Origin of the sequence: Pseudomonas sp. CFBP13508, assembly GCF_005233515.1 — a bacterium.
Lineage (GTDB): Bacteria > Pseudomonadota > Gammaproteobacteria > Pseudomonadales > Pseudomonadaceae > Aquipseudomonas > Aquipseudomonas mercuritolerans.
On record NZ_QFZZ01000007.1, the window covers coordinates 228,943 to 286,162 of the forward strand.

At 59.2% G+C, this 57,220-nt stretch carries 50 protein-coding genes, 3 tRNA genes and 1 other RNA gene (1 of these 54 cut by a window edge); 20 read left to right on the forward strand and 34 right to left on the reverse strand.

Going from position 1 to position 57,220, the window contains the following annotated elements:
• Positions 1-659: the 3' portion of a TatD family hydrolase gene (locus PspCFBP13508_RS20375; protein WP_137215524.1), read on the forward strand. Its footprint begins 118 nt before the window's first position; only the last 659 of its 777 coding nucleotides appear in the window; its start codon lies beyond the left edge, outside the window; the stop codon is at positions 657-659.
• 124 nt (positions 660-783) lie between these two features.
• Here PspCFBP13508_RS20375 and PspCFBP13508_RS20380 read toward each other — a convergent pair whose 3' ends face one another.
• The 4 genes from PspCFBP13508_RS20380 to PspCFBP13508_RS20400 form a co-directional block, all read right to left on the reverse strand.
• On the reverse strand, positions 784-2,814 hold the full coding sequence (locus PspCFBP13508_RS20380; protein WP_137215525.1) for a methyl-accepting chemotaxis protein: 2,031 nt from the start codon (positions 2,812-2,814) through the stop codon (positions 784-786).
• Positions 2,815-3,090: 276 nt separating this feature from the next.
• Entirely contained in the window at positions 3,091-3,930 is an 840-nt protein-coding gene (gene ampE, locus PspCFBP13508_RS20390) for a regulatory signaling modulator protein AmpE (RefSeq protein WP_137215526.1), read from the reverse strand.
• Entirely contained in the window at positions 3,927-4,487 is a 561-nt protein-coding gene (gene ampD, locus PspCFBP13508_RS20395; RefSeq protein ID WP_137215527.1) for a 1,6-anhydro-N-acetylmuramyl-L-alanine amidase AmpD, read from the reverse strand. Before ampD ends, ampE begins: the two co-directional genes overlap by 4 nt.
• 64 nt (positions 4,488-4,551) lie before the next feature.
• Positions 4,552-6,732, reverse strand: a complete 2,181-nt coding sequence (locus PspCFBP13508_RS20400) for a DUF1631 domain-containing protein (protein WP_137215528.1) — start codon at positions 6,730-6,732, stop codon at positions 4,552-4,554.
• Between the two features lie 267 nt (positions 6,733-6,999).
• On the opposite strand from PspCFBP13508_RS20400, the gene nadC reads away from it, so the two are divergent.
• Positions 7,000-7,848, forward strand: coding sequence for a carboxylating nicotinate-nucleotide diphosphorylase (nadC, locus tag PspCFBP13508_RS20405; RefSeq protein ID WP_016771747.1), 849 nt, complete (start codon positions 7,000-7,002; stop codon positions 7,846-7,848).
• A gap of 101 nt (positions 7,849-7,949) precedes the next feature.
• Here nadC and PspCFBP13508_RS20410 read toward each other — a convergent pair whose 3' ends face one another.
• On the reverse strand, positions 7,950-8,249 hold the full coding sequence (locus tag PspCFBP13508_RS20410; RefSeq protein ID WP_137215529.1) for a DUF6388 family protein: 300 nt from the start codon (positions 8,247-8,249) through the stop codon (positions 7,950-7,952).
• Between the two features lie 354 nt (positions 8,250-8,603).
• On the opposite strand from PspCFBP13508_RS20410, the gene PspCFBP13508_RS20415 reads away from it, so the two are divergent.
• Both PspCFBP13508_RS20415 and PspCFBP13508_RS20420 read left to right on the forward strand, forming a co-directional pair.
• A complete protein-coding gene (locus PspCFBP13508_RS20415) occupies positions 8,604-8,855 on the forward strand; it encodes a type II toxin-antitoxin system HicA family toxin (RefSeq protein ID WP_122692821.1) in 252 nt (83 codons plus the stop codon).
• Positions 8,852-9,193, forward strand: coding sequence for a type II toxin-antitoxin system HicB family antitoxin (locus PspCFBP13508_RS20420; RefSeq protein ID WP_122601821.1), 342 nt, complete (start codon positions 8,852-8,854; stop codon positions 9,191-9,193). The genes PspCFBP13508_RS20415 and PspCFBP13508_RS20420 overlap by 4 nt, the downstream gene beginning before the upstream one ends.
• A 20-nt stretch (positions 9,194-9,213) precedes the next feature.
• Here PspCFBP13508_RS20420 and PspCFBP13508_RS20425 read toward each other — a convergent pair.
• The 16 genes from PspCFBP13508_RS20425 to rlmE all read right to left on the reverse strand — a co-directional run bounded on the left by PspCFBP13508_RS20425 (position 9,214) and on the right by rlmE (position 24,777).
• A tRNA-Thr gene (locus tag PspCFBP13508_RS20425) sits at positions 9,214-9,286 on the reverse strand.
• A 157-nt stretch (positions 9,287-9,443) separates the two neighbouring features.
• Positions 9,444-11,549: a polyribonucleotide nucleotidyltransferase gene (gene pnp, locus PspCFBP13508_RS20430; RefSeq protein ID WP_024011572.1), complete on the reverse strand. Its 2,106-nt coding sequence runs from the start codon at positions 11,547-11,549 to the stop codon at positions 9,444-9,446.
• A 204-nt stretch (positions 11,550-11,753) separates the two neighbouring features.
• Positions 11,754-12,023, reverse strand: a complete 270-nt coding sequence (rpsO, locus tag PspCFBP13508_RS20440) for a 30S ribosomal protein S15 (protein ID WP_016771751.1) — start codon at positions 12,021-12,023, stop codon at positions 11,754-11,756.
• A gap of 143 nt (positions 12,024-12,166) precedes the next feature.
• Positions 12,167-13,084, reverse strand: coding sequence for a tRNA pseudouridine(55) synthase TruB (gene truB, locus PspCFBP13508_RS20445; RefSeq protein WP_024011571.1), 918 nt, complete (start codon positions 13,082-13,084; stop codon positions 12,167-12,169).
• Between the two features lie 4 nt (positions 13,085-13,088).
• On the reverse strand, positions 13,089-13,490 hold the full coding sequence (gene rbfA / locus PspCFBP13508_RS20450) for a 30S ribosome-binding factor RbfA (RefSeq protein ID WP_016771753.1): 402 nt from the start codon (positions 13,488-13,490) through the stop codon (positions 13,089-13,091).
• 159 nt (positions 13,491-13,649) lie between these two features.
• Positions 13,650-16,178, reverse strand: a complete 2,529-nt coding sequence (infB, locus tag PspCFBP13508_RS20455; RefSeq protein WP_024011570.1) for a translation initiation factor IF-2 — start codon at positions 16,176-16,178, stop codon at positions 13,650-13,652.
• A 27-nt stretch (positions 16,179-16,205) separates the two neighbouring features.
• Positions 16,206-17,687, reverse strand: coding sequence for a transcription termination factor NusA (gene nusA, locus PspCFBP13508_RS20460; RefSeq protein ID WP_024011569.1), 1,482 nt, complete (start codon positions 17,685-17,687; stop codon positions 16,206-16,208).
• 47 nt (positions 17,688-17,734) lie between these two features.
• Positions 17,735-18,193 (reverse strand): ribosome maturation factor RimP, encoded by a 459-nt coding sequence (gene rimP, locus PspCFBP13508_RS20465; protein WP_007973115.1) that lies wholly within the window; start codon positions 18,191-18,193, stop codon positions 17,735-17,737.
• Positions 18,194-18,332: 139 nt separating this feature from the next.
• Positions 18,333-18,409, reverse strand: a tRNA-Met gene (locus PspCFBP13508_RS20470).
• Positions 18,410-18,506: 97 nt separating this feature from the next.
• Positions 18,507-18,592: transfer RNA gene (locus PspCFBP13508_RS20475), tRNA-Leu, on the reverse strand.
• A gap of 22 nt (positions 18,593-18,614) precedes the next feature.
• Complete coding sequence (secG, locus tag PspCFBP13508_RS20480) at positions 18,615-18,998, reverse strand: preprotein translocase subunit SecG (protein WP_016771756.1); 384 nt, start codon at positions 18,996-18,998, stop codon at positions 18,615-18,617.
• Between the two features lie 4 nt (positions 18,999-19,002).
• Entirely contained in the window at positions 19,003-19,758 is a 756-nt protein-coding gene (tpiA, locus tag PspCFBP13508_RS20485) for a triose-phosphate isomerase (protein ID WP_137215530.1), read from the reverse strand.
• A gap of 65 nt (positions 19,759-19,823) precedes the next feature.
• Positions 19,824-21,161: a phosphoglucosamine mutase gene (glmM, locus tag PspCFBP13508_RS20490; protein WP_130910361.1), complete on the reverse strand. Its 1,338-nt coding sequence runs from the start codon at positions 21,159-21,161 to the stop codon at positions 19,824-19,826.
• A gap of 16 nt (positions 21,162-21,177) precedes the next feature.
• Positions 21,178-22,029, reverse strand: coding sequence for a dihydropteroate synthase (gene folP, locus PspCFBP13508_RS20495; protein ID WP_137215531.1), 852 nt, complete (start codon positions 22,027-22,029; stop codon positions 21,178-21,180).
• A gap of 8 nt (positions 22,030-22,037) precedes the next feature.
• Positions 22,038-23,945: an ATP-dependent zinc metalloprotease FtsH gene (ftsH, locus tag PspCFBP13508_RS20500; protein WP_137215575.1), complete on the reverse strand. Its 1,908-nt coding sequence runs from the start codon at positions 23,943-23,945 to the stop codon at positions 22,038-22,040.
• Between the two features lie 202 nt (positions 23,946-24,147).
• Positions 24,148-24,777 carry a 23S rRNA (uridine(2552)-2'-O)-methyltransferase RlmE gene (gene rlmE / locus PspCFBP13508_RS20505; protein ID WP_016771760.1) on the reverse strand — a complete coding sequence of 210 codons (630 nt, stop codon included), beginning with the start codon at positions 24,775-24,777 and terminating at the stop codon, positions 24,148-24,150.
• Between the two features lie 101 nt (positions 24,778-24,878).
• Here rlmE and PspCFBP13508_RS20510 point away from each other — a divergent pair, with 101 nt between their 5' ends.
• Positions 24,879-25,187: a YhbY family RNA-binding protein gene (locus tag PspCFBP13508_RS20510; protein WP_003221534.1), complete on the forward strand. Its 309-nt coding sequence runs from the start codon at positions 24,879-24,881 to the stop codon at positions 25,185-25,187.
• A 9-nt stretch (positions 25,188-25,196) separates the two neighbouring features.
• Here PspCFBP13508_RS20510 and PspCFBP13508_RS20515 read toward each other — a convergent pair whose 3' ends face one another.
• From PspCFBP13508_RS20515 to grpE, 8 genes are all read right to left on the reverse strand, one after another.
• The gene (locus tag PspCFBP13508_RS20515) at positions 25,197-25,601 is read right to left on the reverse strand and encodes an MFS transporter (protein WP_130910359.1); all 405 of its coding nucleotides are present in this window, start codon (positions 25,599-25,601) and stop codon (positions 25,197-25,199) included.
• Between the two features lie 28 nt (positions 25,602-25,629).
• Entirely contained in the window at positions 25,630-26,106 is a 477-nt protein-coding gene (gene greA / locus PspCFBP13508_RS20520) for a transcription elongation factor GreA (protein WP_137215576.1), read from the reverse strand.
• Positions 26,107-26,108: 2 nt separating this feature from the next.
• Positions 26,109-29,330, reverse strand: a complete 3,222-nt coding sequence (carB, locus tag PspCFBP13508_RS20525; RefSeq protein ID WP_016771764.1) for a carbamoyl-phosphate synthase large subunit — start codon at positions 29,328-29,330, stop codon at positions 26,109-26,111.
• A gap of 124 nt (positions 29,331-29,454) precedes the next feature.
• Positions 29,455-30,591 (reverse strand): glutamine-hydrolyzing carbamoyl-phosphate synthase small subunit, encoded by a 1,137-nt coding sequence (gene carA / locus PspCFBP13508_RS20530; RefSeq protein ID WP_016771765.1) that lies wholly within the window; start codon positions 30,589-30,591, stop codon positions 29,455-29,457.
• Between the two features lie 258 nt (positions 30,592-30,849).
• Positions 30,850-31,653: a 4-hydroxy-tetrahydrodipicolinate reductase gene (gene dapB / locus PspCFBP13508_RS20535; RefSeq protein WP_137215532.1), complete on the reverse strand. Its 804-nt coding sequence runs from the start codon at positions 31,651-31,653 to the stop codon at positions 30,850-30,852.
• Positions 31,654-31,662: 9 nt separating this feature from the next.
• The gene (dnaJ, locus tag PspCFBP13508_RS20540; protein WP_016771767.1) at positions 31,663-32,787 is read right to left on the reverse strand and encodes a molecular chaperone DnaJ; all 1,125 of its coding nucleotides are present in this window, start codon (positions 32,785-32,787) and stop codon (positions 31,663-31,665) included.
• A gap of 295 nt (positions 32,788-33,082) precedes the next feature.
• Complete coding sequence (dnaK, locus tag PspCFBP13508_RS20545; protein WP_024011565.1) at positions 33,083-34,999, reverse strand: molecular chaperone DnaK; 1,917 nt, start codon at positions 34,997-34,999, stop codon at positions 33,083-33,085.
• 102 nt (positions 35,000-35,101) lie between these two features.
• Entirely contained in the window at positions 35,102-35,668 is a 567-nt protein-coding gene (grpE, locus tag PspCFBP13508_RS20550) for a nucleotide exchange factor GrpE (protein WP_039759570.1), read from the reverse strand.
• A 240-nt stretch (positions 35,669-35,908) separates the two neighbouring features.
• Here grpE and recN point away from each other — a divergent pair, with 240 nt between their 5' ends.
• Complete coding sequence (gene recN, locus PspCFBP13508_RS20555) at positions 35,909-37,582, forward strand: DNA repair protein RecN (RefSeq protein WP_137215533.1); 1,674 nt, start codon at positions 35,909-35,911, stop codon at positions 37,580-37,582.
• A 76-nt stretch (positions 37,583-37,658) separates the two neighbouring features.
• Here recN and fur read toward each other — a convergent pair whose 3' ends face one another.
• Positions 37,659-38,063: a ferric iron uptake transcriptional regulator gene (fur, locus tag PspCFBP13508_RS20560; RefSeq protein ID WP_016771770.1), complete on the reverse strand. Its 405-nt coding sequence runs from the start codon at positions 38,061-38,063 to the stop codon at positions 37,659-37,661.
• Between the two features lie 97 nt (positions 38,064-38,160).
• Here fur and PspCFBP13508_RS20565 point away from each other — a divergent pair, with 97 nt between their 5' ends.
• The gene (locus PspCFBP13508_RS20565; protein WP_016771771.1) at positions 38,161-38,688 is read left to right on the forward strand and encodes an outer membrane protein assembly factor BamE; all 528 of its coding nucleotides are present in this window, start codon (positions 38,161-38,163) and stop codon (positions 38,686-38,688) included.
• Positions 38,689-38,749: 61 nt separating this feature from the next.
• On the opposite strand, the gene PspCFBP13508_RS20570 is transcribed toward PspCFBP13508_RS20565, so the two are convergent.
• From PspCFBP13508_RS20570 to PspCFBP13508_RS20580, 3 genes are read right to left on the reverse strand one after another with little or no spacing between them, the layout of a single operon-like run.
• Positions 38,750-39,064 carry an RnfH family protein gene (locus tag PspCFBP13508_RS20570; protein ID WP_137215534.1) on the reverse strand — a complete coding sequence of 105 codons (315 nt, stop codon included), beginning with the start codon at positions 39,062-39,064 and terminating at the stop codon, positions 38,750-38,752.
• Positions 39,057-39,491 carry a type II toxin-antitoxin system RatA family toxin gene (locus tag PspCFBP13508_RS20575; RefSeq protein WP_016771773.1) on the reverse strand — a complete coding sequence of 145 codons (435 nt, stop codon included), beginning with the start codon at positions 39,489-39,491 and terminating at the stop codon, positions 39,057-39,059. Before PspCFBP13508_RS20575 ends, PspCFBP13508_RS20570 begins: the two co-directional genes overlap by 8 nt.
• Positions 39,492-39,498: 7 nt before the next feature.
• Positions 39,499-40,902, reverse strand: a complete 1,404-nt coding sequence (locus PspCFBP13508_RS20580; protein ID WP_137215535.1) for a sodium-dependent transporter — start codon at positions 40,900-40,902, stop codon at positions 39,499-39,501.
• 119 nt (positions 40,903-41,021) lie between these two features.
• Between PspCFBP13508_RS20580 and smpB the strand changes: the two genes are divergently transcribed.
• Complete coding sequence (gene smpB, locus PspCFBP13508_RS20585) at positions 41,022-41,504, forward strand: SsrA-binding protein SmpB (protein WP_007953781.1); 483 nt, start codon at positions 41,022-41,024, stop codon at positions 41,502-41,504.
• 117 nt (positions 41,505-41,621) lie between these two features.
• Here smpB and PspCFBP13508_RS20590 read toward each other — a convergent pair whose 3' ends face one another.
• Entirely contained in the window at positions 41,622-42,389 is a 768-nt protein-coding gene (locus PspCFBP13508_RS20590) for an FCD domain-containing protein (RefSeq protein WP_016771775.1), read from the reverse strand.
• 263 nt (positions 42,390-42,652) lie between these two features.
• Between PspCFBP13508_RS20590 and PspCFBP13508_RS20595 the strand changes: the two genes are divergently transcribed.
• The 12 genes from PspCFBP13508_RS20595 to PspCFBP13508_RS20655 all read left to right on the forward strand — a co-directional run bounded on the left by PspCFBP13508_RS20595 (position 42,653) and on the right by PspCFBP13508_RS20655 (position 56,592).
• Positions 42,653-44,347: a lactate permease LctP family transporter gene (locus PspCFBP13508_RS20595; RefSeq protein WP_137215536.1), complete on the forward strand. Its 1,695-nt coding sequence runs from the start codon at positions 42,653-42,655 to the stop codon at positions 44,345-44,347.
• Between the two features lie 149 nt (positions 44,348-44,496).
• On the forward strand, positions 44,497-45,321 hold the full coding sequence (locus PspCFBP13508_RS20600) for a (Fe-S)-binding protein (RefSeq protein WP_137215537.1): 825 nt from the start codon (positions 44,497-44,499) through the stop codon (positions 45,319-45,321).
• Complete coding sequence (locus PspCFBP13508_RS20605; protein WP_137215538.1) at positions 45,318-46,775, forward strand: LutB/LldF family L-lactate oxidation iron-sulfur protein; 1,458 nt, start codon at positions 45,318-45,320, stop codon at positions 46,773-46,775. The genes PspCFBP13508_RS20600 and PspCFBP13508_RS20605 overlap by 4 nt, the downstream gene beginning before the upstream one ends.
• On the forward strand, positions 46,772-47,443 hold the full coding sequence (locus tag PspCFBP13508_RS20610) for a lactate utilization protein (protein ID WP_137215539.1): 672 nt from the start codon (positions 46,772-46,774) through the stop codon (positions 47,441-47,443). Before PspCFBP13508_RS20605 ends, PspCFBP13508_RS20610 begins: the two co-directional genes overlap by 4 nt.
• Positions 47,440-50,250, forward strand: a complete 2,811-nt coding sequence (locus PspCFBP13508_RS20615) for an FAD-binding and (Fe-S)-binding domain-containing protein (protein ID WP_137215540.1) — start codon at positions 47,440-47,442, stop codon at positions 50,248-50,250. The genes PspCFBP13508_RS20610 and PspCFBP13508_RS20615 overlap by 4 nt, the downstream gene beginning before the upstream one ends.
• Before the next feature lie 129 nt (positions 50,251-50,379).
• Complete coding sequence (locus PspCFBP13508_RS20620; protein WP_137215541.1) at positions 50,380-50,658, forward strand: hypothetical protein; 279 nt, start codon at positions 50,380-50,382, stop codon at positions 50,656-50,658.
• A gap of 98 nt (positions 50,659-50,756) precedes the next feature.
• Positions 50,757-51,145, forward strand: a transfer-messenger RNA (tmRNA) gene (gene ssrA, locus PspCFBP13508_RS20625).
• 186 nt (positions 51,146-51,331) lie between these two features.
• On the forward strand, positions 51,332-52,588 hold the full coding sequence (locus PspCFBP13508_RS20630) for an integrase domain-containing protein (protein WP_124373639.1): 1,257 nt from the start codon (positions 51,332-51,334) through the stop codon (positions 52,586-52,588).
• A 1,030-nt stretch (positions 52,589-53,618) separates the two neighbouring features.
• Positions 53,619-55,019, forward strand: coding sequence for a YfjI family protein (locus PspCFBP13508_RS20640; protein ID WP_137215542.1), 1,401 nt, complete (start codon positions 53,619-53,621; stop codon positions 55,017-55,019).
• On the forward strand, positions 55,003-55,362 hold the full coding sequence (locus tag PspCFBP13508_RS20645) for a hypothetical protein (RefSeq protein WP_124373637.1): 360 nt from the start codon (positions 55,003-55,005) through the stop codon (positions 55,360-55,362). Before PspCFBP13508_RS20640 ends, PspCFBP13508_RS20645 begins: the two co-directional genes overlap by 17 nt.
• Positions 55,340-56,320, forward strand: coding sequence for an integrase domain-containing protein (locus PspCFBP13508_RS20650; protein WP_137215578.1), 981 nt, complete (start codon positions 55,340-55,342; stop codon positions 56,318-56,320). The genes PspCFBP13508_RS20645 and PspCFBP13508_RS20650 overlap by 23 nt, the downstream gene beginning before the upstream one ends.
• On the forward strand, positions 56,317-56,592 hold the full coding sequence (locus PspCFBP13508_RS20655) for a hypothetical protein (protein ID WP_137215543.1): 276 nt from the start codon (positions 56,317-56,319) through the stop codon (positions 56,590-56,592). The genes PspCFBP13508_RS20650 and PspCFBP13508_RS20655 overlap by 4 nt, the downstream gene beginning before the upstream one ends.
• The last annotated feature ends 628 nt before the right edge of the window (positions 56,593-57,220 follow it).

Genomic DNA, 57,220 nt, shown 5'->3' on the forward strand with positions numbered 1-57,220 from the left:
ATCAGGGCAACTGGCAACGGGTGTGGGATCTGGTGCAGAGCGATGCCGAGCTGTACGCGGCGTTCGGATTGCACCCGGTGTTTCTCGATCAGCATCGGCCCGAGGATTTGCATGCGCTGGGGGACTGGCTGACGCGCTTGCGCGGACATCGTCAGCTGTGTGCGGTGGGCGAGATCGGTCTGGATTACTTCATCGAAACCCTCGATCGCGAACGGCAACAGGCATTGTTTGAAGCGCAGCTGCAACTGGCCGCGGATTTCGAGTTGCCGGCGCTGATCCACGTACGCCGCAGCCACGCAGCGGTGATCGCCACGCTCAAGCGCTTCAAGCTCAAACGCGCCGGCATCATCCACGCCTTCGCCGGCAGCCGCGAAGAAGCGCGGGAATACATCAAGCTTGGTTTCAAACTGGGCCTCGGCGGCGCACCGACCTGGCCGCAGGCATTGCGCATGCATCGGGTGCTGCCGGAACTGCCGCTGCAATCGGTAGTACTGGAAACCGACTCACCAGACATGGCCCCCGCCATGTTCCCCGGCCAGCGCAACAGCCCGGCGCATTTGCCGGCAATCTGTGCGGCGTTGGCCGAGCTGATAAATATCACGCCTGAACAACTGGCCAACGCCAGCACCGCCAACTGCTGCGAAGTCTTCGGCTGGTAACACCGCCATCCCCTGTGGGAGCGAGCCTGCTCGCGAAAGCAATCTGTCAGTGACATCGTCAATGCCTGACCCACCGCCTTCGCGAGCAGGCTCGCTCCCACATTTTTGATCCGGTTCCAGCCTTTCAGACGCGAAACGCGCTGATCAGTTGTTTGAGCTCAACCACCTGCGCCGACAGCGCGCGGCTGGCATCTTCGGTCTGGTGCGCACCTTGCGCTGTGCGTTCGCCAGCGCGGTTGATTTCGACGATGTTCTGGTCGATGTCATGGGCCACGGCGGTCTGCTGTTCGACGGCAGCGGCGATCTGCTGGTTCTGATCGACGATCATGCCCACCGCGCCAAGAATGTTTTCCAGCGCCTGCTGGACTTTTTCCGACTGGCCAACCGTGCCGTTGGCCATCTGATGGCTGACGCCCATGGCCTTCACCGCCGCGCCGACGCCACCGTGCAGCTTGGCGATCATCTGCTCGATTTCTTCGGTCGATTGCTGGGTACGCTTGGCCAGCGTGCGCACTTCATCAGCGACCACGGCAAAACCGCGCCCCTGCTCGCCGGCTCGCGCGGCTTCGATCGCCGCATTGAGCGCCAGCAGGTTGGTCTGTTCGGCGATGCTCTTGATCACCTCTAGCACACGGCTGATCGACTGGCTGTCGCTGGCCAGTTGATTGATCACCAGCACCGACTGATCGATTTCGCTGGCCAGCGCGGCAATGCTGCCCTGCTGCGATTCCACCAGCCCGCGACCGCTCAGGGTCTCATCGTTGACGCTGTGGGCGCTGCTCACCGCAGCGGCGGCACTGCGAGCGACTTCCATTGAAGTCGCCGACATCTGGTTCATCGCCGTCGCCACTTGTTCGATCTGCGTACGCTGCCCGGCCACGGCCTGATTGCTCTGTGCCGACACGCTTTCCACCTGCCCGGCCTGACGTTCGACCTCGCCGACGGTATGACCGACGCGCTCGATCAGGTCGTGAATCTTTTTCACCGTGCCGTTGAACACCTCGCCCAACTCGCCCAGTTCATCGCGGCTGCTGGCCTTGAAGTTGACAGTCATGTCACCGGCCGCGACCTTGTCCATCATCGCGCCCAGGCTTTTCAGAGTGGTGCGGGTCGAGGCGTAGAAACCGCCATAAAGATAGAAAATCAGCACGAACACCACCGACAGCGCCGAGGCTTGCAGAATCATGTGCGTGCGGTTCTGCGCCAGTCGCTGCTGCAACTGGTTGTCGAGGAATTTCAGCGTGGCCTGATTGAGCTGATAGGTGTGTTCCATCAGCCCGGTGACCTGATCGTAGAATGCCTGCCACGGCGCATCGAGGGTGTCGGCCATCACCACTTGCTCTTCGAATAGCTCGCTGGCCTGCTTGAGCGAAGCCTTGCTGCTGTCGGCCTGGGCACTGAGGGATTCGCGTGCGGCGTTGCTGGAGCCGAGGGCGTCCTGCAGTTTCAGGGCGTACTCGGCCTGGAGTTTTTCGATCTGCACCAGCAGCTCGTCAAAACGCGTGCTCGAGGAACTGTTGAGAAAGCCCTGACCCAACGAATACGAACCCATCGCCCGGCCCTCGCCGAGGGTCTGCGTGACGCTAGGGGTAATCAGCGTGACCAGTTCGCTGAGCTGGCGAATGTCGCTCTGATTATCGCGGCTCAACCCGGCCTGACTGGTGATGATCTGGCTGAAAATCTGCGCACTGGCCAGCAACTTGCCGATCAACGCGCTTTTGCTTTGCAGCGAGCTCTCCGCCTGCTGGGCCTTGAACGCGGCGATCATTTCATCGCGCTTGGCCTCGAACTGCCTGATCTGTTCGGGATCCTCGGTCATCGCCGTCAGCCCTTCGAGGCGCGCGAGCACGGCTTGCTCCAGCGTCTGGATCTGCGCTTCGACATTGCCGGCCTTGCCGGACTGGCCGAGGCTGACATCGATCTGCACCAGATTGTTCAGGGTTTCCAGATCCCGGCGCAGGCTCAGGCTGCTGCCCAACAGGTCGAGGCTTTGCAGTTCGACGCGGGTGCCCTGAAATTCGCGATAGGAATCGCGCACCAGATAGAAATTGGTCACCAGCATCGGCACCAGGAACAGCACGCTGATCAGACTGAACTTCATGCCGAAGCTCAGACGGTTCATCAGCGAGACGGCGGGATAGAGCAAGCTCTTCACTGGAAGTCTCCCTTGGTTTTTCTTGTTTTTATTGGCAGGCGCGGGACGACAGCAGATAGCCACTATCGGGCGCTATCTCTGTATAGCGTAAATCGGCGGGAGGTTTTGTAACTTATGGTTAACTGTGGCGAGGGGATTTATCCCCGATGTGGCGCGCAGCGCCCCTAATAGCTGAATAGCCGTTGTATCTGATGAATGGTGGAACAGGGTTTTCAGGGCTGCGGCGCAGCCCATCGGGGATAAATCCCCTCGCCACAATGAGTTTCACTCTGGGTATCAGTGAACCAGAACCGTCCACAAGGCAAACCCGGCATACCACAGCACCGCCGCACGCAGCAGCAGTTCCCACAGGCAATCGAGGGTATTGATGCCGTCCGGGCCGACCACTGGCGGTGGGATTTCCCCGGCGGCCAGGCCGACCTTGTTGATCAACTGCGCAGCGCTGATGTTCCAGTTCAGCAGCTCATGCAGCATCACCCGGCTGACCGCGACGAAGTTGCCGACCAATGCAAGACTCGCCGCCAGCAAACGCACCGGCACCCAATCGAAGGCATGACGCAGCTGTGCCGCACGCTCGACCAGCGCCACAGTGCTGCCGTGCTCTTCGGCCAGCGCCAACAGGCGATAGGCCAATGCCGCCACCGGGCCGAGGAGGAAATACCAGAAGATCACCGCAAAGAAACTCTGGTAGGCCTGCCACAGCAGATGCCCCTGCACTTGTTCAAGCAATTGCTCGCCGCTGTCGGCGCAGATGTCCAGGTCGCGCTTGGCCACGTGGGCCGCCGCTTGCAGATCCTCACGGCGCCAGGCATCGCGGAACGGCCCGAGGCCGCCGAGCAGATCGCCGCGTCCGAGGCTGTAAATCACCACCAGCAAATGCACCGGCAGCGCCAGCAGACCGTACGCCACCGGTTCCAGCACCAGCAGCAACAGCGCCAGCAACGCCACCGGGCACAGCACCAGAATCGTCAGCACCAGCCACGGTTGCCTGGCCAGCCGTTTGCTGTTTTCGAGTTTGTGCAGTTCGCGGATCCATCCGCCGTCGCGTTGAAGCCGATGACGCAGGGCCGAAAACTTCTCGATCCACACCGCCAGCAGTAACACCAGAAAACTCATTGTCCTTCCTCTTTTGCCAGGGCTGCGCGGTAGCGTGCCCAGTCGAATGCCGGTCCCGGATCGGTCTTGCGCCCCGGCGCGATATCGCTGTGGCCACAGATACGCTGATCGGTGATCGCCGGAAAACGTTTCTGCAACTGCCGGGTCAGCGCCGTCAGCGCTCGATACTGTTCGTCGGTAAACGGCAGATCATCGGTGCCTTCCAGCTCGATGCCCACGGAAAAATCGTTACAGGTTTCGCGGCCTTCGAACAGCGAAACGCCGGCATGCCACGCCCGCGCAAGACAGGAGACAAACTGGGTGATCTTGCCGTCACGTTCGATCAGGAAATGCGCCGAGACGCGCAGGTCAGCGATGCCTGCAAAGTACGGGTGTTCGGTGACATCCAGACGATTCTGGAAAAATTCCTGCACCTTGCCCGTGGCGAATTGCGCCGGCGGCAGGCTGATGTTGTGGATGACCAACAGGGACACTTCGCCCGCCGGGCGCTCATTGAAGTTGGGCGACGGGCAGATCTGCACGCCATGACACCACCCGCTCGCGGGATCCAACTGCATACCGATTCCTTCAACGCCGACCATGTGGGCGCCCAGTATGCCGCGATCCGCCCTCACCGCGCGATCACTTGCCGCGATTGAGTCGCCGCAGGTCGCCCAGCACCGATTCCAGTGCGCGGTCGAATAGCAAGGTGTCATCCAGCGCACGCGCGGCGCCTCGGCTGAAAGCCAAGGCGAGGTCGGTGCGGCTGTGCTCCAGCACCTTCGTCCCGGTGCGGTCGACGAAGACATATTTGCCGGTCTCTTCGATGATCGCGGCGAGTTTGCAACGCAAGGTCTGTTCGTCGTCTGCGTCGAACACCACCCAGTGGCCCACACGCAACTGCTCGACCTGAGACAGACCGGCAGCGTCTTGCGCCAGGCGCGGCGCCGGGGCGGCTGCTGCCTGGTCGGCGCTGTGCTGCAAGACCTCGGGCGTGATTTCGATCAGCGGCGTAACGCTGTGCTCGGCTTCGTCGGAACGCTCCAGTACGCGCACGTGCAGAGCCTCCAGCTCGCTGAAGAATTCGCTGGTGGCAAACGGGTCGAAAGCCGTGCTGCTGAGGCCATCGCGCAGCGACTTGAGCAAACCCGGGACCAGTGCCAGCAGGCGCAGGCTGGATTCGCCGTCGTCATGGCGCTGCACGCTCCAGACCAACTGTTCCATGGTCTGCACATCGGCGTGCCATTCGGCGGACTGATCACCGTGCTTGAGGCAGGTCAGCAACAGCACTTTGCTCCAGGCCTGCTGGACGAAACTCACCACCGTCGCCGGCAGCACTTTGCCCAGCAGCGCCTGTTGCAACGCCTGCGCAACGCGATGCTGAGCCAGCTCGGCCTTCGCCCGGCCTTCCTCGGCATCGCGCAAGCGTTGTTCAAGCAGTTCGGTGCGGCGGCGTTCTTCCTGGGTGAAGGCGAGGAAGTCGGCGAGCAGTTCGGAGAAGATCGCCGGGTCGTCAACAAAATCACTCAGCAAGCGTTGCACCACTTGCTCGATGCGCACGTAGAGGCTGTCCCGCTCAGCGCCGTCAAAATCGCTCCAGCCCATTGCGGCCTCGGCGATTTCGTTGAGCAGGCGCCGCGCCGGGTGCGTGCTGCGGCTGAAGAAACTCTTGTCGAGCACGGCGACCTTGAGCATCGGAATCTGCAATCGGCCGATCAGCGCCTTGAGCGCGTCAGGCAGGTTGCGATCATCGAGGATGCAGTCAAAGACCATGGCGATCAGGTTGATCACATCTTCGTCTGCGGGCGCGACGACACGGGAGCGGCCGCTTCTGACGCTGACCCGGGTCAGCAGCTGCTCGAGCTGATGGCGCAGATCGAAATCTTCCTGAGCCTCGAGCGCCGGTACGTATTGCTGCAAGTGCGACAACAAGCGCAGCAGATCACGGGTATTGATCGGGTGCGCCGGGGCGCCGGGTTCCAGTGTGGGTGTGACGCGGCCACGCACCTGGGCGAGCAATTGCTGCATCGCCACGAATACTTCCTCGACGCCTTCGTCCGCTGGCGGCGACTCGCCGAGATCTTCAATCAATGTGTCGCTGTCCGCAGGCTCGACAACACGACGAGCCATGGCGGGCTTCAGATGTGGCAACACGCCGGTGGCGAGCAACAGCTGATTGGCCTCGCCATACAGCTGCTCAGTGTCAGCCAGCACATAGCGTTCGAACAGCTTGAGCAGGATCAGCTTGACCTTGATCTCGACGCCGAGGTTACGCCCGGCCTGCAGGAAATATTCGCAGAGCATCGCCGGACTCAGCGGGTTGTGCTGATCGTCCAGACGCTTGCCGAGCATGGAGCTGAAGCGTGCAGTCAGTTGATCGAGAGCGAAGCCGTCGCGCTTGAGCACGCGACTGACCATGGTCTGCACGGCCACGGTGCGCTCCATGGCATCGGTGCGCGGCGCCGATTCTTCGACCACCGGCGTGCGTGGCAGGGTGTTGGCGGCGGGATCGTATTGGGTAAGGCTGGCGAAAGCCTCAAAGAACAGTTCAAGAAAGCCGCGCTCGATGTTCTTGCGCTTGAGGCGCAGGTCGCGCATGGCTTCGAAAAAGATGTTCTGATCGACGTCGTTGCGCGCCCGGTCGGCCATTTCGAACAGCGTGTCGTCGGCGTTATCGAACAGCTCCTGCAAATCGTGGCGCAGCTGCTGCGCCGCCTTGTCGCGAACCTGCAACAGAATCACCGGCAAGCGGGCAAGCGGCGAGTGGTCCGCCAGATCGGCAGTCGCCCGGTGCAAAGGCACCACTTTCCCGTCGTTGCGCATCCAAGCCTCCTGAAACGGTGATTCGGTTCGTCGCTTTCGACACTGCCCCAGCGGAGTCGTTCGTCAAAGCCATGACGTCAAATACAAGGCGGATTATCTGGCAAAAGATGTCGACGATGCTATAGGCCTCAGGGTTTCCCCTATACGCCACGCCCACGCACTCGGCTCAGAAAAAATCGACCAGATGCGTCAGGCACGCGCGTTCTCGCCTTGGGTTGGCTCGCGCCCTGCCCCTATAATCGAACCACTTTGTTTGTGGAGTTCGTTATGCCGAATCTACGTCTCGCCGATCTGACCGCCGAAATCGAAAACAACGTGCGCCGTGCGTTGCTCGAAGACGTCGGCAGCGGCGACATCACCGCGCAACTGATCCCGGCCGAACGCCTGGCCAAAGCCACCATCATCACCCGTGACGACGCCGTCATCTGCGGCACCGCGTGGGTCGATGCGGTGTTTCGCCAGCTCGATCCGCGTGTAGCGGTGCATTGGCAAGTGGTCGACGGCCAGCGGGTCAAAGCCAATCAGCCTCTGTTTCATCTGGAAGGCCCCGCGCGCTCACTGCTGACGGGGGAACGCAGCGCGCTGAACTTCCTGCAGTTGCTGTCCGGCGTGGCGACGCGCGCGCAGTACCTGGCGGACTTCGTCGGCGAGACGCAGGTCAAGTTGCTCGACACTCGCAAAACTCTTCCCGGCCTGCGCCTGGCACAGAAATACGCAGTGACCTGCGGCGGCTGCCACAACCACCGCATCGGTCTGTACGACGCCTTCCTGATCAAGGAAAACCACATCGCCGCCAGCGGCGGCATCGCCGAAGCCGTGGCCGCCGCACACAAGATCGCCCCGGGCAAACCGGTGGAGATCGAAGTGGAAAGTCTTGAAGAGCTGAAGCAGGCGCTGGAAGCCGGCGCCGACATCATAATGCTCGACGAACTGAGCCTGGACGACATGCGCGAAGCGGTACGCCTGACCGCCGGCAAAGCCAAACTGGAAGCCAGCGGCGGCATCAACGAAAGCACGCTGCTGCCGATCGCCGAAACGGGCGTGGATTACATTTCGATTGGTGCGATGACCAAGGATGTCAAAGCGGTGGACCTGTCGATGCGACTGAGCCTCTAAACGCAGCGGCAAGCTACAAGCTACAAGCTACAAGCTACAAGCCAAGCGACTTTGCTTTGACTTGCAGCTTGTAGCTAGAAGCTAGAAGCTCGCATCTGCTCTTATACGACGAGATTATTCATCTCGCAGTACTCATACCACTCGACACCCAATACTTCCGCCGCTTCCTTGTGCAGCACGAGGCGCTGCGCCTCGAACTCCTCCGGCGTGCTCGTGTACTTGAGGGTCAGCTCCCACGGCTGCAAGCCCCGCGCTTCGGCTTCGTCCTCGAAGGCCCACTGGATCTGGTCTTTCTGATCATCGGGACTCAGGTCCTTGATCTCTTCCTTCAGGTCCGGCACATCCAGAAGGTATTTTTCCAGCGCTTGTTCGTGGCGTTGCTGTTGGGTCAATTCAGTCATGGGGTTCTCGCTGATCTTAGGAATGGAGGATGGATCTGGATCATCAAGGATCTCTCTGACGCAGGAAGTCATTGGAAGCTCGGTTTTTCCTGGCCTTCAGGACCATTCGTGGATCATCTGAAAACAACGGCGCTTGCTTGTCTGGTACGAAGGAATCCTAACAGAGACGCAAGCCAGTGCAACCGGCGGAATGAAATGAAGGGTGGTATGCGCTTGGTTACAGTTTCCTGTTTCCATGCGCGAAATTCACTGCGTATAAATCCTCGCCATCGCCTTTGAGGTCAAGGCGAACGAAACCTTCACATTGACCGCCCAAAAACAGGCAACTATATTCAGTTGCAATCATAGGCCAGCATGTCAAAGACTGAAAAACTTCTCGCCAAACTAGTCAACGGCCACAGCGCATTCACATGGTCCGAGCTTGTTACCCTGTTGGGGCGCCTTGGTTACTCTCAGCTGGAAGGATCAGGTAGCAGGATCAAATTCGACAACGGGAATCCGAGCGCAATGATCAACCTGCACAAGCCACATCCCGGAAATGAAATCAAAACATACGCAAGACGTCAGATTATCGAGCAACTGAAAACAGGAGGCCTGATTCCATGAGTTCCCAGCTGCACTACAAAGGCTATGTTGGCTCTATCGAGGCGAGCACGGAAGATAAGTGCCTGTTCGGAAAACTCCTTTTCATCAGGGCGCTGGTTAATTATGAAGGACAAACGGTGGCTGAACTGGAAGCAGCCTTTCGCGAGGCGGTAGATGACTATTTACAAACCTGTCAGCAGCTCGGGCAGAAGCCTGAAATCCCATGCAAAGGATCGTTCAATGTTCGCATCGGTCACGATCTGCATTTAGCAGCGGCTCTGGCGGCAACCCGTCAAAATTTGTCGCTGAATGATCTGACACGTCAAGCACTGAACGAATACCTCCAACACCACGCATAAAACCGACGGCGAAAATTTTTTGCCCGAGACAGGAATCGAACCTGCGACCTTCGCGTTACGAGTGCGCTGCTCTACCGGCTGAGCTACACGGGCGGTGGGCTAAACCTAGCACCGGTCTCGAGCTGCGGCAAATTTGTGGGTTGTCTGATGGTTTTCTTTTGAGAACTACAATTTCTTTATTTCAGATAAAAAAATGCCCCCGCCGTTTGCACGGCGGGGGCATCTTCATTGCGCTAAAGCGTTGGGGTGATTAAACGCCCGAAGCCTTGGCAGCTGCCACGTCTTTGATGGACAGCTTGATACGGCCGCGGTTGTCCACGTCCAGTACCAGCACTTCCACTTCCTGACCTTCTTTCAAAATGTCGGTGACTTTCTCTACGCGAGCATCGCTCAGCATCGAGATGTGCACCAGACCGTCCTTGCCCGGCAGGATGTTGACGAATGCGCCGAAGTCGACGATGCGCTCAACCTTGCCGACGTAGATCTTGCCGATCTCGGCTTCTGCAGTGATGCTCAGAACGCGCTGACGAGCAGCTTCTGCAGCATCCTTGGTTTCGCCGAAGATCTTGATCGAGCCGTCGTCTTCGATGTCGATCGAAGCCTTGGTTTCTTCGCAGATCGCACGGATGGTCGCGCCACCTTTACCGATAACGTCACGGATCTTGTCGGTATCGATCTTCATCGCGATCATGGTCGGAGCGTTGGCCGACAGTTCGGTACGCGACTGGCCAATGATCTGGTTCATCTGGCCGAGGATGTTCAGGCGCGCTTCAAGGGCCTGGCCCAGAGCGATTTCCATGATCTCTTCGGTGATGCCCTTGATCTTGATGTCCATCTGCAGTGCGGTAACGCCTTTGGCGGTACCGGCTACCTTGAAGTCCATGTCGCCCAGGTGATCTTCGTCGCCGAGGATGTCGGTCAGGACGGCGAACTTCTCGCCTTCTTTAACCAGACCCATGGCGATACCGGCCACCGGTGCCTTCATCGGTACACCAGCGTCCATCAGTGCCAGGGAAGCACCGCACACGGAAGCCATCGAGCTCGAACCGTTGGATTCGGTGATTTCCGACACCACGCGGATGGTGTACGGGAACACGTCAGCGGCTGGCAGCATGGCCGAAACCGAACGACGGGCCAGACGGCCGTGACCGATTTCGCGACGACCGGCGCCACCCATACGACCACACTCGCCTACCGAGAACGGCGGGAAGTTGTAGTGCAGCATGAACGGGTCTTTCTTTTCGCCTTCCAGGGTGTCGAGCAGTTGCGCGTCACGGGCGGTGCCCAGTGTTGCAACAACCAGTGCCTGGGTTTCGCCACGGGTGAACAGAGCCGAACCGTGAGTCTTTGGCAGGACGCCGACTTCGATGTTCAGCGGACGTACAGTCTTGGTGTCGCGACCGTCGATACGTGGCTTGCCGTTAACGATGTTTTCGCGAACGGTGCGGTATTCGATTTCGCCGAAGGCGGCTTTGACTTCAGCAGCGCTTGGCTGGCCTTCTTCACCGGACAGCTTGGCAACCACCTGGTCCTTCAGCTCACCCAGGCGAGCGTAACGGTCGGCCTTGATGGTGATGGTGTAAGCCTGGGAGATCGCTTCGCCGAACTCGGCACGGATAGCGCCCAGCAGTTCGGTGGCTTCTGGCGCAGGAGCCCAGTTCCAGGTTGGCTTGGCGGCTTCGGCAGCCAGTTCCTTCACAGCGTTGATCACAACCTGGAATTCGTCGTGAGCGAACAGTACCGCGCCCAGCATCTGGTCTTCGGTCAGTTCTTTGGCTTCCGATTCAACCATGAGCACGGCGTCGGAAGTACCGGCAACGACCATGTCCAGGCTCGAAGCGGCTTGCTGCTCGTAAGTCGGGTTCAGCAGGTAGCCGGTGCTTTCGTGGAAAGCCACGCGAGCGGCGCCGATTGGGCCGTCGAACGGAATGCCGGAAATGGCCAGGGCAGCCGAGGTACCGATCATCGCAGCGATGTCCGGATCGGTCTTCTTGCTGGTGGAAACGACGGTGCAGACAACCTGCACTTCGTTCATGAAGCCTTCTGGGAACAGCGGACGGATCGGACGGTCGATCAGTCGGGAAGTCAGGGTTTCTTTCTCGGAAGGACGGCCTTCACGCTTGAAGAAACCGCCAGGGATCTTACCGGCAGCGTAAGTCTTTTCCTGGTAGTGCACGGACAGAGGGAAGAAGCCCTTGCCCGGATCGGCTTGCTTTGCACCGACAACAGTCACCAACACGCTGACGTCGTCGTCAACGGTGACCAATACTGCGCCGGAGGCCTGACGGGCGATACGGCCTGTCTCGAGGGTAACGGTCGATTGACCGAACTGGAATTTTTTGATTACCGGGTTCACGGTGTCCTACCTTCTTTGTGGCTCTTGGGGGAAACGGTTTCTTGCGAATTCTTGGGCAATCTCGGGAATCGGCCCGATGGCAATTGTCCGGGTGCTACAGGTAAAGCCATGCTGCAGATAAAACTTGAGGCTGGGAGCCTGCAAGGCGCCAGCGGAAAACCGCTGACGCCCGACAGACCACCAACCTCATAGCGCAATCGCTGATTAGCGACGCAGACCCAGGCGAGCGATCAGCGCGGCGTACCGGCTTACGTCCTTGCCTTTCAGGTAGTCCAGCAGCTTGCGACGCTGGTTAACCATGCGGATCAGACCACGACGGGAGTGGTGATCTTTACCGTTGGCCTTGAAGTGACCTTGCAGTTTGTTGATGTTGGCGGTCAGCAGTGCAACCTGCACTTCTGGCGAACCAGTGTCACCAACAGCTTGCTGGTAGTCAGCAACGATTTGAGCTTTTTCTTGAACGTCGAGAGCCATGAGGCAATCCTTCCTTATCAGGAAACTGTTTCAGGGAAACAGCTTCAACAGGCCAGGGACAAATCCCTGTATCTATAAATGAGTAGTGACCATGCCTGTTAACAGCCACACTCGCCGGCCCGCTTAACGCAGACCGGTTCCGGTCATTCTGACCGAATCAAGCGACGCGGCGCGATGCGCCCGTCTTCGCTCACTTCACCGATACCGATGAAGCGACCATTGTGATCCTGTACTCGTACCATGCCGAACTTCGGCGCATCCGGGGCACGTACCGGCTGGCCGTTGAGCCAGTAGAACGCGCTCGCTTCGGAAAAGTGCAGCAACGGCCAATCCTGCAGGCCGCTGTCCGATGGCATCAGGAAGCGATCGACCGCTTCGTTGCCGCCTTCGGCATGTACCGCTTCCAGCTCTTCGAGGGTCACGGTCTGCGCCAGGGTGAAAGGCCCGGCCTGGGTCCGGCGCAATTCTGCGACGTACGCACCACAACCGAGTTGCTCACCGATATCCTCCACCAGGGTGCGAATATAGGTGCCTTTGCTGCAGTCCACCGCAAGCCGCGCAGTATCGCCTTCGAAGGCCAGCAATTCCAAGCGCGCAATAGTAACAGAACGCGGTTCGCGCTCCACTACTTCGCCTGCACGTGCCAGTTTGTACAGCGGCTGGCCATCACGCTTGAGTGCCGAGTACATCGGCGGTATCTGACTGATTTGCCCACGAAATTTCGGCAGGACCGCTTCGACATCGGCGCGACCAACGGTCACCGGACGCTCCTGCAAAACCTCGCCTTCGGCATCGGCCGTGGTGGTGGTCTTGCCCAGTTGCGCCAGGGTCTCGTAGCCCTTGTCGGAATCGAGCAGGTATTGCGAGAACTTGGTCGCCTCGCCGAAGCACAGCGGCAACACGCCGGTGGCCAACGGATCGAGGCTGCCGGTGTGCCCGGCCTTCTCGGCATTGAGCAGCCAGCGCACCTTCTGCAACGCGGCGTTGGAGGTGAACCCCAACGGTTTGTCGAGCAGGATGATGCCGCTGACGTTACGACGGATACGTTTGACCTGAGCCACCGAATTACTCCTTGGTGTCTTCAGGTGCAGGAGCGGCAACGTGCTGATTGTCTTCAGCCACGGCGCGCTCGATCAGCGCCGACAGATGCGCGCCACGCACGACGGATTCGTCGTAGTGGAAGTGCAATTGCGGCACGCTGCGCAGCTTCATTTCGCGAGCCAGCTGCATACGCAGGAAGCCTGCGGCGGCATTGAGCACCTTGATGCTTTGCGCGATGTCTTCAGCGTTGTCCTGGCCCATCACGGTGATGAAAATCTTCGCGTGACCAACGTCACGGGACACTTCCACAGCAGTGATGGTGACCAGGCCGACGCGCGGGTCTTTGACTTCGCGACGGATCAGTTGCGCCAGCTCGCGCTGCATCTGATCGCCGATACGTTGGGTACGGCTGTATTCTTTTGCCATGATTTGTTACCTGTTACTGCCCAGCGGTGAAACCCGCAAGGTCTGAAAGCGGCAAACGCCCGGCCTGACAAAAGCCAGACCGGGCGTTGCGTTTAGAGTCCGGACGCTGTGCCGTGCATTTGCATGCTACGGCCCATCGTGGCCCTTGAAGTGCGCGAGTCAGAGGCTGCGAGCAACCTGAACCTTCTCGAAGACTTCGATCTTGTCGCCGACTTTGACGTCGTTGTAGCTCTTCACGCCGATACCGCATTCCATGCCGGCACGTACTTCGGAAGCGTCATCCTTGAAGCGGCGCAGGGATTCCAGCTCGCCTTCGAAGATAACGATGTCTTCACGCAGTACACGGATCGGACGGTTACGGTGCACGACACCTTCGATCACCATGCAACCGGCGATCGCGCCAAACTTCGGCGAACGGAACACGTCACGCACTTCGGCCACACCCAGGATGTTCTCGCGAACATCGCTGCCGAGCATGCCGGTCAGGGCTTTCTTGACGTCTTCGATGATGTCGTAGATCACGTTGTAGTAACGCATATCCAGACCTTCCTGCTCGACGATCTTGCGAGCGCCGGCATCGGCACGCACGTTGAAGCCGAACAGTACAGCGTTGGAAGCCAGTGCCAGGTTGGCGTCGGATTCGGTGATACCACCGACACCGCCACCCACGACGCGCACTTGTACTTCGTCGTTGCCCAAGCCATTCAAGGCACCGTTCAACGCTTCCAGCGAACCACGGACGTCGGATTTGAGGACGATGTTGAGCGTCTTCTTCTCGGCCTGACCCATGTTTTCGAAGATGTTTTCCAGCTTGCCGGCATGAGCGCGAGCCAGTTTGACTTCGCGGAACTTGCCTTGACGGAACAGAGCCACTTCACGGGCTTTCTTCTCGTCGGCAACCACGCTCATCTCGTCGCCAGCGTCCGGGGTACCGTCCAGGCCGAGGATCTCGACAGGGATGGATGGACCGGCTTCCTTGATTGGCTTGCCGTTCTCGTCGAGCATGGCACGTACACGGCCGTAGTTCGAACCGACCAGGACCATGTCGCCTTGACGCAGCGTACCGTCCTGAACCAGCACGGTTGCCACCGGGCCACGACCCTTGTCGAGACGCGATTCAACCACCACACCACGGCCAGGAGCCGACGGAGTAGCTTTCAGTTCGAGAACTTCGGCCTGCAGCAGAACGGCTTCAAGCAGCTCGTCCACGCCAGTACCCATCTTCGCCGAAACCGGAACGAATGGTGTGTCGCCACCCCAGTCTTCGGAAGTCACGCCGTGAACCGACAGCTCGCTGCGGATGCGATCGAGATCGGCGCCCGGCTTGTCGATCTTGTTCACTGCTACCACCAGCGGCACGCCAGCTGCCTGAGCATGCTGAACCGCTTCGATGGTTTGCGGCATCACGCCGTCGTCCGCTGCAACCACGAGGATCACGATGTCGGTCGCCTTGGCACCACGGGCACGCATTGCGGTAAACGCAGCGTGACCCGGGGTGTCGAGGAAAGTGACCATGCCGCGATCAGTCTCAACGTGGTATGCACCGATGTGCTGGGTGATACCGCCGGCTTCGCCAGCAGCTACCTTGGCACGACGGATGTAGTCGAGCAGGGAAGTCTTACCGTGGTCAACGTGGCCCATTACGGTCACGACTGGTGCACGGGAGAACGACTCACCTTCAAACTTCAGGGACTCGGCCAGGGAATCTTCCAGAGCGGTGTCGCTGACCAGGGTCACTTTGTGGCCCAGTTCTTCGGCTACCAGTTGAGCAGTTTCCTGATCAAGCACCTGGTTGATGGTCGCTGGGGTACCCAGTTTGAACATGAACTTGATGATTTCAGCCGCTTTGACCGACATCTGGTTGGCCAGATCGCCAACAGTGATGGTCTCGCCGATCTGCACATCACGCACGACAGGGCCGGTCGGGCTCTGGAAACCGTGGGCGTTGCGCTTCTTCAGCTTGGCCTTGCCGCGACCACCACGACGGAAGCCATCGCTTTCTTCGTCGGTAGTGCGTGGCGCCACACGTGGCGCCGGGGCTTTTTCTTTGACCGATGCGCGATGCGGAGCGTTTTTGCGCTCGCCATCACCACCACCGCTGCGACGATTGTTGTCGTCGGCACGTGGCTTGTCCGGACGGCGCTGTTCGTTCTGCTTGTTGCGAACGTCAGCCGATGGAGCAGGAGCAGCAGCCACCGGTGCGCTTTCGCGAACAGGTTCGGCAGCGGCAGCCGGCGCCGCAACGGCGTCGCTGGCAGCGGTTTGCGCAGCAGCAGGCTGGCGACGCGCTTCTTCTTCGGCGCGCTGCTTGGCTTCTTCTTCAGCCTTCTGACGGGCAGCATTCTCTACTGCGCGACGCTCATCCAGTTCACGCTTGCGCTCGGCTTCGATTTCTTCCGGGCTGCGCTGTACGAAAACTTTCTTCTTGCGAACTTCAACGCTGATGCTCTTGCTACCAGCCACACGCAGGGTGCTGGTGGTTTTACGCTGCAGCGTGATCTTGCGTGGTTCTTCCACTTTCGCCTTGTGACTGCTCTTCAAGTGAGTCAGCAGGGATTGCTTCTCACTGTCAGTCACATTTTCGTCGGCGGCGGTGTGCGGCAGACCTGCCTCACGCATCTGCTGCAACAGGCGCTCTACCGGTGTTTTGACCTCATCGGCCAGTTGTTTCACCGTGACTTGCGTCATGCACTTCTCTCCTCAGGCCGCGCCTAATTACTCGAACCAGTGGGCTCGGGCGGCCATGATCAACTTGCCGGCACGATCATCGTCAATGCCGTCGATGTCGAGCAGGTCGTCAATAGACTGCTCGGCCAGGTCTTCGCGGGTAATTACGCCGCGCACCGCCAGTTCCATCGCCAAATCCTTGTCCATACCCTCAAGCGAGAGCAGGTCTTCGGCCGGATGGGCGTCTGCCAGCTTTTCCTCAGTAGCGATGGCTTTGGTCAACAAGCGATCCTTGGCGCGAGCACGAAGCTCGTTGACGATGTCCTCGTCAAAGCCGTCGATGTTGAGCATTTCCTCCACCGGTACGTAGGCAATCTCTTCCAGGCTGGTGAAGCCTTCATCTACCAGCACCTGAGCCAGTTCTTCGTCGACTTCCAGCTCGTCGATGAAGTTGCGCAGGATGTCGCCGGTTTCTGCTTGCTGCTTAGCCTGGATGTCCGATTCGGTCATCACGTTCAGGGTCCAGCCAGTCAACTGGCTGGCCAGACGCACGTTCTGACCACCGCGACCGATGGCCTGAGCCAGATTGTCTGCGCCAACGGCGATGTCCATGGCATGGGCATCTTCGTCCACGATAATTGCCGCAACCTCGGCCGGGGACATGGCGTTGATCACGAACTGGGCCGGGTTGTCGTCCCACAGCACGATATCAACACGCTCACCGCCCAACTCACCCGATACCGCCTGGACGCGCGAACCGCGCATACCGATGCAGGCGCCTTGCGGGTCGATGCGCTTGTCCTTGGAGCGGACGGCGATCTTGGCACGCGAACCCGGATCACGGGAGGCGGCCATGACCTCGATGAGGCCTTCGGCGATTTCCGGCACTTCGATACGGAACAGCTCGATCAGCATTTCCGGCGCGGTACGCGACAGGATCAGCTGCGGGCCGCGGTTCTCGGTGCGGATTTCCTTGAGCAGCGCACGCAGACGCACGCCGACACGGAAGGTTTCGCGAGAAATGATGTCTTCACGGGCCAGCAATGCTTCGGCATTGTTGCCCAGATCGACGATCACGTTGTCGCGGGTAACTTTTTTCACGGTGCCTGAGATGATTTCTCCCAGGCGCTCGCGATAGGCGTCGACCACTTGAGCACGCTCGGCTTCGCGAACTTTCTGCACGATGACCTGCTTGGCAGTCTGTGCAGCGATGCGGCCGAACTCGATGGATTCGATTTTCTCTTCGACGACGTCACCGACCTTGGCACCAGGATGCGTTTCGGCAACCTTGCTTGGCCAGGTCTCGATGGCCGGATCGTCGAGATCATTCTCTTCGACGACCGTCCAGCGACGGAAGGTTTCGTAGGAACCGGTGTGGCGGTTGATTTCCACACGCAGGTCCACTTCGTCTTCAAAACGCTTTTTGGTAGCAGTGGCCAGAGCCAGCTCCAGCGCTTCAAAAATTACGCTTGCCGGTACACCCTTTTCATTGGATACCGACTCAACAACCAGCAGTACTTCTTTGCTCATCGTACGCCTCGCCTTTCGCAAGCCATTGGATCCGCGGGATCCGCGTCTCAGTCAAAACTGGGAATAATGTTGGCCTTGTCGATCATATCGATCGGCAACAGGAACTCGTGGTCTTCTACCTGCACCACGACGTCCTGCTCTTCTACACCGCGCAGAAGGCCCTGAAAGTTGCGTCGACCTTCGAAAGGCGAGCGCAGCTTGATCTTCACTTGTTCACCGGCAAATTTGGCAAACTGCTCAAGAGTGAACAGCGGGCGCTCCATGCCAGGCGAGGAAACTTCAAGGGTGTACTCAACGGAGATAGGATCTTCAACATCCAGAACACCGCTGATCTGACGGCTGACAATGGCGCAATCGTCCACCAGCACGCCACCCTCTTTATCGATATAAACGCGCAACATCGAGTGACGACCCTGAGCCGAAAACTCGATACCCCAGCATTCATAGCCCAGGGCCACGACCACCGGGGCCAGCAAGGCCTGCAACTCTTCTAGCTTGCTCGACACCTGAACCCCCTAGTGCATGATATGTGCATGCTTTGCAAAATAAAAAAATGGGCATAACGCCCATCCTTGAAACGCCGTCGAACAGCGGCGTTGAAAGTATCCAGCTAACAAAAAGCCCCTTAAAAGGGGCTCCTTAAACTGGTTGCGGGGGCCGGATTTGAACCGACGACCTTCGGGTTATGAGCCCGACAAGCTACCAGACTGCTCCACCCCGCGACAAAGCTGGGGCGGAAGTATACGACCGATCCCTTTTAGGGTCAATGTAACCTTCCACCTGCAAGAAAGCCCGCAACAGCGGGCTCTCCTGACTAATTGGTACCGAGAAGGGGACTCGAACCCCTACACCCTATGGGCACAACCACCTCAAGGTTGCGTGTCTACCAATTCCACCACCTCGGCAATACTACGTTTGAAACTCTTCTTACTTCTGCTCTTGAGCTGGAGGCACGTCAGTCGCTGGAGTAGCCGACTTTTGCTCTTGAAGCACCGGGACATCATCAGAAGCCGGTTGTTGCTTAGGTACTTCCAACACTGCTGGATCTGGAAGACCTGCTTGAGTCAGCTGATGAGCTTTCTCTTTAGCAAAGTAACCTAACCCCAAGCTGGTTATGAAGAAACCGGCGGCAAGTATAGCAGTAAACTTACTAAGAAAGGTAGAGGAACCTTGGCTTCCGAACACAGTATTTGAAGCACCTGCTCCGAAAGACGCGCCAGCATCCGCACCCTTACCCTGCTGCAGCAAAACCAGAGCAACTACGCCCAATGCACCCAGCAGATGAAAAACGACTACGACTGTTTCCAGCATTTTTTCAGTTTCCCGCGGCGCGACAGATCGCACCGAACTCATCTGCATTCAGGGAAGCTCCACCAATGAGCCCCCCATCGATATCCGGCATGCCGAACAGTTCGACCGCATTGGCCGCCTTCACGCTGCCGCCGTATAGAAGCCGCACACCTCGTGCGACTTCAGAATTCTCTGCCGCCAACTGCTCGCGAATGGCTTTATGCACATCCTGAGCCTGTTGCGGCGTTGCAGTCAGCCCGGTACCAATGGCCCAGACCGGCTCGTATGCAATCACTGCCCCGGCAAAGGCACCGACACCCAGCTCCTCGATGATGCTGCCCAGCTGACGCCCGACAACTTCAAGAGTTTTTCCGGCTTCGCGCTGCTCGAGGGTTTCCCCTACACACAACACCGGAATCAAGCCACATGCCTGTGCCGCTGCGAACTTGCGATTCAGCATCCCGTCTCGCTCACCCATAATCTGGCGGCGTTCGGAGTGCCCGACAAGCACCAGGGAACAACCTGCATCCACCAGTTGGCTGGGAGCAATCTCACCAGTCAACGCACCTTGCATGGCTTCCACCGCAGAATTCTGCGCGCCGACCGAAATCGACTTGCCTTTCAAGCCATCAATCACTTGATTGATATACAGGCAAGGCGGGAACACCGCGACATCAACACCGCTTGGCAAGGCCAGATGACGAAGGCCGTTGATCAGCTCAGCGACGCTGGCGCGGGTACCGTGCATCTTCCAGTTACCAGCTACCATAGGGCGACGCATGCTGCACCTCGTCGGTCAAAGTGGGCGCAGATGTTACCCAACACAATCATGGCTTGCAAGCCGTATCAGGCAGAAACTTCGGTTACCAGTTTTGCCAGCTCTTCGGCATAGCCGCGAACCTGGTTTTCGTCCTCGCCTTCGACCATGACGCGCACCAGAGGCTCTGTGCCGGACTTGCGCAGAAGCACCCGACCGCGCCCCGCCATCGCCTGGGTGACACGGGCACTGGCTTCCTTGACAGCCGGATGCTCCAGCGGGCTTTCACCGCCACCAAAGCGAACGTTGATCAGTACCTGAGGGCACTTGCGCAAAGCCTGCCGGGTTTGCGCAAGACCTTCATTGCGCGATTTCAGCGCCATCAACACCTGCAAGGCCGCGATGATCGCGTCGCCCGTGGTGGTGTGATTGAAGCAGACGACATGCCCGGAGTTTTCCCCACCTACCAGCCAATTGCGCTCTTGCAGTTCGGCGATCACGTAGCGGTCACCGACATTGGCACGAACGAACGGGATCGAAAGATCCGCCAGGGCCAGCTCGAGACCAAGATTGCTCATCAACGTACCGACGACGCCACCCTGCAACTTGCCGCGCTCATGCAGATCGCGGGCAATGATGAAAAGCAGATCGTCACCATCAACGATGGCACCGGTGTGATCGACCATCAGTACCCGATCGCCATCACCATCAAAAGCGATACCCAGGTCGGCATGCTCAGCAAGAACGGCAGCCTGCAACGGCTCCATATGCGTGGAACCGCAGTTATCGTTGATGTTCAACCCGTTCGGCTGAGCAGACAGCACGACAACTTCGGCACCCAGCTCACGGAAGACGCTCGGCGCGACCTTATAGGTAGCACCGTGGGCACAGTCGATGACGATTTTCAGACCGGCAAAATTGGTCCCGGTAGGCACGCTGCTTTTGCAGAACTCGATGTAGCGACCCGATGCGTCATTGATTCGCGACACTTTGCCGATCTTGCTCGACTCGACGACGGTCATCGGCGTATCGAGCAACTCTTCAATCATCAGTTCCAATTCATCGGGCAACTTGGTGCCTTTGCCGGAGAAGAACTTGATGCCGTTGTCGTCATGCGGATTGTGTGACGCACTGATCACGATACCGGCTTCAGCCTGGAAGGTGCGCGACAGATAGGCGATGGCCGGCGTCGGCATCGGGCCGAGCAGCATCACATCGGCACCCGCCGAGGTCAGCCCGGCTTCCAGCGCCGATTCGAACATATATCCGGAGATCCGCGTGTCCTTGCCGACCAGCACCTTGCAGGCACCCATCTTGCGGAATGCCATGCCAGCCGCCCAACCGAGCTTGAGCATGAAGTCAGGCGTGATCGGGTATTCACCAACGCGACCGCGAATGCCGTCGGTACCAAAATATTTCTTGCTCATAAGTGCTCCATCATTCTTATTCGGCTGATTCCACGGCCGCGATCATCCGCACCACATCAACGGTTTCCGCCACATCGTGAACGCGCAATATACGCGCGCCTTTAACTGACGCCAGCGCCGCCAGCGCCAAGCCCCCATGCAGGCGCTCGCCCACGGGACGGTTCAAAGCGTGGCCAATCATACTCTTGCGCGAAACACCTACCAGCAGGGGGCGACCCAGCGCATGCAGGGCCTCCATGTGCTTGAACAAGCTTAGATTGTGCTGCAGGGTTTTGGCGAAGCCGAAGCCTGGATCGAGAATGATCCGCTCGGCAGGAATGCCCGCCTGCACACATTGATCCATGCGCTCGGCGAGAAACTCAGCGACCTCCCGGGTGACATCCTGATACTGCGGATTATCCTGCATATCGCCCGGCTCGCCGAGCATATGCATGAGGCAGACGGGCAAGCCGGTTGCCGCTGCCGCATCCAGCGCACCATCGCGACGGAGCGAACGCACGTCGTTGATCAATCCGGCACCGAGCCGCGCAGTTTCGCGCATGACAGCCGGCGTTGAGGTATCGACCGAGATGATGACATCCAGCTCGCGATTGATCAGCTCGACAATCGGCGCGACGCGCTCAAGTTCCTCCAGAGGAGAGACCGCTCGCGCGCCTGGCCGGGTCGATTCGCCGCCGACATCAATCAGCGTCGCACCTGCCAGCACCATGGCTTCGGCGTGGCGCAGGGCCGCATCGAGCTGGCTGAAGCGGCCGCCGTCGGAGAAGGAATCAGGAGTGACATTGAGAATGCCCATGACATGCGTCTGGGCCAAATCAAGAACCCGGTTGCCGCAAGGCAACCGGGTCAGGGACTGAACAGAAGTCATTTCAAGCCTTAAACGTCAGCAGCCGGACCGCCAATCGGTTTTTCCGGACGCTCATCCTGCACAACAGGCGGCGGAGGCGTACCGGCGCCACCCGACCAGTCGCGAGGTTCGCGAGGTGTGCGGCCGGCCATGATGTCGTCGATTTGCTCGGCATCGATGGTTTCGTACTTCATCAGCGCATCAGCCATGGCATCCAGCTTGTCACGGTTATCCGTGAGGATCTGCTTGGCGGTGCCGTAGCACTGATCGATGATGCTGCGTACTTCGGAGTCGATCAGCTTGGCGGTCTCACCGGAGAAGCTGGCAGCCTGGCCGCCACCGCCGCGACCGAGGAACACTTCGCCCTCTTCTTCGGCATACATCAGCGGACCGAGTTTTTCCGACAGGCCCCATTTCGTCACCATGTTCCGGGCAATCTGACTTGCACGCATGATGTCGTTGGACGCACCGGTGGTCACACCATCGAAGCCCAGGGTCATTTCTTCGGCGATACGGCCGCCGTAAAGCGAGCAGATCTGGCTGATCAGCGCACGCTTGGACAGGCTGTAACGATCTTCTTCCGGGAGGAACATGGTCACACCCAGCGCACGACCGCGCGGAATGATCGAGACCTTGTACACCGGATCATGCTCAGGCACGACGCGACCGACAATGGCGTGGCCAGCTTCGTGATAAGCCGTGTTCTGCTTTTCTTTCTCGGACATGACCATGGATTTGCGCTCGGCGCCCATCATGATCTTGTCTTTGGCCAGTTCGAACTCTTTCATCTCGACGATACGCTTGCCGCTGCGGGCAGCGAACAGCGAAGCCTCGTTGACCAGGTTGGCCAGGTCAGCACCGGAGAAGCCCGGAGTACCCCGTGCGATCACTGCCGGAGCAACGTCGTCGCCCATTGGCACTTTGCGCATGTGAACTTTAAGAATCTGCTCGCGGCCACGAATATCCGGCAAGCCGACGACCACCTGACGGTCGAAACGGCCCGGACGCAGCAGCGCAGGGTCGAGTACGTCCGGACGGTTGGTCGCAGCAATCACGATGATGCCGTCATTCATTTCGAAGCCGTCCATCTCCACCAGCAACTGGTTGAGAGTCTGCTCACGCTCGTCGTGACCGCCACCCATGCCGGCGCCACGATGGCGACCCACGGCATCGATTTCGTCGATGAAGATGATGCAAGGGGCGTGCTTCTTGGCCTGCTCGAACATGTCGCGGACGCGGCTGGCGCCGACACCGACGAACATTTCGACAAAGTCGGAACCGGAAATAGTGAAGAATGGCACTTTCGCTTCGCCGGCAATCGCCTTGGCCAGCAAGGTTTTACCGGTACCCGGCGGACCGACCATCAGCACGCCGCGCGGGATACGACCGCCCAGACGCTGGAATTTGCCCGGATCACGGAGGAACTCAACCAGCTCGCCGACTTCTTCCTTGGCTTCGTCGCAACCGGCAACGTCAGCCAAAGTGGTTTTCACCTGATCTTCGGAGAGCAGGCGTGCCTTGCTCTTGCCGAAGCTCATCGGCCCGCCCTTGCCGCCTGCGCCGCCCTGCATCTGGCGCATGAAAAACATGAACACCGCGATAATCACCAGGATCGGGAAGCTGGCCACCAGGAGCTGGGTCCAGATGCTTTGCTGTTCAGGCTGCTTGCCTTCAACCACAACATGATTGTCCACCAGATCGCCGATCAGGCCATTGTCCTGAATTGCCGGACGAATGGTCTTGAAGCTGTCGCCATCGGTGCGCTTGCCGGTAATCACATAGCCGTCAACAGCTACGCGCTCGACCTTGCCATCCTTGACCTGCTGGATGAAGTCGGAATAGTTGAGGGTCTGCGGCTCGTTAGGGCTGGAGAAGTTGTTCATCACCGTCACCAGGACTGCCGCGATGATCAACCACAGGATCAGATTCTTTGCCATATCGTTCAATTAACTACCCTCTGAAGCAAGCTCCGCTACTGGCGCGCGCTTCGCATGATATTCACCGGCCTAACTTACTACATTACCTACAACTCTGGCAGGCGCCGTCTGTAACCCTTTGTGAAACACTTTCTACACAATATTCGCTTATGCCTGCAGAGCGAAATATGAAAAACCTATCGCCCTGCCGAAAAACCTTGTTTTACGCATCACCGCCGCGATAACCCCAAGCCAGCATGTACTGCTCACGGGAGCTGCCACGGGAAGAGTCTGGCTTGATCATCTGGATCTTGTCGAATTTCTTCCGAGCATCCTTCAGATAAACGTCGAACCCTTCGCCCTGGAAAATCTTGATGACGAAGTTGCCACCGGGCTTGAGGATCCGTTCCGCCAGGTCCAGCGCCAGCTCACAGAGGAACATGGCCTTGGGCATATCCACTTCGGGCGTACCACTCATATTGGGGGCCATATCGGAAATCACAAGGTCAACCTGCGAATTACCCACGGCCTCCAGGATTTCAGCGAGCACCGAGTCCTCCGTGAAGTCGCCCTGGATGAAATGCACGTCCGGAATGCTGTCCATTTCCAGGATGTCCGAAGCGATCAGACGCCCCTGGCCACCAATCAGCCGGCTGGTGACCTGCGACCAGCCACCCGGCGCGGCGCCGAGGTCGACGACGCTCATGCCCGGGCGAATGAGTTTGTATTTTTCCTGGATCTCCAGAAGCTTGTAACTTGCACGCGAACGGTAGCCATCCTTCTGCGCCTGCTTCACATAGGGATCGTTGACATGTCTTTTCAGCCAACCAAGGCTTGTCTTGGAACGCGCCATTGGGCACCTCGATGATTAGGGTCGTGATTAGTTGGGCGGATCCACGAACCCTCGGGTAAAATGGCCGCCATTTTACAGAATCCAGACGAAAGGGTCAGATTATGCCGCTCACTCCAGAGCAGAAGAAACAGTACAAATCCATCGGCCACCACCTCAAACCAGTGTTGACGGTAGCGGACAACGGTTTGACTGAAGGTGTCTTAGCCGAACTTGAACGCGCCTTGGCCGATCACGAGCTGATTAAGATCAAGCTCAATATCCTCGATCGCGAGTCGCGCCTGGCGCACATCGCCGAACTGTGCAAGGTCGGCAAAGCGGACCTGGTTCAGGTCATCGGCAAGATGGCTCTGGTCTACCGGAAGAATTTCAGCGTCAACAAGCAGCTGTCGAACGTTCATCGCTTCAAGTGATGCGCAGGGTCAAGGGTGTGCTTCGCGCACCCTGCCACTCCATCCCGGCACCGGCTGCATGACCAGCACCAGCCCGGAAAATCCCAGCACCAGATAACTGAATACCTGCCAGCGCTGCGCATCCGGCCAGCCGACACGCACGGCAACATACATCGCGCACGCGTACAAAGCCGTCAACAGCACCTGCCCGCGAAAATCCCGCCATAGACTGGCGAGGCCCTCGGCCTGTACCAGCACCAAAGCCTGAAAAATCACGCACAGAGCGGCGAACCCCACCACCAGCACTTCGAATGCACTGGCGACTTCGTCGATCAACAGCGGCGCCAGGCCGATCTGGCCCAACGCCGGCTGCAAACCGATATGAATCAACCATAGGCCACCGACCCAAAGCATCTGGGTCAACTGCCAAAGCATGGCGCCCGCATGCAGCGGGCGCCTTCTTTCAGATGTGACGAACTTCGACAATCTCGTACTCGATCACGCCGCTTGGCGTTTTGACGGCGACGACGTCACCCTCTTCCTTGCCAATCAAGGCGCGGGCCAGCGGCGAACCGACGGAGATCTTGCCGAGTTTGAAGTCAGCCTCATCCTCACCCACGATGTGGTAAGTGACGCTTTCATCAGTCTCGACGTTGGCGATCTCGACGGTGGTACCGAAAATCACTTTGCCGGTATGAGGAATGGTCGTGACATCGATGATGACCTGATTCTGAATCCGGCCCTCGATGTCACGAATACGCGCTTCGACCATGCCTTGCTGTTCGCGGGCAGCGTGGTATTCAGCGTTTTCCTTCAAGTCACCCAACTCGCGGGCCGTGCCGATGTCCTGGCTGAGCTTCGGACGGACGACCTTGGTCAGGTGAGCATGCTCCTCTTCCAGGGCCTTCGCGCCCTGAACTGTCATCGGGTACTTGGTTATGCTCATGCCTTCAATCCTGCGTGTAGATCCTGCAAGCGGCGCACGGTCTTTTCCGGACCGAACTTCAGCGCTTCGCAGATCGCTTCGCCCGCAGCGATAGTGGTGGTGCAGTAGATCTTGTGCTGCAGGGCATTGCGACGAATGGAGTACGAATCGGCGATCGATTGACGACCTTCGGTGGTGTTGATGATCAGCGTGACTTCGTCATTCTTGATCATGTCGACCACGTGTGGACGACCCTCGGTCACCTTGTTCACGCGGCGCACTTTCAGGCCTGCGGCTTCGATCAGCTTGGCAGTGCCGGCAGTGGCGACCACTTCGAAGCCCAAGTTGATCAGATCACGGGCCACGCCTGCAACCAGTGGCTTGTCGTCATCGCGCACGCTGATGAACGCGGTACCACCGGTCGGCAGCACTTCGCTGGCGCCCATCTGAGCCTTGGCGAATGCTTCACCGAAGGTGTCGCCGACGCCCATCACTTCACCGGTCGACTTCATCTCTGGGCCGAGGATCGGGTCAACGCCAGGGAACTTGGCGAACGGGAACACCGCCTCTTTCACGCTGTAGAAGTTCGGGATGATTTCCTTGGTGAAGCCGATTTCCTTCAGGGTCTTACCGGCCATCACGCGCGCAGCGATCATGGCCAGGGAAACACCGATGCACTTGGAAACGAACGGTACGGTACGCGAGGCACGCGGGTTGACTTCGATGACGTAGATGTCTTCGCCCTGCAACGCCAACTGCACGTTCATCAGGCCGACAACGCCCAGCTCCAGGGCCATTTTCTTGACCTGTTCGCGCATCTCGTCCTGGATGTGCGCCGGCAGCGAGTACGGCGGCAGCGAGCAAGCGGAGTCACCGGAGTGAACGCCCGCCTGTTCGATGTGCTGCATGATCGCGCCGATCACCACGTCTTTGCCGTCGCAGACCGCATCCACGTCCATTTCGATGGCGCAGTTGAGGAAGTGGTCGAGCAGCACCGGGCTGTCGTTGGACACTTGCACCGCGTCACGCAGGTAACGCTTGAGCTCGTCTTCCTTGTAAACGATTTCCATCGCACGGCCGCCCAACACGTAGGACGGGCGCACCACCAGCGGATAACCGATCTTCGCCGCAGCGCGAACAGCTTCATCTTCGCTACGCACAGTGGCGTTTGGCGGCTGACGCAGGTTCAGGCGCTCGACCATTTGCTGGAAGCGCTCGCGGTCTTCCGCGCGGTCGATGGCGTCAGGGCTGGTGCCGATGATCGGCACGCCAGCGGCTTCCAGAGCACGAGCCAGTTTCAGCGGAGTCTGGCCGCCGTACTGGACGATCACGCCTTTCGGCTTCTCGACGCGGCAGATTTCCAGTACGTCTTCCAGGGTTACCGGCTCGAAGTACAGACGGTCGGAAGTGTCGTAGTCGGTGGAAACGGTTTCCGGGTTGCAGTTGACCATGATGGTTTCGTAGCCGTCTTCGCGCAGGGCGAGCGCAGCGTGAACGCAGCAGTAGTCGAACTCGATGCCCTGGCCGATGCGGTTAGGGCCGCCACCCAGAATCATGATCTTGTCGCGACCCGACGGCGCTGCCTCGCACTCTTCCTCGTAGGTCGAGTAGAGGTAAGCGGTGTCGGTGGCAAATTCGGCGGCGCAGGTGTCAACGCGCTTGTAGACCGGGAACACTTCCAGCTTCTGACGGTGCGTACGCAGGTTTTTCTCGGTGACGCCCAGCAGCTTGGCCAGACGCTGATCGGAAAAGCCTTTGCGCTTGAGCTTGAACATCAGGTCGCGGTCGATCGAGGACAGACCGAGGGTCTTGACCTTCTCTTCATCCTTGATCAGGTCTTCGATCTGCACCAGGAACCACGGATCGATCATGTTCATGCCGAAGATGTCTTCGACCGACAGGCCGGCGCGGAAGGCGTCCGCCACGTACCAGATACGCTCGGCGCCCGGCACGGTCAGTTCGCGCTTGAGCACGCTCATGCTGTCCGGGTTGCTCAGATCGAGCTTCTCGTCCAGACCGCAAACGCCGACTTCCAGACCGCGCAGGGCTTTCTGCAGGGATTCCTGGAAGGTCCGGCCGATGGCCATGACTTCGCCGACCGACTTCATTTGCGTGGTCAGGCGTGCGTCAGCCTTGGCGAATTTCTCGAAGGCGAAGCGTGGCAGCTTGGTAACGACGTAGTCGATCGACGGTTCGAAGGACGCCGGGGTCTTGCCGCCGGTGATGTCGTTCGACAGCTCGTCGAGGGTGTAACCCACAGCCAGTTTGGCCGCGACCTTGGCAATCGGGAAACCGGTGGCTTTCGAAGCCAGGGCCGAGGAGCGCGAAACACGCGGGTTCATTTCGATCACGACCATGCGGCCAGTGTTCGGGCAGATACCGAACTGCACGTTCGAACCGCCGGTCTCGACGCCGATCTCGCGCAATACCGCCAGAGAGGCGTTACGCAGGATCTGGTATTCCTTGTCGGTCAGGGTTTGCGCAGGAGCTACGGTGATCGAGTCACCGGTGTGCACGCCCATCGGGTCGAAGTTTTCGATCGAGCAGACGATGATGCAGTTGTCCTTTTTGTCGCGGACAACTTCCATTTCATATTCTTTCCAGCCGATCAGCGATTCGTCGATCAGCAGCTCTTTGGTCGGCGACAGATCCAGACCACGGGCGCAGATTTCTTCGAACTCTTCACGGTTGTAAGCGATACCGCCACCGGTGCCGCCCATGGTGAAGGACGGACGGATGATGCACGGGAAACCGAGAGTTTCGAGAACCGCGTTGGCCTCTTCCATGCTGTGGGCGATGCCGGAACGCGGGCAGGCCAGGCCGATGGATTTCATCGCCTTGTCGAAACGCGAACGGTCTTCAGCCTTGTCGATGGTGTCGGCATTGGCACCGATCATCTCTACGCCGAACTTCTCCAGAACGCCTTCGCGCTCCAGGTCCAAAGCGCAGTTCAGAGCGGTCTGGCCACCCATGGTTGGCAGCACGGCGTCCGGACGCTCTTTTTCGATGATCTTGGCCACGGTCTGCCACTTGATCGGTTCGATGTAGGTGGCGTCGGCCATGTCCGGGTCGGTCATGATGGTGGCCGGGTTGGAGTTCACCAGGATGACGCGGTAACCCTCTTCGCGCAGGGCCTTGCAGGCCTGGGCGCCGGAGTAGTCGAATTCGCAGGCCTGGCCGATCACGATCGGGCCAGCGCCGAGAATCAGGATGCTTTTAATGTCTGTACGTTTTGGCATGGTTTGTCACTCAAATCCGCAGGTCAGTCGGCAAGCCGTCTTGATCGATTTCTGAAGTCCCGAAGGGGCCGCCGGAACCGGGGCCGCCCTCGCGGGCTTCTCTCTACAGTCTCAAGGCGAACGCTTAGCGTCGCTTGGCCATCTCGTTGATGAAGCGGTCGAACAGTGGCGCGACATCGTTCGGGCCCGGGCTCGCTTCAGGGTGACCCTGGAAGCTGAACGCGCTCTTGTCGGTGCGCTCGATGCCTTGCAGGGTGCCGTCGAACAGCGATTTGTGGATCGCGCGCACGTTGGCTGGCAGGGTGGCTTCGTCTACCGCAAAACCGTGGTTCTGGCTGGTGATCATCACCACGCCTGTGTCCAGATCCTGCACCGGGTGGTTGGCACCGTGGTGGCCGTGGCCCATTTTCAGGGTCTTGGCGCCGGAGGCCAGAGCCAGCAACTGGTGGCCGAGGCAGATGCCGAATACCGGCGTCTCGGTTTCCAGGACTTCCTTGATCGCCTGGATCGCGTAGTCGCATGGCTCCGGATCACCAGGGCCGTTGGACAGGAACACGCCGTCCGGCTTCAGCGCCAGCACATCGGCGGCTGGAGTCTGCGCAGGCACTACGGTAACGCGGCAGCCGCGCTCGACCAGCATGCGCAGGATGTTGACCTTGACGCCGTAGTCGTAGGCGACCACGTGATATGGCAGCTCGGAAGCTTCGATGGTCGCGTGGCTGTCGGTTTTCAGATCCCAGACAGTCGAGCGCCATTCGTATTGGGTCTTGGTGCTGACGACTTTCGCCAGGTCCATGCCCTTCAGGCCCGGGAAGCCTTGCGCAGCGGCGATGGCCGCTTCTTCGGAGATGTTGTCGCCGGCCATGATGCAGCCGTTCTGAGCGCCTTTTTCACGCAGGATGCGGGTCAGGCGACGGGTGTCGATACCGGCGATTGCCACAACATTGTTGGCTTTCAGGTAATCGGACAGGGACATCGTGTTACGCCAGTTGCTCGCTACCAGCGGCAGGTCACGGATGACCAGGCCAGCGGACCAGACGCGGTCGGACTCGGCGTCTTCCGGCGTAGTGCCGGTGTTGCCGATGTGCGGATAAGTCAGGGTAACGATCTGTTGGGCGTAGGAAGGATCGGTAAGGATTTCCTGATAGCCGGTCATTGCGGTGTTGAACACCACCTCACCAACGGTCTGACCGTCGGCTCCAATGGCTTCGCCGCGAAAAATGCTGCCATCAGCAAGGGCGAGTATGGCTGGCTTAGTCAAGAAGACCTCCCGTAAATAACGCATGAAAGGGCAATCGCAGGTTGTAAAAAAGCGGAGTGACGTATGGACACGTCACCCCGCTTCTTCACTGAAATTATTCTGCGCGCTTTTAGTGGACACACTAAAGCTGTAGCTTACAGAAAAGGGCGTTTTTGGTCCACCGCTAAAGAGCCTTAAAGGCCGGAGAATGCGACAGGTCGTCGCCAAGCGGTAAAAACCGGCGCAAAACGGGACGTTTGCGCCGGGTTCAGCAACGACTCAACGCAGGTCGAGCACGTCTTGCATGTCGTACAGGCCCGGCTCGCGACCGTCCAGCCACAGCGCTGCACGCACCGCGCCCTTGGCGAAGGTCATACGGCTCGATGCCTTGTGGGTGATCTCGACGCGCTCGCCATCGGCAGCGAACAGAACAGTGTGGTCACCGACGATATCGCCGGCACGCACGGTAGCGAAACCAATGGTTTCACGCTCACGCGCCCCGGTCTGGCCTTCACGACCGTACACAGCGACCTTCTTCAGATCACGCCCCAGTGCATCGGCAATCACTTCACCCATGCGCACCGCCGTACCGGACGGAGCATCGACCTTGTGGCGGTGATGGGCTTCCATGATCTCGATATCGACATCGTCGCCCAGCACGCGCGCAGCGGTGTCGAGCAGCTTCAGGCAGAGGTTGACGCCGACGCTGAAGTTGGCGGCGAAGACGATCGGAATGTCCTTGCCCGCCTCGGCCAGCAATTGTTTCTCTTCAACACTGAAACCGGTGGTGCCGATGATCATCGCCTTGCCGTGTTTGCGGCAGAACGCGAGGTTCTTCAGAGTCACGGTCGGGTGAGTGAAGTCGATCAACACATCGAACTCTTCAGCCACACGATCCAGATCACCGGACAGTGGAACGCCGATACGACCCAGCGCTGCCAGCTCACCGGCATCCGCACCGACCAGCGTGCTGTCGGGACGATCGACCGCCGCCGTCAGACCGGCACCCGGCGTCTGCTGCACTGCTTCAATCAGGGTCTTGCCCATGCGCCCGGCGGCGCCCATCACTGCAATACGTCGCATGCCGACTCCTTACAAATCGCCGAAGAAACGCTTCACACCGTCGAACCAACCGGTGGTTTTCGGCGAGTGGCTGTTGTCGTCGGCCAGGGAGCTGCGGAATTCTTCCAGCAGTTCACGCTGACGACGGTTGAGGTTGACCGGCGTTTCCACAGCGACACGGCACATCAGGTCGCCGGCACCGCCGCCACGCACTGGCGCAACGCCTTTGCCGCGTACACGGAATTGCTTGCCGGTCTGCGTGCCTTCGGGGATTTTCAGTTTGACGCGACCGTCGAGGGTCGGAATCTCCAACTCACCGCCCAGTGCAGCGTCGACGAAGCTGATCGGCACTTCGCAGAACAGATGCTTGCCGTCACGCTGGAAGATGTCGTGTTCGCGCACATTGATCACAACGTACAGGTCGCCAGTCGGCCCGCCCTGAGTACCTGCCTCGCCTTCGCCGGACAGACGAATGCGGTCGCCAGTATCAACACCGGCAGGCACTTTGACCGAGAGGGTTTTGTACTCTTCGACACGACCGTCGCCGTGGCAGGAGTCGCACGGATCGGAAATGATCTTGCCCTGGCCATGGCACCGCGGGCAGGTCTGCTGCACCGAGAAGAAGCCCTGTTGCATGCGCACCTGGCCGATGCCGCCGCAAGTCGGGCAAGTCGTCGGCGAGGATCCCTTCTTGGCGCCGGAGCCATCGCACGGCTTGCAGTTGACCAGTGTCGGAACGCGGATATTCACCGACGTACCGCGCACCGCTTCTTCCAGATTCAGCTCCAGGGTGTAGCGCAGATCGCTGCCACGCTGAGCGCCGCCACGGGCACCGCCGCGACCGCCACCGAAGAAATCACTGAAGACATCACCGAAGATGTCCGAGAAGTTCTGGCCACCGAAACCGGCACCGCCGCCGCCCATGCTCGGATCGACGCCGGCATGACCGTACTGGTCGTATGCCGCGCGCTTGCTGGCATCGGACAACACTTCATAGGCCTCATTGGCCTCTTTGAATGCTTCTTCCGAAGCTTTGTCGCCGGGATTACGGTCGGGGTGGTGCTTCATGGCCAGGCGGCGATAGGCCTTCTTCAGGTCCGCTTCGCTCGTGCCCCGCTCGACACCCAATACTTCGTAATAGTCACGCTTTGCCATAAGTTCTTTGCACTCTTAAGGACGTTCGGCAAACCCCTCCTGAGCCTCGCCAAACTCGTTGAGCCCATTAAGGCCCGGACCCAACTCACGTCAATTCAACGATCCTGGTCTTGATTGATGCGGTATCTGCGGCGCGAAAAGCAGGAGCATTCCCGGCCATACCACCAACACGCGAGCGTTGTCGCATGCTGTAAAAATTCACGTATTCCAGATACGCCAACGCGGGAGGCAAGCTCCCGCGCGGCGACATCCTACCAGTCACCGCCGCAAGGCAGTCAACCGGGCGACCAACAACTTACTTGTGGTCTTTGACTTCTTCGAACTCGGCGTCGACAACGTCGTCAGCCTTCTCAGCCGACTCGCCTTGCGGGGCCGCGCCATCAGCTGGCTGAGCCTGTTCGGCGTACATCTTCTGAGCAACCGGAGCGGAGACTTTCGACAGCTCTTCAACCTTGGCTTCGATGGCAGCCTTGTCGTCGCCTTTGACAGCGGCTTCCAGAGCAACCACTGCAGCTTCGATTGCAGTCTTCTCTTCGGCGGTGACCTTGTCGCCCGCGTCAGCGACCATCTTGCGAGTCGAGTGCACCAGTGCATCACCCTGGTTACGGGCAGCGGCCAGCTCTTCGAACTTGCGGTCTTCCTCGGCATTCGCCTCGGCGTCACGCACCATGCGCTCGATTTCTTCGTCGGACAGACCGGAGTTGGCCTTGATCACGATCGACTGGGTCTTGCCGGTAGCCTTGTCTTTCGCGCCGACGTGCAGGATGCCGTTGGCGTCGATGTCGAAGGTCACTTCGATCTGCGGCACGCCACGTGGAGCTGGTGGAATGTCGGCCAGGTCGAACTTGCCCAGCGATTTGTTCTGTGCGGCTTGCTTGCGCTCACCTTGCAGAACGTGAATGGTCACAGCGCCCTGGTTGTCGTCAGCAGTCGAGAACACTTGCGATTTCTTGGTAGGAATCGTGGTGTTTTTCTCGATCAGCGCAGTCATCACGCCACCCATGGTTTCGATACCCAGGGTCAGCGGACTGACGTCGAGCAGCAGCACGTCTTTCACGTCACCGGCCAGAACAGCGCCCTGGATCGCAGCACCCATGGCAACGGCTTCGTCCGGGTTGACGTCTTTACGTGCTTCTTTACCGAAGAAATCGGTAACCAGCTTCTGTACCAGCGGCATACGAGTCTGACCACCGACCAGAATCACGTCGTTGATCGCGCTGACGTCGATACCGGCGTCTTTCATGGCAATGCGGCAAGGTTCGATGGTGCGCTGAACCAGGTCTTCAACCAGTGCTTCGAGCTTGGCACGCGAGATTTTCACGTTCAGGTGCTTAGGACCGGTCGCGTCTGCAGTGATGTACGGCAGGTTGACGTCGGTCGACTGAGCGGACGACAGCTCGATCTTGGCTTTCTCAGCGGCTTCTTTCAGACGCTGCATCGCCAGCGGGTCACCTTTGAGGTTCATGCCGCTTTCTTTCTTGAATTCGTCAACGAGGTAGTCGATCAGACGAATGTCGAAGTCTTCACCGCCGAGGAAGGTGTCACCGTTGGTGGCCAACACTTCGAACTGGTGCTCGCCATCAACTTCAGCGATTTCGATCACGGATACGTCGAAGGTACCGCCACCCAGGTCGTAAACGATCACGGTGTGATCGCCCTTGGCCTTGTCCATACCGTAAGCCAGAGCCGCTGCGGTTGGCTCGTTGATGATACGTTTTACGTCCAGACCCGCGATGCGGCCCGCGTCTTTGGTAGCCTGACGCTGGCTGTCGTTGAAGTAGGCCGGAACGGTGATCACCGCTTCGGTCACTGCCTCGCCAAGGTAGTCTTCGGCGGTCTTCTTCATCTTCTTCAGAATTTCAGCCGAGATTTGTGGCGGTGCCATTTTCTGGCCGTTCACTTCTACCCAGGCATCGTTGTTGTCAGCCTTGACGATCTTGTAAGGGACCATCTGGATGTCTTTCTGCACAACTTCTTCGTCGAAACGACGACCGATCAGACGCTTTACCGCGTACAGGGTGTTGTGCGGGTTGGTTACAGCCTGACGCTTGGCCGACTGACCTACCAGAATTTCGCCATCGTTGGCGTAAGCGATGATCGACGGCGTGGTACGCGCGCCTTCAGCGTTTTCAATAACTTTGGCTTTGCCGTTTTCCAGCACGGAGACGCAGGAGTTGGTAGTCCCCAGGTCGATACCGATAATTTTGCCCATGTTCACTCTCCCGAAACTTTGGATTTTGTTGCCGCAGCAGTGGTGGCTGACTGCGGTAGCACTTAAACGCTTGACTTCTAAATGGGGGCCTTGCGGCTAATTTCAAGCCTGCTCGTCAATCGAAGGCGAAACCGGTGCCGGCGCCTTGCTGACCACGACCATCGCCGGGCGCAGCAGGCGACCATTGAGCTGGTAGCCCTTCTGGAAAACCTTCAACACGCTGTTCGGCTCGACGTCGGCACTTTCCTGCATGGCCATCGCCTGATGGTGAACGGCGTTGAACGGTTCGCCATGCGGATCGATCGCTTCAAGCTGGTAGCGCTTGAGGGTGTCGTGGAACATTTTCAGGGTCAGCTCGATGCCTTCGCGCATCGGGCGGATGCTTTCGTCGTCCGGGCTCGACAGCTCAAGGCCGCGCTCCAGGCTGTCGACGATCGGCAGCAGGTCGCTGGCAAATTTCTCAAGGGCAAACTTGTGCGCCTTCTCGACGTCCTGCTCGGCACGGCGGCGAACGTTCTGCAGATCGGCAGCAACACGCAGAGACTGATCCTGCGCGGCGGCCAATTGCTCTTCGAGCACTTGCACACGGGTCGCCAGGTCGTCACCCGAACCTTCGGGCGCCTGATTGGCATCTGGGTTTTGCGTATCTACTGTCTGTTCGTCAGCCATAGAATTCTCCTTTCAATTTCGTCCGCGAGCCTGACTCGCGCTTCTGCCCCGATATATGGGGCCGCAAAATCAGGCTTCAAGGGCTGGAATCGATTGTCCTTACAAAAAAGTGCTGATTAGTCATTCTTGAATGCGCTAAGAAAACTTTTCCTTCAAGCAAATCGAGCTAAGGGAGGGCATTGTCAGGCCTGAACAAAACACTGTATAAATAACCAGACCTCAAGCCTGGGAGCGGCCTTTATGCTGGTGCACCTGTCCGTACACAACTACGCCATCGTTGAACATCTCGATCTCGAACTTGATCGCGGGATGAGCGTGATCACAGGGGAAACCGGCGCCGGCAAGTCGATCATGCTCGACGCCCTGGGCCTCACCCTCGGCGATCGCGCCGACAGCGGCGTGGTACGCCCGGGTGCCGACAAGGCCGACATTCTCGCCACCTTCGATCTGGCTGACATTCCTGAAGCCAGCGCCTGGCTGGCCGAGCGCGATCTGGAAAACGACGGGCCGTGCATCCTGCGCCGGGTCATCACCTCGGAAGGTCGTTCGCGCGGCTATATCAACGGCACACCCTGCCCGCTAGGCGACCTTAAAGCCTTGGGCGAGCTGCTGATCGATATCCACAGCCAGCACGAACATCAGTCGCTGCTGAAGACCGACACCCATCGCCGCCTGCTTGACGAGTACGCCGGTGCCACCGATCTGGCGCGTCAGGTGCAACTGGCCGCACAGCGCTGGCGCCAGACTCGCCAGGAACTGGAGCGCCTTTCCAACTCCGGCGACGAACAACGCGCACGCCATCAACTGCTCAGCTATCAGCTCGAAGAACTGGAAAACCTCGGTCTCGGCGAAAACGAACTGGAGCAACTGGAGCAGGAACACAAGAACCTGACCAACGCCGAAACCTTGCTGGGCATTTGCCGGCAAGTGGTCGAGCAATGCAGCGAAAGCGACTCCGGCAATGTGCTGAATGCGCTGACCGCCAGCCTCAATCGACTTTCCAGCGTGAACAGTTCGGTGGGTGCGCTGGGTGAAGCCAGCAGTCTGCTGACCAGCGCACAGATCCAGGTGGAAGAAGCGGTTGGTGAGCTCAATCGCTTCCTCGACAATTTCGATGCCGACCCGGCTCGCCTGCAATACCTCGAAGAACGTCTCGACGCTATCTATACCCTGGCACGCAAACACCGGATCCAGCCGACCGAAGTCGGCGAGATGCAGCAGAAGCTGCTGGATGAAATCGAGACCCTCAACGCCAATGACGAATCGATCGAGCGCCTGGGTGAGGAACTGGCGTCCTATGCCCGCCACTATCAAGAGAAAGCGCGCGAGCTGAGCGACCTTCGTCATCAAGCCGCCGGCAGCCTCGCCAGTGCGGTGGAGCAGGAAATCCAGCGCCTGGGCATGCCCGGCGGCCGATTCACCATCGAACTGAAAGCCAACAGCAGCGACGAGTTGCTGCCAAACGGGCTGGAACAGGTCGAACTGCTGGTCAGCGCCAATCCCGGCCAACCGCTCAAGGCGCTGGCAAAAGTCGCCTCCGGTGGTGAGCTGTCGCGGATCAGTCTGGCAATTCAGGTCATTACCGCCCAGACCTCCCGCGTGCCGACGCTGGTATTCGACGAAGTGGACGTAGGTATCGGCGGCCCGACTGCGGAGATCGTCGGCCAGTTACTGCGCCGTCTCGGTGATCGCGGCCAGGTCCTGACCGTGACGCACTTGCCGCAAGTGGCGGCGCAAGGGCATCAGCATCTGTTCGTGCATAAGGTCCGTGACGAGAAGGCGACTCACACCGCCGTCGCAAAGCTGAGCAAGAACGAGCGCATCGAAGAAGTCGCGCGCATGCTCGGCGGCATCGATCTGACCAAGGAGTCTCTGGCCCACGCGAAAAAAATGGTGGTGACCGCCAAGGCCTGACAAACGGTAGAAAGCACGAAGGCGACCCTTGGGTCGCCTTCGTTCGTTTCGCGAATGTGAAATTCGCGCGACATGCTTACTTTTTCTTGCGTACGTACAGCACCAGGTTGTGATCAACCATTTCGAAGCCATGCTTCTCGACGATCGATTTCTGAAGTTTTTCGATTTCTTCGTCGAAGAATTCGATCACTTCACCCGATTCCACGTTGACCATATGGTCGTGGTGGCCACCGTCAGCCAGTTCGAAGACCGCGTGGCCGCCGTCGAAGTTGTGGCGGACCACGAGGCCGGCCGCTTCGAACTGAGTCAGTACACGGTAAACCGTGGCCAGACCGACGTCCTCACCAGCTTCCATCAACGCCTTGTAGACGTCCTCGGCACTCATGTGGCGCTGCTCGGTGGAGTCGAGCATTTGCAGGATCTTGACCCGTGGCAGGGTCACTTTGAGGCCGGCTTTGCGTAGTTCGCTATTTTCAACCATGGTCAGCTTTCTCGCGATGCTGCTTCGCAGCTTCTCTTAATGCGGGTATGATCGGCGTTTACGTTGTCCCAGCCAAGATAGTGGAAGTCGCCCACCGATGCAAAACACCAAGCTCTTGCTAACCAGTTTCACCTTTGTGGGACTGCTCGCACTCGCCGGTTGTTCATTCCCCGGGGTTTACAAAATCGACATCCAGCAGGGCAATGTCGTCACGCAGGACATGATAGACCAGTTACGCCCGGGAATGACCCGGCCGCAAGTACGGTTTATCATGGGCAACCCTCTGCTTGCCGACACGTTCCATGCCGATCGCTGGGATTATCTGTACAGCCTGCAACCGGGTGGCGGTGAACGCCAGCAGGAACGAATCAGCGTTATCTTCAATTCCAACGACCAGCTTGTCAGCCTGTCCGGTGACTTCATGCCCGGCGTGAGCCGTGACGAAGCCATTCTCGGCAAGGACAGCGGTACTACCGTGACCGCGCCTGCTGAAAACGCCGACAAGCCAGAAGCTGAAAAGCCAGCCAAACCAGGCTCCTTGCTGGATCAGATCCAGAAGGACGTCGATGGTGTGGAAACCGTACCGGTTCCGACACCAGAGCCGCTGGACACCTCGCCGCAGTAAATGGCGAGGCAATAAAAAACCCGGAGATTCCGGGTTTTTTATTGCCGGCCGTTTGGCCTGATCAAATATTCCGCGCTTTTGCCTCAGCAGCCTTGGCCGCACGCAAACGTCGAACTTCTTTGGGATCAGCCTGCAGCGGTCGATAAATTTCGATGCGATCGCCCGCCTGAACAGGGCGAGAATCCCCGTCAGCCACGACCTTGCCAAAAATCCCCAGCGGACACTCCGCCAGATTCAGCTCAGGAAACTCTGCCGCGATGCCCGATGCGTGCACCGCAGCCCGAACACTAACGCCCTCAGCAACGCTGATCGTACGCAGAACCTGGCGATCAACCGCCGCGTACACGACTTCTATCTCGATCACCGGCTTAACCATGCATCTGCTTGGCGCGCTGGCAGAAAGCATCCACCAGCTGATTGGCCGCCTGATTGAACAGCGGACCCAACGTAGCGCGCACCAACGGCCCGGCATAATCGAACGACAGATCCAGACTGATCTTGCAGGCCTTTTCGTTCAGCGCCTTGAATACCCAGATGCCGTGCAACTGAGTGAACGGGCCCTCCTCAAGATTCATCTCGATCGACTGCCCCGGAACCAGCGTATTGCGCGTGACGAAATGCTGACTGAGGCCGCCTTTGGCCACGCCGACACTGGCGCGCATGTGTTCCGGGGAGCTTTCCAGCACTTCAGCCTCCGAGCACCACGGCAGAAACTCCGGGTACCGCGCGACGTCGTTGACCAGGTCGTAGAGAAACTGCGCCGGGTACGGCAGGAGCGCGGATCGTTGGATATGTGTCGTCATGTAAGCGTTACTTCCAGAGCTGAGCGGCAAAGACTACAAGAATGCCGATAGGCGCCACGTAGCGCATCAAGAACAGGGACAAGGCAAACAGAACCGGGCTGCGGATGGACAATTCATCCCGCACCGCTTCACGCCCCATCACCCATCCCGCGAACAGCACGAAACACAAGCCACCGAGGGGCAACATGATCCGCGAGGTGAAGAAATCGATCACGCCGAAGAAGTCGAGACCGCTCTGCGCACCCCATAGATAGAGGCTGAACGCTCCGCCTTCGTTCACGAAAAACTTGGCTTCCTTCCAGATATTGAAAGAAAACACCGTGCCCAGACCAACGAACCAGCAGGTGAACGCAAGCCAGAACGTCACCCAGATGCGGCTGATTTTAGTGCGCTCTACCAGGTAAGCCACCATTGGTTCGAGCAGGGAAATTGCCGAACTCCAGGCAGCCACCGCGACCAGCACGAAGAACACAACGCCCATCAACTGACCGAAAAATACATTACCAAAAGCAAATGGCAGGCTGACGAACATCAGCCCCGGGCCTTCGCTTGGGTTCAGGCCAGCGGCGAACACAATCGGAAACAAAGCCAGACCGGCGACCAGCGATACAAAAGTATCCAGCAGCGCGACACCGACCACCGTGCCCGACAGCGAGGTGTTCTTCGGCATGTAGGCGCCGTAGATCATGATCGAACCAACGCCGACGCTCAGCGAGAAGAACGCGTGCCCCATCGCTGGCAGCAGACCGTCGAGGACTTTTTCCGGGTGGAAGTCGAACATGAAATGCACGCCTTCCATGAAATGCCCGGTGGTCATGCTGTAGCCCAGCAGCACCAGAATCATCACGAACAGCAGCGGCATCATGATTCGCAGGCTGCGTTCAAGCCCGGCGACCACGCCTTTGGCGATCACGAAGGCCGACAGCAGCATGAAAACCGTGTGCCAAAGTGTCAGACGCCATGGATTGGAGATGACATTGCCGAAATAGGCGCCGACCTGATCGGCCGTCGCGCCCTGGAAATCTCCACGGCCCATGTCGACGATGTAATCCAGCGACCAACCACCGACCACACTGTAGAAAGACAGAATCAGCAGGGCCGTGATCATCCCGGCAAACGCGCCCCACGACCATTTGGCCGAGTGCCCTGCTTCCAGCGCCAGCACCTTCAAGGCGTTCGCCGGACTTTGCCGGGCGCGCCGGCCGATCAGGGTTTCCGCGAGCATGACCGGGACACCGATGAGCGCGATGCATGCCAGAAACATCAGCACGAAGGCGCCGCCGCCGTAGACCCCGACCATGTAGGGGAACTTCCAGATACTACCCAGTCCCACGGCCGAACCGGTCGCGGCGAGTATGAATACCCAGCGGCTAGCCCAACTGCCGTGGACAGAAACCTTGTCTGTCGACATCGTTTATCACGCCCAAGCGTTAGAAAAAGAGGCCGCATTGTCCGGGATTCACTCAACCTGCTCAAGCACGCAGCAACACCGTAGCCGACAGCCGAACAACTCCATATAATGCCGCCCCTATGGCTAAACAGAAGAAACACCCAACAGGGACCATCGCGCAGAACAAAAAGGCGCGACACGATTACTTCATCGAGCACAAGTTCGAGGCTGGTCTGGTCCTGGCCGGCTGGGAAGTAAAAAGTCTGCGGGCGAGCAAGTTGCAGCTGGTCGACAGCTACGTCCTGCTCAAGGACGGCGAAGCGTGGTTGCTTGGCAGCCACATCACGCCGTTGATGACCGCAAGCACCCACGTCATCGCCGACCCGGTGCGCACACGCAAACTGCTGCTCAACCGCCGCGAGCTGGACAAGCTTGCCGCCGCCGTGCAGCAAAAGGGTTACGCCTGCGTCTGCCTTTCCTGGTACTGGAGCAAGCACATGGTCAAGTGCGAGATCGCTCTGGGCAAGGGCAAGAAGGAATACGACAAGCGTGACACCGAGCGCGAGCGCGATGCCGGTCGTGAATTGCAGCGTGCGGTGCGCAACAAGGGCAAGGAAGACTGATCTTCCTCCTTTAGCACCAATTCGCGAGCAGGCTCGCTCCCACCTTGGAATGCATTTCAAAGGTGGGAGCGAGCCTGCTCGCGAAAGCTATTTCAGCATCAACCCAACCACATCTGATCACATCCCCTTGCGCCGCTCCGCGCGAGCCATGCGCTGTACTTCCTGACGCACCTCTTCCAGCACCTCCTGCACATACAGGATATGTCGGCTGGACACTTCCCGCGCCTGCTCGGCGCGCCCTTCGATAATCGCCAGATACAATTCCCGATGCTGCGAGATCAGCATGTCGCGGGTTTCCGTGCGCTGCTTGTACATGCCGCCGATGTTGGTCACGACGTTGCGCTTGAGCAGATCGAACAGTCCGCGAATCGTATGCAGCAACACCGCGTTATGGCTGGCCTCGGCAATCGCCAGATGAAACTTGGCATCCGCCGCGCCCTCCTCCGCCCGGCTGACTTCTTCATGGCGCGAGTAGCAATCCTGCAGCTCTTCGAAGGCAGCGGTCAGGCGCTCGCGATCGACATCGGTGGCGCGCAATGCGGCGTAATAGGCGCACGATGCCTCCAGGGTATGCCGGAATTCGAGCAAATCACGTTGCGCTTCGGGATTGCTTTCAAGCAATTGCAACAGCGGATCGCTGAACGTCGAACCCAGGCCTTCCACCACATAATTGCCGCCGCCCTGGCGACTGACCAGCAAGCCTTTGGCCGCGAGTTTCTGAATCGCCTCGCGCAACGACGGGCGTGATACGCCAAATTGTTCGGCCAGCGTGCGCTCGGCCGGCAACCGCTCGCCCGACTTCAGCGTGCCCTCGAGGATCATCCCCTCGAGGCGCTCGACAATATCGTCAGACAAACGGCGCTGACGTATCTGATCAAAGCCCATAACTCATTTCTCCACGATCCCGACCGCTCGCCGGGGTGTCTATTCTGGCCTATCCGCGCGCCGCCGACACCTGCCAGACACCACTTCGCCAAAGCGAATCAGTTGCTCTCTGCACCGTATCTTCGACGAAAGTTTCAGAGCGGCAAATTGACACACCGACATCAAGGCTTTTACCCTAGCCGACAGCGCTTGTAAATTGGTCTTACCAATTATCCAAGATTGCTCACAGTGCCTGACCAACAACAATTAGGGGCCACCCCACCATGCAAACCTGGCAACAGCTCTACAGTCCGCTCGGCAGCCTTGGCGTCTCCGCTCTCGCGGCCGTCATTCCCATCTTGTTCTTCTTTCTCGCCCTGGCGGTGTTCCGCCTCAAAGGCCATGTGGCCGGCAGCATCACCCTCGCGCTTTCGATTGCCGTGGCGATTTTCGCCTTCCAGATGCCAGTGGACATGGCCTTCGCCGCCGCTGGTTACGGTTTCGCTTATGGCCTGTGGCCGATTGCCTGGATCATTGTCGCAGCGGTGTTCCTCTACAAACTGACGGTGAAAAGCGGTCAGTTCGAGGTCATCCGCAGCTCGGTCCTGTCGATCACCGATGACCAGCGCTTGCAGGTGTTGCTGATCGGTTTCTGCTTCGGCGCATTTCTGGAAGGCGCCGCCGGTTTCGGCGCGCCGGTCGCGATTACTGCCGCACTCCTTGTAGGACTGGGCTTCAACCCGCTGTACGCCGCCGGCTTGTGCCTGATTGCCAACACTGCGCCGGTAGCGTTCGGCGCGCTGGGGATTCCGATCATCGTTGCAGGCCAGGTTACTGGCATCGACGCTTTCAAGATAGGCGCCATGACCGGTCGCCAGCTGCCACTGCTGTCGCTGTTCGTGCCGTTCTGGCTGGTATTCATGATGGACGGCCTGCGCGGTGTGCGCGAAACCTGGCCGGCCGCGCTGGTGGCAGGCTTGAGTTTCGCCATCACCCAATACTTCACCTCCAACTTCATCGGCCCGGAACTGCCGGACATCACCTCGGCACTGGCCAGCCTGATTTCCCTGACCCTGTTCCTCAAGGTCTGGCAACCACGTCGCGCCGCCGGCCAGCACATCGTTGGCGCCGTGTCCGCTTCGGTGGTCAGCGCCAGCGTCGGCGGCTTCGGCCAGAAGCGCACCACCGTCGCTTCGCCCTACAGCCTCGGGGAAATTTTCAAGGCGTGGTCGCCGTTCCTGATCCTCACCGTGCTGGTGACGATCTGGACGCTGAAGCCTTTCAAAGCGATGTTCGCTGCCGGCGGCTCGATGTACGGCTGGGTGTTCAACTTCGCGATTCCGCACCTTGATCAACTGGTGATCAAGACTGCGCCGATCGTGGCCAACCCGACCGCGATTCCAGCGGTGTTCAAACTCGACCCGATTTCCGCCACCGGCACGGCGATTTTCTTCTCCGCGCTGATTTCGATGCTGGTACTGAAGATCAATTTCAAAACTGGTCTGACCACTTTGAAAGAGACCTTCTACGAACTGCGCTGGCCAATCCTGTCGATCGGCATGGTGCTGGCGTTCGCCTTCGTCACCAACTACTCCGGCATGTCCTCGACCATGGCCCTGGTGCTGGCGGGTACTGGCGCCGCGTTCCCGTTCTTCTCGCCGTTCCTCGGTTGGCTGGGCGTATTCCTCACCGGTTCGGATACGTCGTCGAACGCGCTGTTCAGTTCGTTGCAAGCGACCACCGCCCACCAGATCGGCGTCAACGACACTTTGCTGGTGGCGGCCAATACCAGCGGCGGCGTGACCGGCAAGATGATCTCGCCGCAATCGATCGCCGTGGCCTGCGCCGCGACCGGTCTGGTCGGCAAGGAATCGGATCTGTTCCGCTTCACCCTCAAGCACAGCCTATTCTTTGCAACCATCGTCGGTTTGATCACCTTGGCTCAGGCCTACTGGTTCACCGGCATGCTGGTGCACTAAACCTACAAGAAAGACGGAAATAACCGACGCCGGCCCGTGATCCGGCGTCAGCAATTCACCACCGGGTCTGTAAGGCTGCTGAAAGCAATGCGCTTTATATTCGGCAGCCGCAGCAGACGGATAACCGGGCCCACCCGGAGACACGCCTGATGAGCGAGCTTTTTTACAACGCCGTGCCGAACGCGACCCGCGTGGCACCGCCACTGCCCGAACCTCGGCAATACCCCAGCGAAAAACCGTCGCGGGTCTACCTGTTCGGCACGTGTGTGGTCGACCTGTTCTACCCCGAAGCCGGAATGGACGCGATCCATCTGCTGGAGCGCGAAGGGATCCGGGTCGAGTATCCGCAAGGGCAGAGCTGCTGCGGCCAACCGGCCTACACCTCGGGTTACACCGAGCAGGCGCGGACGGTAGCGCGCTCGCAACTGGCGTTGTTTGTCGGCGATTATCCGGTGGTGGTGCCGTCGGGTTCCTGCGCCGGCATGCTGCGCGAGCATTACGCCGACTTGTTCAAGGACGAGCCGGAAACGTTGAAACAGGTGCAGGCCCTTGCGGCGCGCACTTATGAACTGGCCGAGTTTCTACTGTTCGTCTGCAAGGTGCAGCTCAAGGACAGCGGCGAACCGGTGAAAGTCGCGCTGCACACCTCGTGTTCGGCACGCCGCGAAATGAACACCCACCTGCACGGCCGCGAGTTGTTGGCGCAGTTGAGCAATGTGGAGCGGGTTAATCACGACCACGAAAGCGAATGCTGTGGCTTCGGTGGGACATTCAGCGTCCGTATGCCAGACATTTCCGGCGCGATGGTGGCTGACAAGACCCGTGCGTTGAAAGAATCCGGCGCGCACAAGGTACTGAGTGCCGACTGCGGCTGTTTGATGAACATCAACGGCGCGCTGGAGAAACAGCAGGAAGCGTTACGCGGGCAACATCTGGCAAGCTTCCTCTGGCAGCGAACCGGAGGTGCGCAATGAGCACCTCGACGATTATTCCTACGGTCGCCGTAGAAGAAGACTTCCGAACCCGGGCACACAATGCCTTGGGTGATCAGCAGCTGCGGAACAACTTCCGCACTGCCATGGATTCACTGATGACCAAGCGGGCAGCCGCTTTCAGTGATCCCGAAGAAAGAGAAAATTTGCGCGCACTGGGCAATTCGATCAAGGCCCGCGCGCTGTCCAAGTTGCCCGACCTGCTCGAGCAACTGGAACAGAACCTGACCCGCAACGGTGTGACAGTGCACTGGGCGGAAACGGTGGACGAGGCCAATGGCATCGTCTTATCGATCATCCGCGCTCACGAGGCGCGGCAAGTGATCAAGGGCAAATCGATGGTCAGCGAAGAGATGGAGATGAACCATTTCCTCGAGGCTCGGGACATTGAATGTCTGGAGTCCGACATGGGGGAGTACATCGTCCAGCTCGACCACGAGAAGCCTTCACACATCATTATGCCGGCGATCCACAAGAATGCCGGTCAGGTCGCGTCCTTGTTCCACGACAAACTTGGCGTGGAATACACCAAGGACGTTGACCAACTCATTCAGATCGGTCGCAGGGTCCTGCGGCAGAAATTCTTCGAAGCCGACATCGGCGTCTCCGGCGTCAACTTCGCCGTCGCCGAAACCGGCACCCTGCTGCTGGTGGAAAACGAAGGCAACGGGCGCATGACCACCACCGTGCCGCCGGTGCATATCGCCGTTACCGGCATCGAAAAAGTCGTGGAGAACCTGCGCGACGTGGTGCCGCTGCTGTCACTGCTGACGCGCTCGGCGCTGGGCATTCCGATCACCACTTACGTCAACATGATCTCCGGCCCGCGCAAGGAACACGAACTCGATGGCCCGCAGGAAGTGCATCTGGTGCTGCTCGACAACGGTCGCAGCCAGGCTTTCGCCGACAGTGAATTGCGCCAGACCCTGAACTGCATCCGCTGCGGCGCCTGCATGAATCATTGCCCGGTATACACGCGAGTGGGCGGCCACACTTATGGCGAGGTTTATCCGGGGCCGATCGGCAAAATCATCACCCCGCATATGGTCGGCCTGGCCAAGGTCCCGGACCACCCGAGCGCGTCCTCACTGTGCGGCGCCTGCGGTGAAGTCTGCCCGGTGAAGATTCCGATCCCGGCGATCCTGCGCCGTCTGCGTGAGGAAAACGTCAAAGCTCCGGACGCGCCGAATCAGGTGATGCGCGGTCAGGGCAGCAAGTATTCGCGCAAGGAACGGTTCATCTGGAACGCCTGGGCCAGACTCAACAGCTCGCCGACGCTGTACCGCTTGTTCGCTTTTTTCGCCACGCGCCTGCGCGCCCTTACGCCGAGCAATGTCGGCCCATGGACGCAAAACCACAGCGCGCCAAAACCGGCCGCGCGTTCGTTGCATGACATGGCCCGCGAGCATCTGGGCAAACAGGGAGAGCGTCGATGAGCGCCAAGCAAAATATCCTCGGCAAGCTGCGGAAAAGTCTGACCGGCACCACGCCAATTGCCGACAACTTCGACGTCGATCTGGTCACTCAGCCCTACACCTACAGCGCCGAGCAACGCATCCCGCAACTGCGCAAACTGATGGAAGCGGTGCACACCGAAATCCACCTGACCTCGGGCGCCGAGTGGCCGGCATTACTGGCGCAACTGCTGCGCGACCGCCAATTGCCGAGCCTGCTGATCGCACCGACCACACCGCACGGGCAACGCATCGCACAGCACTGGGCGAACAATCCCGAGCTGCCAGAACTGAAGTCCTACGACCGGCCAATGGAAGCGTGGAAAGCCGAGCTGTTCAACGACACCCCGGCCAGCCTCACCGGCACCCTCGGTGCGATCGCCGCAACCGGCAGCCTGATCATCTGGCCTACCCGTGAGGAACCACGCTTGATGAGCCTGGTGCCGCCGGTGCATTTCGCCCTGCTCAAGGCCAGCGAAATCCGCGACAACTTCTATCAGGTGCAAGAGGAATTCGAATGGGCGCAAGGCATGCCGACCAACGCGCTGCTGGTCTCCGGCCCGTCGAAAACCGCCGATATTGAACAGGTCCTCGCCTACGGCGCGCATGGCCCGAAAGATCTGGTCGTGCTGATTCTGGAGGATCAATGAGTCTTCCTGCCGCTTTCTTGCGTGATGCCGAGCAACTGATTCCAGCAGACCGGCGCTTCGACGATCCGCTGTCGACCCTGGCCTTTGGCACCGACGCCAGTTTCTATCGACTGATCCCGAAACTGGTGATCCGCGTTGAGTCCGAAGATGAGGTAGTGGCGCTGCTGCAACTGGCTCAGCGCGACAACGTGCCGGTGACCTTCCGCGCCGCCGGCACCAGCCTGTCCGGGCAGGCGATCAGCGACTCCGTGCTGATCGTGCTTGGGGATAACTGGAACGCCCGCGAGATTCGCGGCCAGGGCACGCAAATCCGCCTGCAACCGGGAGTGATCGGCGCGCAGGCCAACGCCTGGCTGGCACCGTTCGGACGCAAGATCGGCCCGGACCCGGCGTCGATCAATGCTTGCAAGATCGGCGGCATCGTCGCCAACAACGCCAGCGGCATGTGCTGTGGCACCGCGCAGAATACCTATCACACCCTGGCCGGGATTCGCCTGGTGCTGGCCGATGGCACGCGCCTCGACACTGAAGACCCTGCCAGCGTCGCGGCATTTCGCTCCAGCCACGGCGAGTTGCTCGAACGCTTGGCGACATTGGGTCGCGAGACCCGCGCCAACGCCGAACTGGCCGCAAGAATCCGCCACAAATACCGTCTGAAAAATACCACCGGCCTGTCGCTCAACGCCTTGGTGGATTTCGACGAGCCTGTGGATATCCTGAGCCACCTGCTGGTCGGCTCCGAAGGCACGCTCGGCTTCATCAGCGCGGTGACTTACGACACCGTCATCGATCACCCGAACAAGGCCTCGGCGCTGATCGTGTTCCCCAATGTCGAAACCTGCTGCAACGCGGTGACCGTGCTGAAAAGCCAACCGGTGTCAGCGGTGGAGTTGCTCGACCGACGCAGTCTGCGCTCGGTGCAGGACAAAAAAGGCATGCCCGCTTTCGTACAGCTGCTGTCGGAAAATGCCTGCGCGCTGCTCATCGAATCCCGCGCCGCCACGTCGACATTGCTACAGGAGCAACTGGGGCAAATCATGGCGTCCCTGCGCGATTTCCCCGTAGAGAAGCAGGTCGACTTCACCGAAGATCCGGTGGAAAACGCCCGCCTCTGGGCCATCCGCAAAGACACCTTCCCCGCCGTCGGCGCCGTGCGCAAAACCGGCACCACGGTGATCATCGAAGACGTGACCTTCCCGGTCGAACAACTGGCCATCGGCGTCAATCGCCTGATCGAGCTGTTCGACAAACATGCCTACGACGAAGCGATCCTTTTCGGACACGCACTGGAAGGCAATCTGCACTTCGTCTTCACCCAAGGCTTCAACAGCCCGGAAGAAATCGCACGCTACCAAGCGTTCATGGACGACGTCGCGCAACTGGTCGCGGTGGAATTCGGCGGCTCGCTGAAAGCCGAACACGGCACCGGCCGCAACATGGCGCCGTTCGTGGAACTGGAATGGGGCAGCGACGCCTATCAACTTATGTGGCAGCTCAAACGCCTGCTCGACCCCAACGGCATTCTCAATCCGGACGTGGTGCTCAGCGAAGATCCGCAGATCCACCTCAAGCACCTGAAACCGCTGCCGGCCGCTGACGAGATTGTGGACAAGTGCATCGAGTGCGGTTTTTGCGAACCGGTCTGCCCATCGAAAGGCCTGACTTTGAGCCCGCGCCAGCGCATCGTGATCTGGCGCGATATCCAGGCGAAAAAGCGCGCCGGCGTCGACACCACAGAACTGGAAAAAGCCTACGAGTACCAAGGCATCGACACCTGCGCCGCGACCGGCCTGTGTGCGCAACGCTGCCCTGTAGGCATCAACACCGGCGAACTGGTGAAAAAGCTCCGTGGCCGACACGCCACGCATCAGAAAACCGCTGACTGGATCGAAGGAAATTTCGCCAAAACCCTGCAAGGCGCACGCTTCACCCTGCACGTCGCCAACGGCGCGCGAATGATGCTCGGCGCACCGCGTCTGGCAAAGTTGTCGGCGACGCTGACGCGCTTGTCCAAAGGCCAGGTGCCGCTGTGGACCAACGCCATGCCACAACCGGAAAAAGCCATTCGCTTCAGCCCGAGCGTGGCCGACGAGCGCCCGCGCGTGGTTTATCTGGCAGCTTGCGTCTCGCGGGTCATGGGCCCGGCGGCGGGCGACAAAGAACAGATGTCGCTATACGACAAAACCCGTGGCCTGCTGGAAAAGGCCGGTTACCAGGTCGTCTTTCCCGACAACCAGGACAATCTCTGCTGCGGCCAGCCGTTCGCCTCCAAAGGCTACGCCGAACAGGCCGAGCACAAGCGCCAGGAACTGATCAGCGCCCTGCTCCACGCCAGTCGCGGCGGCCTCGACCCGATCTATTGCGACACCAGCCCGTGTACGTTGCGACTGGTTCAGGACATCGGCGAAACGCGACTGGATCTGTACGATCCGGTGCGCTTCATCCGTACGCATCTGCTGGATCGCCTGGACTTCACACCCCAGCAAGCGCCGATTGCCGTGCACGTGACCTGCAGCACTCAGCACTTGGGCGAAAGCCAGGCGCTGATCGATCTGGCGCGCAAATGCAGCAACACCGTGGTAATTCCCGAAGGCATACATTGCTGCGGATTTGCCGGCGACAAAGGCTTCACCACGCCGGAGCTGAACAGCCATTCGCTGCGTACGCTCAAGGACGCCGTGCAGCACTGCAGCGAGGGCATTTCCACCAGCCGCACGTGCGAAATCGGCCTGACCCAACATGGCGGAATCGACTACCACGGGCTGGTTTATCTGGTGGATCGAGTGACCCGGGCGAAGGCTGTCTGAAAAAAAATAGAACTCTTGAGCGAGACGGCAATCCACAGAACAGGCCCTGACAAATCGGGGCTTTTCCTCCATTCGATGGCTCGCCCAGCGGTCAGCGAAGCCTGGATCCCTCAGTTCAAGGAGATACACATGAAGCGTTCTGTACTGTTAGGTCTGTTCGTTACTGCCTCGATGATGGCGTCCACTTCGTTCGCCGAAGACAAGCCTGCTGACCTGTGTGATGCCAATATTCAGACCATCAACAATGCCAAGGGGCAGCTGTCAGCGAATCCGGAACTGAGCCAGCGCGCTAACGCCAGTGTGAGCAAGGCCGAGGCGCTCAAGGCTCAAGGCAAAATCGACGATTGCATTGCGGAAACCTCGCAAACCATCGTCGAACTGCGCAAATCCACCGGCACCAACAACTGATCCATATTGACGGGCCAACCTGCGGGTTGGCCTCGTCGGCAGATTGACGTACACTGTGCACGCTTGTTGCCCGATCAGATTCACCGGGCAATGAGTTCGGGGCCGTTTAGGATTCGACGCCGGTTGCGAAACTCTAGGTGCATGCCGACTTGGTAACAGAAGTCGTAAATCCACTGTTGCAACTACTTATAGTTGCCAATGACGACCAATACGGTGTTGCTCTCGCTGCTTAATTGCAGCTGACAATGCTCCTGGTACCTTCGGGTCCAGCAATCATCAGGGGATGTCTGTAAACCCGAAATGATTGTCATATAGAACAGAATCGCCGTGCAGTACGTTGTGGACGAAGCGGCTAAAACTTACACAACTCGCCCAAAGCACCCTGCCCGTCGGGTCGCTGAGGGTTAACTTAATAGACACGGCTACGCATGTAGTACCGACAGCGGAGTACTGGCGGACGGGGGTTCAAATCCCCCCGGCTCCACCACTTCATCATCTAAAGACGTCCATGGACGTCTTTTTTTGTGCCTGAAATCCAGTAAATACAGGGGTTTCAGCGCTTATGGGGGCTTTACAGGGTTTCTGAGTTCCAGGCGCTTTGGTATCCCAGGTGGTATCCCGGACGGCCAAATGCTATTTTCAGGATACCAAAACGGTGCTGGAGGTAGCCCCCATGCCTACTAACGCAACCCGCCTCTCCGATCGCCAGCTCAAGGCAGTCAAGGCAACTGGTAAAGACTTCGTCCTCAGCGACGGCGACGGCCTGCAGCTTCGAGTACGCGCCAGCGGCTCGATGATGTGGAATTTCAATTATCGCGAGCCGTTGACCAGAAGCCGTCTTAATATGGCGCTCGGTCCATACCCCGACCTCTCATTAGCGAATGCTCGGAAGAAAGCAGTCGAGGCGCGAGAGCTACTTGCTCAAGGCATTGATCCCAAAGCCCAGCGCGATGAGCAAAGGCAAGCCAGGCTGGCTGAGACCGAACACACCTTCGAGAAGATAGCCACCGCCTGGTTCGAACTGAAGAAAGACTCAGTGACGCCAGCGTATGCCGAGGACATTTGGCGTTCACTCACGCTGCATGTTTTTCCGAGCATGAAATCGACGCCGCTTTCTGAAGTCAGTGCTCCTATGGTGATCAAGCTCCTTCGCCCGATTGAGGCCAAAGGCAGCCTCGAAACAGTGAAGAGGCTGAGCCAACGACTCAACGAGATCATGACTTACGGGGTGAACTCCGGACTGATTTTCGCTAACCCTCTCAGCGGCATTCGGGCGGTCTTCAAGAAGCCCAAGAAAGAGAACATGGCCGCGCTACGACCCGAAGAGCTACCCGAGCTCATGATCGAAATCGCGAACGCCAGCATCAAGCGAATCACCCGCTGCCTGATCGAATGGCAACTGCACACCATGACCCGTCCTGCCGAAGCGGCTACCACCCGATGGGTAGACATCGACTTTGACAAACGCATCTGGACCATCCCGCCGGAGCGTATGAAAAAGCGTCGTCCGCACACCATCCCGCTGACCGAACAGGTACTCGCGTTACTGGAGACGCTCAAGCCCCACAGCGGCCACAGGGAATACGTGTTCCCGGCAGATAGGAATCCGCGCACCCACGCCAACAGCCAGACCGCCAACATGGCGTTGAAACGCATGGGCTTCCAGGACCGCTTGGTCAGCCACGGCATGCGCTCCATGGCTAGCACCATCCTGAACGAGCATGGCTGGGATCCAGAGCTGATCGAAGTCGCGCTGGCGCATGTCGACAAGGACGAAGTCCGAAGCGCTTACAACCGAGCTGACTACATCGAACGCCGGCGTCCGATGATGGCTTGGTGGAGCGAGCACATCCAGAAAGCGGCCACTGGCAACCTGTCGGCATCTGCGATCAATCAAACCAGAGACCACAACGTCGTGCCTATACGGTGAGCGCTCACCGGATGCCGCCGGTAACCGAAAATGACTCCCCAGATGGAGAGATGGTTGATTTGGCGACAGCGGCGACACCGGCGACAACCCGCGTAATACCTAGTTTGCAGCATGGCGACAGAAGTGGCGACTGTCGCCGTTGCAAGCCTCCCTCTTGGGGCTTTCTCGGCCAAGCCCATGCGAGCGGGAAGGCTCCGCATTCCCACGCGCATGGGCTCACATTAAAAACCGACGAACGACCACCCGGCCATGGAAAGCCACCGGTCTCCAAGGTCTTCCAGCGCTACCGATTGGCGCAAAAGTCGCCCCCAAATACTGTTGACCGCTAGCAGAACGAGCGCTAAACCAAACTATACAAGCGCTGTCCTCGACAGCACCCAGGTAGCCAGAACCTTTGAGGCTACGCCACATTGTGGTGGTTCCCCCCCAAAGTGCGATTAGCGTCCGGCGGCTCGCACGGTCACAGCGATGTGATGGATGCCACTTCTTCCAGAATGCCCACTGCGGCAACTCATGCCCCCTCCTGGCTGCTCTGCAGCAACTTATCTGCGTGGCCATTTCTTGCGCCAACCTTTTGCCCGTCTCTTTACCCCCTAAAGAGACGGGCGCATCTCACACTGCTGCAGCCCCGCTCGCATGGGGCTTTGCGGCTTTCCCCCTCGTGACAATCGGCGTGACAAACACCGAAAAATCACCAACAACAGCGATGCCGATGATGGTGCCGCAGCCCAGGGAATGGACTGCACCTGACTGACAGTCAGGCATGCCCCAGTCATCGCATTACTGCCTTCACCCGACTCAGGATCTCGCGGCGATGGTGTCGTCAGCCAATGCAGCCTCCACCCGCCCACTTCTTCGGAAGTGTTCAGGAGGCCAGATCATGAGATGCCCAAGCTCCCGGCCGTAAGGAGCCGTCAGTCCCGCGTGAGTGGACAAACCTCACAGGTCGCAGGGGCCTTGATCCCTGATAACACTCAACAACCGTGGCGGGATGAGTGAGGACGAAGTCGATAATCTCAGGAGAAGTGCGATGCAACTGTGCGAAGCGTTCGAGCCACCACAACCATTGCTGGAATCTCAGCAGGCGCCACTGCCCTACCCGGTCGAAGCACTCGGAGAACTGTTGGGACCTGCGGTTGAACGACTGGCCGAGGTGATCGGCGTGCCCTGCGCCATGGCCGCACAATCGGTGCTGGCCAGTGCCGCTCTTGTGAGCCAGGGTCATGCGAATGTCCAACTCGATGGCCGAACCTATCCGCTATCCCTCTACCTACTGACGGTGGCGTCCTCGGGTGATCGCAAAAGCGCGGTGGATCACCTGGCACTGAAAGCGGCGCGCGACTGGGAACGACAGCAGTGGACCCTGTATGCAGAAAAGCTCAAAGCCTATCGCGCCGCTACCAGCATCATGGCCAAACCCAAAACCTCAAAAAAACACGCAGAGGCGGAAGTCAGCGAACTATCCGAGCCGGTACCGCCGAGACTGATCATTGCCGAGCCCACTATTGAGGCCCTGGTCAAAAGCCTGTGCCATGGCCTGCCCAGCATGGGCTTGTTCAATGATGAAGGTGGCCAGTTCTTGGGCAGCAGCACCATGAGCAAAGAAAATCTGCTCAAGGCGATCACCACCTTGTCGACACTGTGGGATGGCAGCCCGATCGACCGGGCGCGCTCCATGGTTGGGGAAAGCCTGCGTGCCTATGATCGCCGCCTCAGCCTGCATCTAATGCTGCAGCCTTACCTGGCCAACCAGCTGTTCAAAGACCCGGTGATCAAGGGCCAAGGCATCCTGGGCCGTTGCCTGATCAGTTGGCCCGAGCGCCTGGCCGGCCAGCGGCTCTACAAGGCAATCGACCTGAGCCGGGATACTAAAATCCAGCGCTACCAACAACGGATCACCGCCCTGCTGCAAAAGCCCTGGTCGCTTCACAAGGATGGATCACTCAATCCGACCACGCTGGAGCTGACTCCCCGCGCCCGTCGTACCTGGATTGATATTCACGACACCATCGAGTGCCAGTCTGGCGAGTTCGGCGAGCTGGCCGGCGTCCAGCCCGTCGCGGGTAAGGCCGCGGCGAATGTACTGCGTATCGCGGGCGTGCTCGCTCTGGTTGAAGAGGCCAGTGCGTTGGAGGAAGCACACATCCAGCGCGCCTCCACGTTGATGGATTACTACTTGGCCGAGATCCAGCGCTTGACCGAACAAGAGCCGGTCAATAGCCGATGTGAAGAGGCGGATCGGCTGCTGCGCTGGCTGGTGCAGAAAGGCTGGGCCCACTTCACCATCCGCGACGTCAATCGCAACGGTCCTCGTTTTGCCCGCAAGAGCGCTGACCATACCGCCTCGTTATTGGTCCTGCTGATCACTCATCGCTGGCTGAGCTGCCGCGACGGAAAAACTTTCGAGGTCCGCCATGTTTCGCCTCAATGACGCGGTGCGCCGCTACCAGGCGCAACATCAAGCGCCGCCCGAGTCGCAGCGTGTCGCCGCCTCTGTCGCCACCCTGTCGCCACGCGCCAGGCCAGGAACGACGCGGGTTGTCGCCACTGTCGCCGCTGTCGCCACACCACCTCTGGACCCTGCCAACATCGCCCTGCTGATCGAGCAACTGCGTGAGGAAGGGGCGCTGCTGCAACACCGGGAGAACGTCCTCCTGATCCGCCCGACACACTGGCAGCAGATGGACAGGCTCAGCCCCCACTGGAAAGCCTTGCTGCTCTTTCTGCAAACAAACGAAAACGGTGATGATGATGGCCTTGGTCGGTCGGCGTGAGGGTCGCAACTTTGGCTATGGCCGCCAGCTGAGCTACGCCGGTCCACAAGCACTCAAGGATCTGTTTGCCGGCGGCCACTTCGCCACGGTCAAAGCGCATAGCGATCGCTGGCAAGCGTTCGTGCGTTGGTGTCGGTCAGAGGAGGGTCCCGGTTACAACGATGCGCGCCAGATCGATCGACAGACGCTGCAGGACTACGCCGCATACCTGCGCCAGCAGATCCAGCAAGGTGAACTCTGCATCGCTACCGCGCAGAACCGCCTCAGCAGCGTCAACCGTACCCTCGCTGCGCTGCGCGGTAATCAGGACGTGAGGATCGCCAGCCCGAGTCAGGCGTTGGGACAGAAACGCTCGACCGTACGCCCCCGTGCACCGGATGGCCAAGACCGCCAACAGCTGCGGCGAGTGCTTAAGGTGCTTGGCGAACGGCAACACGAGCGGGTGGCGGTGATTGTCCTGTTGGCCCGAGAAACCGGCATGCGCCTGCGCGAAGCGATCCTGGCTGACCTGCCACGACTGCAACGCGAAGCCAAACACTTAGGCCGCATCAACATTCAGGACGGCACCAAAGGCGGCCGTTCAGGGGCATCAGCGCCGCGATGGGTTGTGGCTAATGAAGAGGTGAAGGCGGCGCTGCAGTTGGCTCGTCATGCGTCGCCGCCCCATAGTCGCAACCTGCTGGCCCGAGACGAAAGCTACGCCGCGTTCCTGCAACAGACCGTGCTCCCCGCCCGCGACACGCTACATGAACACGGGCTGAAGGGCTTTCATGAACTGAGAGCAGCCTACGCCTGCGAGCGTTACGAACAGCTCACTGGCCACGCCGCACCGGTCAATGGTGGCCACTGCTATCGCCTTGACCGTGACCTTGATCAACAGGCGCGGAAACAGATCAGCCTTGAACTCGGGCATAACCGGATCGATGTAGTTTCGGCCTACATTGGAGGTCGAGCGTGACCAAACCCTTCGATATGGCGCTGTTCCTGAGCGGCGTACTGAATGGCTCAAAGGTCACGCAGCAACGCCACCTACGCCAAGCCCGAGTCATGCAAGCGGCCATTCAACAACGATGGCAGCGAGACAATCCCTGGACCTGGCAGCTCAAGCACGTGCGCTGGTTTCTCACTCAGCACCTGGAGGACCACTCCGACGCCACCCGGTATTACTATCGACTCACCGCCCTATTGATCTGGAAACGATTAGGGAATGACCGAGAAATGCTGATCTAACTCGAGTCGTGGGTAGGCAGCCTTCCAGGCTAGCTTGTCCGCATTCATCTATCTCAGCGTGGCATCCTCTTGCTGAGCAAACTTTTCGGAGCACACCCCCACAACGGCAAAAAAGGCTGAGACTTACCATTCGAAATAACCGACCTAGCTCATTCGATTGAACGAAGAGTGGGTCGTTTGTCGCTGATTTGTTTGCTCTCACTGAAGATGTATCCAGAAGTGTCCGGACCGGAGGTGAACGTTAAAAAGCTCACGCTTGCGACAAGATGGAGAAAGGTGGGATGCTCCGCTCCCTTACGGCGCACACATAAATGTAGGGGATTTAGTTGATAGACCGAGCATGCTTTCGCAAACTGCTCTTGAAGCTTGCAGCAGATAGACCTGCCGATTTCGTTGGGCTTGGGGTTATCGCTTACTCGACAATAGAGGGCTTGCCTGTAGTCCCTCTTGGATCGGTACCAAATGCACAGCCTGACCTGCCGGTTTCTGGTGAGAATAATGTCATGCTCACTCTCGCCTCGTTGGCCACACGACGAAGCACTAGACACGATGGCTTCCACCTTATAGAAGCAAATAGTGGAAACCTCACTCACGTCGCGCAGTTCGTTTCGCCACCTTTAGACGCAGC

Coding starts and splice junctions, on each gene's coding strand:
- ampE (WP_137215526.1), bottom strand. CDS start 3,930: ATGAGTTTTCTGGTGTTACTGCTGGCGGTGTGGATCGAGAAGTTTTCG.
- ampD (WP_137215527.1), bottom strand. CDS start 4,487: ATGCAGTTGGATCCCGCGAGCGGGTGGTGTCATGGCGTGCAGATCTGC.
- PspCFBP13508_RS20400 (WP_137215528.1), bottom strand. CDS start 6,732: ATGCGCAACGACGGGAAAGTGGTGCCTTTGCACCGGGCGACTGCCGAT.
- nadC (WP_016771747.1), top strand. CDS start 7,000: ATGCCGAATCTACGTCTCGCCGATCTGACCGCCGAAATCGAAAACAAC.
- PspCFBP13508_RS20410 (WP_137215529.1), bottom strand. CDS start 8,249: ATGACTGAATTGACCCAACAGCAACGCCACGAACAAGCGCTGGAAAAA.
- PspCFBP13508_RS20415 (WP_122692821.1), top strand. CDS start 8,604: ATGTCAAAGACTGAAAAACTTCTCGCCAAACTAGTCAACGGCCACAGC.
- PspCFBP13508_RS20420 (WP_122601821.1), top strand. CDS start 8,852: ATGAGTTCCCAGCTGCACTACAAAGGCTATGTTGGCTCTATCGAGGCG.
- rpsO (WP_016771751.1), bottom strand. CDS start 12,023: ATGGCTCTCGACGTTCAAGAAAAAGCTCAAATCGTTGCTGACTACCAG.
- rbfA (WP_016771753.1), bottom strand. CDS start 13,490: ATGGCAAAAGAATACAGCCGTACCCAACGTATCGGCGATCAGATGCAG.
- infB (WP_024011570.1), bottom strand. CDS start 16,178: ATGACGCAAGTCACGGTGAAACAACTGGCCGATGAGGTCAAAACACCG.
- nusA (WP_024011569.1), bottom strand. CDS start 17,687: ATGAGCAAAGAAGTACTGCTGGTTGTTGAGTCGGTATCCAATGAAAAG.
- secG (WP_016771756.1), bottom strand. CDS start 18,998: ATGCTGGAAACAGTCGTAGTCGTTTTTCATCTGCTGGGTGCATTGGGC.
- tpiA (WP_137215530.1), bottom strand. CDS start 19,758: ATGCGTCGCCCTATGGTAGCTGGTAACTGGAAGATGCACGGTACCCGC.
- glmM (WP_130910361.1), bottom strand. CDS start 21,161: ATGAGCAAGAAATATTTTGGTACCGACGGCATTCGCGGTCGCGTTGGT.
- folP (WP_137215531.1), bottom strand. CDS start 22,029: ATGACTTCTGTTCAGTCCCTGACCCGGTTGCCTTGCGGCAACCGGGTT.
- ftsH (WP_137215575.1), bottom strand. CDS start 23,945: ATGGCAAAGAATCTGATCCTGTGGTTGATCATCGCGGCAGTCCTGGTG.
- rlmE (WP_016771760.1), bottom strand. CDS start 24,777: ATGGCGCGTTCCAAGACAAGCCTTGGTTGGCTGAAAAGACATGTCAAC.
- PspCFBP13508_RS20510 (WP_003221534.1), top strand. CDS start 24,879: ATGCCGCTCACTCCAGAGCAGAAGAAACAGTACAAATCCATCGGCCAC.
- PspCFBP13508_RS20515 (WP_130910359.1), bottom strand. CDS start 25,601: ATGCTTTGGCAGTTGACCCAGATGCTTTGGGTCGGTGGCCTATGGTTG.
- carB (WP_016771764.1), bottom strand. CDS start 29,330: ATGCCAAAACGTACAGACATTAAAAGCATCCTGATTCTCGGCGCTGGC.
- dapB (WP_137215532.1), bottom strand. CDS start 31,653: ATGCGACGTATTGCAGTGATGGGCGCCGCCGGGCGCATGGGCAAGACC.
- dnaJ (WP_016771767.1), bottom strand. CDS start 32,787: ATGGCAAAGCGTGACTATTACGAAGTATTGGGTGTCGAGCGGGGCACG.
- dnaK (WP_024011565.1), bottom strand. CDS start 34,999: ATGGGCAAAATTATCGGTATCGACCTGGGGACTACCAACTCCTGCGTC.
- grpE (WP_039759570.1), bottom strand. CDS start 35,668: ATGGCTGACGAACAGACAGTAGATACGCAAAACCCAGATGCCAATCAG.
- recN (WP_137215533.1), top strand. CDS start 35,909: ATGCTGGTGCACCTGTCCGTACACAACTACGCCATCGTTGAACATCTC.
- fur (WP_016771770.1), bottom strand. CDS start 38,063: ATGGTTGAAAATAGCGAACTACGCAAAGCCGGCCTCAAAGTGACCCTG.
- PspCFBP13508_RS20565 (WP_016771771.1), top strand. CDS start 38,161: ATGCAAAACACCAAGCTCTTGCTAACCAGTTTCACCTTTGTGGGACTG.
- PspCFBP13508_RS20570 (WP_137215534.1), bottom strand. CDS start 39,064: ATGGTTAAGCCGGTGATCGAGATAGAAGTCGTGTACGCGGCGGTTGAT.
- PspCFBP13508_RS20575 (WP_016771773.1), bottom strand. CDS start 39,491: ATGACGACACATATCCAACGATCCGCGCTCCTGCCGTACCCGGCGCAG.
- PspCFBP13508_RS20580 (WP_137215535.1), bottom strand. CDS start 40,902: ATGTCGACAGACAAGGTTTCTGTCCACGGCAGTTGGGCTAGCCGCTGG.
- smpB (WP_007953781.1), top strand. CDS start 41,022: ATGGCTAAACAGAAGAAACACCCAACAGGGACCATCGCGCAGAACAAA.
- PspCFBP13508_RS20590 (WP_016771775.1), bottom strand. CDS start 42,389: ATGGGCTTTGATCAGATACGTCAGCGCCGTTTGTCTGACGATATTGTC.
- PspCFBP13508_RS20595 (WP_137215536.1), top strand. CDS start 42,653: ATGCAAACCTGGCAACAGCTCTACAGTCCGCTCGGCAGCCTTGGCGTC.
- PspCFBP13508_RS20600 (WP_137215537.1), top strand. CDS start 44,497: ATGAGCGAGCTTTTTTACAACGCCGTGCCGAACGCGACCCGCGTGGCA.
- PspCFBP13508_RS20605 (WP_137215538.1), top strand. CDS start 45,318: ATGAGCACCTCGACGATTATTCCTACGGTCGCCGTAGAAGAAGACTTC.
- PspCFBP13508_RS20610 (WP_137215539.1), top strand. CDS start 46,772: ATGAGCGCCAAGCAAAATATCCTCGGCAAGCTGCGGAAAAGTCTGACC.
- PspCFBP13508_RS20615 (WP_137215540.1), top strand. CDS start 47,440: ATGAGTCTTCCTGCCGCTTTCTTGCGTGATGCCGAGCAACTGATTCCA.
- PspCFBP13508_RS20620 (WP_137215541.1), top strand. CDS start 50,380: ATGAAGCGTTCTGTACTGTTAGGTCTGTTCGTTACTGCCTCGATGATG.
- PspCFBP13508_RS20630 (WP_124373639.1), top strand. CDS start 51,332: ATGCCTACTAACGCAACCCGCCTCTCCGATCGCCAGCTCAAGGCAGTC.
- PspCFBP13508_RS20640 (WP_137215542.1), top strand. CDS start 53,619: ATGCAACTGTGCGAAGCGTTCGAGCCACCACAACCATTGCTGGAATCT.
- PspCFBP13508_RS20645 (WP_124373637.1), top strand. CDS start 55,003: ATGTTTCGCCTCAATGACGCGGTGCGCCGCTACCAGGCGCAACATCAA.
- PspCFBP13508_RS20650 (WP_137215578.1), top strand. CDS start 55,340: ATGGCCTTGGTCGGTCGGCGTGAGGGTCGCAACTTTGGCTATGGCCGC.